This is a genomic window from Armatimonadota bacterium (assembly GCA_017993055.1).
Taxonomy (GTDB): Bacteria; Armatimonadota; UBA5829; order DTJY01; family DTJY01; genus JAGONM01.
In genome coordinates this window covers 1-57,671 of record JAGONM010000013.1, presented here as the reverse complement: position 1 = coordinate 57,671, position 57,671 = coordinate 1, and the positions used below count along the sequence as shown (strand labels likewise).

Here is a 57,671-nt window from a genome sequence, read left to right as displayed (position 1 = left end):
TCTGGTAGCCATCTCCTGCATGACCGCCTCGGCGCCGAGAGCTTACGAGATCGCGGACGCATTCCGACGGCGGGGTATTCCCGTCGTCCTGGGCGGTATTCATCCCACGGTCATGCCCGACGAGGCGAGCCTGCATGCCGACGCGGTCGTTGTCGGCGAGGCCGAGCCGGTATGGCAGACGATCCTGAACGATTTCGCCGCCGGCGGCCTGAAGCCCCGCTACGAGAACCAGGGGCTCTCGAACATGGAGGGCCTGCCGCTCCCTCGTCGCGATCTCCTGAAGGGCGACCGGTATCTCACGGTCAACGTTGTCCAGACTGCGCGAGGATGTCCGAACGGCTGTAGTTTCTGCTCCGTGAGCACGGTCTCCGGCCGAAGATACCGATTCCGCCCGATCCCGGAGGTCGTCGAGGAGTTGAAGACCCTTCGAGGATGGGTCGGTTTCGTTGATGACAACATCGTCGGCTCGTCCCGTCGCGCTAAGGAACTGTTCGAGGCGCTCATCCCGCTCAAGATCAAGTGGGTGGGGCAGGGCGACCTGAGCATGGCGAAAGCCCCGGAGCTGATGAGGCTCGCGGTACGAAGCGGCTGCCAGGCGTTGTTCGTTGGATTGGAGTCCGTCTCGCAGGAGAACCTTCTCGCCACATCGAAACGGCCGAACATCGGGCTCGACATGGGCGAAGCGATTGACACTATCCACCGGGCGGGGATCGAGATCATCGGCTCGTTTGTGCTCGGGCTTGACGGGGACGACAAGGATGTCTTCAAGCGCACCGCCGATTTCGCGAAGAATCACAAGCTGGTCGCCGCGCAGTTCTCGGTGCTGACCCCGTTCCCCGGCACTGTATCCCGTCGCGAACTCGAGGACGAGGGGCGCGTCACCGACTCGGACTGGTCGCACTACACGATGAGTAACGTGTCATTCCGACCGAAGCACATGACGGCGCAGGAACTCTACGATGGGCAGAAGGCGACGTACCGGAGCTTCTATTCGATCCAGTCTATTTTCGTGCGGAGCCTGAACCTGCGCGGGAAGATCATCCCGCGCCTTCTTGTGAACCTCAGCTACCGATTCATCAGCCGCGGCAAGGCGCTCTGCAAGGGCCTCCCCCGCCACCGCACGGTCGCGGTCCCCCGCAAGGCGACCGATCAGGTCTAGACGTTGACAACTCAGCCGGAGTGTGGTATATTTCCAGTGACAATCGCATAGGCCCATCAAAGGCGTTGACGAGGAAGAGTAGACCTGCCGGACGGTCCCAGAGAGCCGGGTTGCTGAGAGCCGGTATCCGAAAGCAGATCGAACGTCGCCTTCGAGCCGGAGTGACGAAAGTAAGACGATCGAGTAGCCCCTCCCGGGCGGTTCCCGTTACAGAGCCAGAGCATGGCGGATTATACTCCAAGTGCTCAATGAGGTCGGTGCTGAGAGGCATCGGCGAATCGGGGGTGGTACCACGAAAGGTTCATGAGCCTCTCGTCCCTATGGAGGGATGAGAGGCTTTTTGCATTCGGCGATGAGTCCTATGGGTCATATTGGTCACATATGTCCCATATCCTTGAGAGGAGACACACATGGCGACAGGCGAGAAGATGAACGGCGCTCGGGTGCTCATCGAGGCGCTCGCGGACGAGGGGGTCGAGATCATATTCGGCTACCCCGGCGCGGCCACGATCCCGATCCACGACGTGCTGATGGAGGGCAGGATCCGCCACGTCCTCGTCCGCCACGAGCAGGGAGCGGCCCACGCGGCGGATGGATACGCCCGCGCGACCGGCAAGGTGGGGGTCTGCCTCGCTACGTCCGGGCCCGGCGCGCTCAACCTCGTCTGCGGGATCGCCACCGCCTACATGGACTCCGTGCCGATGGTCGCGATCACCGGCCAGGTCGCCACGTTCAAGCTCGGCACCGATGCTTTCCAGGAAGCCGACACGACCGGCGTAACCGATCCGATCGTGAAGCACAACTACCTCGCGAAGGACGTGAGCGAGATCCCGGCGGTCGTGCAGGAGGCGTTCCACGTCGCCTCCACCGGTCGTCCCGGCCCGGTGCTGATTGACATCCCGCTCGACCTTTCGTTCGCCGAGATCGAGTACCGGCGTCCGCCGAAGATCAACATGCTCGCCTACAAGCCGACAGTCATCGGCCACCCGGGCCAGATCAAGAAAGCCGTCGCGCTGATCGACGCCTCTGAGAAGCCTCTCATCATCGCCGGTGGTGGAGTGATCGCCGCCGATGCGTCCGGTGAGTTGAGGCGGCTGATGGAGAAGGCGAACATCCCGGTGGTCTACACGCTCATGGGCAAGGGTGCGTTCCCCGACGGCGATCCGCTGAACCTCGGGATGCTCGGCATGCACGGCTCGCCGTACGCCAATCATGCCGCGAAGGGCTGTGACCTCCTCATCGCGGTGGGGATGCGGTTCAGCGACCGGTCCACCGGCAAGACGTCGGCCTTCGCGCCCGACGCGCAGGTCGTCCACATAGACGTGGATCCGGCGGAGATCGGCAAGATGCGCCGCCCGACGGTCCCCATCGTGGGCGACGCAAAAAACATCCTCCACTCGCTCGGGTCGAAGGTTCGCGAAGCGAGGCACCAGGAGTGGATCGCACAGCTCGAGAAGTGGCGCAAGAAACACGTGACCCGCCAGCCGAAGGACTGCGGCAGGATCATGCCGCAGGAGATCTTCGACGCGATCAACCACGTCATCCTGAACTCGATTCAGGATCAACAGGCCATCGTCTGCACCGACGTCGGCCAGCACCAGATGTGGGCCGCGCAGAGCATCCTGACCAGGCGCCCGAGGCAGTTCCTGTCCAGCGGCGGGCTCGGCACGATGGGCTACGGGCTCCCGGCGGCGGTCGGCGCGCAGATGGGGATGCCGGACGCGACGGTGTTCGTGATCGCGGGCGACGGGAGCATCCTGATGAACAACCAGGAGCTGATGACGGCGGTCGAGCAGCGCCTGCCGATCAAGATCGCGCTCTTCAACAACGGCTATCTCGGCATGGTGCGTCAGTGGCAGCAGATCTTTTACGACCGCCGGTACGCCTCGACCGACATCTCGTGCCAGCCGGACTTCGTGGCGCTGGCGAAGGCATACGGCGCGGAGGGCCTGCGGGTGGAGAAGTCGGAGGAGATCATGCCGGCGCTCGAGGCGGCGATGAAGATCACCGACCGCCCGTGCCTCATCGAGTTCCTAGTCGCCCGCGAGGCGAACGTGCTTCCGATGATCCCCGCCGGCGGCTCGACCGACGACATGATCCTGGAGATGGACTAGGGGTACGGCACGATATCCGCCTGGTTTCTCGGAAGGATGATGCGGTAGTAGGCGCCGCCGTAGTTGACGCACTGGCACACGCCGGTGACCGTCATACGCTGGCCCATCTGCGGTGGCGTGATCGAGGCCCCTGCCGCGATCCGCACGCCGGGATAGCCGGAGTAGTCGGTCACGCTCGAGCCGTCCGAGATCACGAAGTAGTAGACGCCCGGCTGGGAGTACGTCACCTCCCCCGAGGTTGTCACCAGGAGGCCGATGCTGTTCAGGCCCAATCCTCCGATCACCCCTCGGTGTCCCGCTCCGGTGAGCGGATCGTAGAACCAGTCCGAGCCGCCGACCGCCCTGTTCGCGAGCAGGAGTGGAGCGACGCTACCGGTGTTGTACGGAGGAGGAGACTGGACGGCCGTACCGAACTGAAGGTGTCTCTCGCCGGTGGTCTTTGTTCGGAGTTGGCCGCTGACATCTACTCTCATGCCGACCTGAAGGCCGTGTCCCGGCACGTCAACCCGAATGCCGCAGGACCGGTCGTCTTCCTCGATGTAGAAGAAGCTTCCAAACGCAGCGCTCACGATCGCCCGGTTGACCGAGACGATCAGATAATCCGGGAGACGCTTGATCGGCGATATCTTGTTGAAGCTGTAGACTGCGCTCTTCACGCCGCTCGGAGTCCAACCGGCTCTCCACGCCCTGGCCTTGAGCAGCGTGTACTCGGTCACCAGCACAGGCCCCGTCACCCATCCATCCTCCTGAGTAGAATCCCGTCCGTCGGTGGTGTAATGGATCTCTGCTCCGGGTGTCGCGGAGGAAATCGTGACGTACTGCTCGCCCTGATACGTCCCGCCGTCCGGACTGAACTCAGGCGTTGCGACCCTGAAGCTGTAGACCGCGCTCTGGACTCCGCTCGGCGGCCAGCCGTTCTTGAATGCCTTAGCTCTGAGGGTCAGACTGTGGTCAACTTGGATCGACGAGCCTGACTCAACTACCGGATCGGCCTCAGTCGGGTCTATGTCGGTGGTGGTGTAGTGGATCGTGGCGCCCGGGGTAGGGCAGGTGATGGTCACGCTCTGGGGCTGATCGAAGTCACCGCCGTCTGGATCGAATACCGGCATAGCAGCCGGCTCCAAAGTGACCCCAGTGAACGCCTTGAGGCAAACGTTTGCCTGGAACATGTCGAGTTCCAGTTCGATCGCGTCCATCCACGCGAGGCCGTCGCTGCTAACGAAGCTCTCGCCCGGGTTCGATGTCGCCGAGCTTGTGTAGCCCTCAAACATGTATTCGACCGGGATCGGATATGCATAGCCGGGAGTGGCATTTCGCACGACGACCGAGAACTTGTGTCCCGCCAGGAGTGCGACCGGCGCATCCAGGGCGAGGATGTGATATCCGGCGGCTGCGAATGTCCCACTCTTCGTTGCGACTGGGCCTGATGGGTTTGTCGGTCCGCCGACCGGATCGAGATAGACCTGCACCGTGTAGCTGCAGTTCGGGACCGCGCTGTACCAGCTCACCGCCCTGAGCTGTTCGTCACGACCGGCGGTGAAGACGTTGGCGAACCAGTCGTCTCCGTCGCAGTAGCCGTAGTCGCCGACCCAGCCGAGCGGATCGTACTCGTATACGCGGTCAATGTCTTCATCCGGATCCGAGGTCGTGACCAACCCGGTGTCCATGCCGATCCACGTGTCGTAGTAGGACACGTAGAAGTACCCGCTCTCGCCCCAGCTCGCACCCCAGCTGTTCCGGACTATGAACGCGCCGTTGCCCGGCGGCTCGGCGAGGAACCTGCCCTTGTCGTAGTTGTCGTCCCAGCCGACGAGGCAGACGGCGTGGACCGACGAGAACGGGCCTGAATCGAAGTAGGAGGACGATGGCTCGTTGTAGCACGCCGGGTCCCAGCACATCACGGTATAGACCGCGCCATTGGTCATAATGGCTGTCTTGAGCGCGCCATTGTCGAGCGGCCCGGACCTGTCGGGGATGAAGCTCACGTCCCCTAGGCGTCGGCGGGCTGGGATTTCCGTCGATGAGGTGCAGCCTGGGACGTACAGATCGTCGGCTTCGAACAGAGGGTCGCTCCAGCGGGCCATGCACGCCGTTGCCATGATGAGGTTTCCGCCGGTGCAGGGGAGGATGTCGAACCCGTGTTTGCAGTTCAGGTGGTGTTCGGAGAGATCGAGCGTCCGGCTTGGCAGAGCGGCCGACTCGATCATCCCGTAGAGCGCAAAGGCCCAACAGGATGAGCACATTCCCTGGTCCCTGACGGCGGTGAGCTTCCCCTGTGTTCGGAGGTCATACGTCGCAGGGAGTCCATCCCCAACCAATGGGGACGGAGCGATCGTGCCTCTGTGACGCGATGGATTGACCGGCGAGGGCATGACTCCCAGCGCGTGTCCGACCGGGGCCGATGTCGTCGTGCGTTTGTGCAGGTAGTCGAGAAATGCGGGATCGGGCGGCGCAAGCTTCCCGCCGATCTTCTGGCCCGCTGCCGGCAGACTGAGTATCAGGAGAACCGTTGCCCAGACAGCCCTTCTCATACTAACATTCCCATCCTATAAAATGTTATACCCACTCACCCCGAGTTTTCTAACGGACGGAGACTTCCAGCCCTTCGGGATCGAGGATGACGTTCACGCTCGCGGCGCAGTTTGCCGGGTCGCGGACGAAGTCGAGGTAGAACTTCAGCCGCTCGAAGCAGTTGACGCTATTGTGCGCGAGGACAACGCTTCCCGGCGGCATGCGGTCGATGCACGCCTCGAGGATGTCGAGGTAGACTCCCTTGCCCCTGCCGCCCGCGCCGTCGGCGTCGAGGTAGAGCAGGTCGATCTGCCCGTCGAAGTCGCGCACTACATCCACCGCGTCGGCGGCGACTATGCGGGCGACTCCCGTCGGGTCGATGCGCCGGACGTTCCGCTCGGCGCGCTCGGCCTCCTCGGGCTTGATCTCGATGCCTATCAGGTTCTCCGCCGTGTAGCACGCGCCCGGCCCGACCGCCGCGCCCGCGTTCGAGATGAACGTGTTCCCGCAGTAGACTCCTGCGGCGATCATGTTGTTCGGCTGCTTGATCGCATTGATCGCCCAGATCAGCCGCTGCATGCGTGGAGTGATCGCGGTCCAGGGAATCTCGAACAGGTCGCGCACGGCCCGCCGGTGGGCGAGGAACTTGTCAAGGTCATACTCCGCGTGGGGGATTATGCCGGGATCCACCAGGGCCCGAAGCGCCCCGTCCACGACCTCGATCTCGCGCTCGATCGGCTCCAGCGCCTCGTGCGGCTGCCGGACATCCATGCGGTATGTCTCCCAGTCAGGGGTCTGATATGTGCCTGCCATGAGTCTCTCTAGTTATTCAAACTCGTCAGGGGCGCCGGAATCCGGCCGCCGTGGGAGACGAAGGCGTCGGAGGTGTGGTTCGGGACCGCCAGGATCGGGCTCTCGCCGAAGAGGCCGCCGAAGACCGCGCGGTCGCCCGCCTTCTTGTCCGGGACCGGGATCAGCCGCACCGAGGTCGTCTTCCCGTTGACCACTCCGATCGCCAGCTCGTCCATCGCAATCGCCGTGAGCGTCTCGGCGGACGTGTCGCCGGGGAGCGCGATCATGTCGAGCCCGACCGAGCAGACGCTCGTCATCGCCTCGAGCTTTTCGAGCCTCAGATGCCCGTCCTCGACCGCCTTCGCCAGTGCCGAGTCCTCCGCGACCGGGATGAACGCGCCGGAGAGCCCGCCGACCGAAGACGATGCGAACGATCCGCCCTTCTTGACGGCGTCGTTAAGCATCGCAAGCGCCGCGGTCGTGCCCGGCCCGCCGATCTGCGGAATCCCCATCGCCTGGAAGATCTCCCCGACGCTGTCGCCGACCGCCGGGGTGGGTGCGAGCGAGAGGTCCACGATCCCGAACTCCGCGCCGACCGACCTCGCGACCTCACGCCCGATCAGTTCTCCGCAGCGGGTGACTCGGAACGCGGTGCTCTTGATCTGCTCGGCGATGTCGCCCAGCGTGCAGTTCGGCGTCGTCTCCCTCAGCCGCTCGATCGCGCGCTTCACGACGCCCGGCCCGCTGACTCCGATGTTGATGACGGTCTCCGGCTCACCAACGCCCTTGTACGCGCCCGCCATGAACGGGTTGTCCTCGGGGATATTGGCGAAGACGCTGAGCTTGGCGCACCCGAATCCGTCGTGCTCGGCGGTACGCGCGGCGATATCGAGCAGGATCCGACCCAGGAGCAGGAGCCCCTCCACGTTGATCCCCGCCTTCGTGCTCGCGGCGTTGATCGAAGCGCAGAGCCTGGAGGTCTGCGAGAGCACGTCAGGAAGGCTCTCGATGAGCGTCCGGTCAGCCTCGCTCATGCCCTTCTGGACGAGCGCCGAGTAGCCGCCGATAAAGTCCACCCCGGCATCCGAGGCGGCCGCATCGAGCGTGTGGGCAAGTTGGAGGAGCGCATCCCGGTCGTGGCCGGCCATCACGTCGGCGATCGGGCTCACGGCCACGCGCTTGTTGACGATGGGAATGCCGTACCGCTTGGAGATCGAGTCGCACGCGCCGACGAGTGGCGATGCACACCGCACGATCTTCTCGCGAACGAGCCGGCAGACTCGCTCGATACCCCTGTCCGCGCAGTCGAACAGGTCGATTCCCATGTTTACCGCGCGCACGTCCAGGTGCTCCTTCTGGAGCATGTCAATCAGTTCGAAAGTCTCTTCTCGACTCATCCGCCTGCTCCCCGCGTTATCTCGATGACCGGCCTGACGTCACTCGTCGCGCGGAAGATGTTGTCGTGCTGGAGGTGAATCACCAGCCCGAACTCGCCGCCGACGCCCTCGAGCCCGGCTTGGACCGACTCTGCGTCAACGCCTTCGGGAATGGATACCTCCGCCAGCATGAGGAGGATGCCCTCGTGGACGTAGCAGTAGAAGTCCTCGATGTTGATGCCGTTCTCGGCGAGGTACGAGGTCGTCCGCGCGATGATTCCCGGCTGATCGACACCGCGCATGGTGAGGGTGAAATGCTCAACGATGCCTTCATCGGGCGCGGGCTGCTCGACATACGGCTTCACCCCGACCTCGAGTTCGCCCGATGCTCCGCATTCGCTGACTGCCCGGCGTACCTCCGATTCGGCCCGCTCGTCGGGCACCTCGACGGAGATGATGAGGGTGAAGTATCCGCGCACGACGGTCTCGCTGAGGCGGGTGATGTTGCCCCCGAGTCCCGCGAGGGCGCTGCTGACGTCGCGCACGATCCCCACGCGGTCTCGCGCCATCGCGGTGACGATGAAGTCTCTCATGCGCCCATTGTAGCAGGACACGCGGTCCCGCGCCAGTCGCACCAGCACGTTGGGGGCCAACCCACACGTTGGGGCGGGAGTTGCACTCCTGCCCCGATCACTGGTTTAGGAGTTGAACTCATCCTATGAGTGACGCGGGAGGGAGTCCAACTCCCTCCTGAACGAGGGTGACTCCACTCAGTCCGTGATGTTGTCCTTCACGATGTGGCCGGCGCCTTCGTCGTAGATCAGCGGCTTCCCGGTGTTGTGGATGAAGATGTTGTCCTTCACGATCCAACCGCGGCAACCCTCACCGACGATCAGGCTCGAGCTGTGCTTCGCTGTGCCCGCGTCCCAACTGAAGATCTGGTTGGAGGTGAAGGTGGTGCTCGTGGCGTTGGTCGCCGTGACCGCCGGGTACTTGCCGAACTCCGACTCCGAGTTGGTGTGGACAGTGTTGCCGGTGAAGATCGTCAGCATGCAAGACCAGGGGTCCGGCCCGCCGATGATCACGCCTTCCTTGAGCGAGTTCTCGAAGCGGTTGTTTTCGATGCGGTTGAAATGGGAGTGCGGCCCGAGCCTCAGCGCGACCTCGTTGCCCCAGTGGTAGTTCATGGAGTAGGTCCCGGCGGACGAGTGGTCGAGTCGAACGCCGGTCTTGGGGGTGCCGCCGTGCGTCCCGAACTGGTTCTGCAGGATGTAGAAGTCGTTGTTGTTGTAGCTGTAGAGCTGGTCTTGGAGGTTGCTGATGAAGTGGCACCGGCTCACGGTGTTGGACGACTGCGCGCTCTTCTCCGGACCCTCGAAGCGAACCCCGCTCACTGGGAATACTGCGATCCGGCAGAAGTCGACGGTGTCCGATCCGCAGGCGCCCTTGAAGACGATCCCGGAGCCGGCGTCCTTGCTGCCGGTGATCATCAGGTTTCTCACGCTGCAGTGGCCGCAGTCTTCGAAGACCAACGCGTCGCCCTTGCCCGACATGAGGATCTCGACGTCCCACCCTGTGCCGACGATGTTGATGCGGTTCATGCCCTTGAAGACGATGGGCTTGGTGATAACGTACCGGCCGGTCGCCAGGCGGATGGTGCCGCCGTCCTTCCCGACCTTCGCGGCCGCCGAGAGTAGCTGCGGGGTCGTCTTTACCTCCCAGAGCTTCGGGCCGGCGGATTCGGCGAAGCAGACACTGAGTAGAAGTGCAAAGAGCGCACAGATACCGGTCAGTCTTCTCATGATGAAATCTCCGATGGCGTCGAAAAGCTCTGTCGGCGTCCTACTTTGACGCTGGTGTGCCTTCTCTCTCTTCGTCCGATGGCGAAGGCCAACCTCGGGGCTGATTCAGTTCCGCCAGGAATAACCCACAGCATTCGGGCCCCGGCACAGCGAACGCCTCCTCGCCCCTGGATGCTGCCTCTGATGCGCCGTTCCTGATCGCTTCGTAGTAGCTTGGCGGATAAAGCTCGAAGTCCCACTCGGCCTTGATGGCGTCGTCCCTGTCGCCGCGCCCTCTGTACACGATCTTCAGCGTGCACGACCTCAGCCTCCAGAGATCGGTCAACTCCTCGCTCAGTGTGACAGGCCACCTGTAATTCTCGGAATCCTTAGCCCAGTCTTGGACCAACGCCAGTTGCTCGACGCTCATCTCCGACGTCGAGAGTCCTGTCTCGGATACCGCCGCCTGCCACTGTCCGGCGGTTAGCGAGCCGGCTACTCTGATCGCTCCCTGGCAGCTGATGATCGCCCAGCCGTAGCCCGTCTTGTACATCTCGAGGTCTTCGAGCTGTAGCCTGCTGAGGTTCGCCATTTCGAACGCGTCTTGCAGCCGAACACCGCCATACCGATCCCTGGCCGCTCTCCACCTGGCCAACAGCCGCTCGGGGATCTCCCTGTCGCGGTCCGAGGGCCATTGCCTGCTGGAGAAGATCCGAATCTCCCCGGACCTGCCGACGATCGAGCGGGTATCCCTCGCTGCCTGGTCCAGCACGTCGTCCGCCGTCTTGAACGCAGGGTGGTCTCCGGTCAGAATGCCCGTGATGATCCCTGGCTGTTTCACGCGCGTATAGTAGTCGGAGATCACGCATGTCCCGGTGACGTCGAAGACCTGTTCCATGACCTCATACAGAGTGGTCCGGGACGCTATCTTCAGTTTCAGGTCGGGTCTCGTATCTGGAGCCGAATCAGCATCTGTCGGTGCGGTCGACTCGGCTTCGGGCTGATCCAGGGGCACACTGATCACGGAACCGGCGCCTCCGGCGATCTCGCCGTTGTCTGAGACATACTCGAACATGTAGGTCAGGCAGGGCTTGTTCTGCCATGACGTCATCTCGAGTTGCAGGGTCAGGCCGCCGATCTCGTCGGGGAGGGGTTGCTGGTCAGGGAAGCGCCACTCATTCGCTCGAATGCTACTCGTAAGCGCTTCGGACCTGGTCTCGAACCTCTGCCTGAGGGAGGTGGCCATATCCACAGTATGGATCGCCACCTTCTGTCCCGCCCAGAGTGCCTGAGCCTGAGTCTGACCGAGGCCGGTGTACGCGGTGACGGCAGCGAGGGTTCCCGCATAGGATCCGAAAGCCGCAAACGCCGCATACCGGTCGGGATCCTCGCGCATGAGCTTCTCCCGCTGCTGGGGCGCCATGGTGTTGAACTCCTTCGCCAGCGACGCAGGATCCTTGCCCTCGGCCTCGATATCGGCAATCTGCTGGGCGAGCATGTCAATGTGTGCGTGCAGCTTCTCGACTTCTTCCTGCTTGATGCGCTCGGCCGCCTGCCGGGTCTTCATGTCTTCCCAGAAGTTGTAGATCCACTCGTCCTTCCGCCCCTCACGGGTACACATCAGGTGCAGGCAGTCCTTGAGGGCATCCCTCAGCGAGGACAGGGGTGTATCCTTGATGAAAACAGCGACCTTGATGTCAGCCGCGTCCTTCCTGGCAACCATCTTGACGCCGGTCCCTGCCGTGACCTCTCTGAGGAAGTCGCCCAGCGGCTTCCCGACGGCCTTGATCGTTACCTTCTGATCGAGCCGCGCATCCGGCTCCGGCTTTTCGTCAGGGTCGGATGCGCAAAATGCGGTAGTACTGAGCATGCCAAGTAAACAGGCTGCAAGCACCAATCGTTTCACGTCATTCCCTCCAGCGAATAGACATATCATACATCATACTAGACGCGATGGCGAGCGGAATCTTTACTCCCGCGGGTGCTCTCTCCAGTTACCCAATGAGCAGCTTGATTGCGCCCGCCGCCGCAAGGGCGAAGACCGCGACATCGAACTGCTTCTGCGACATCCGGGGGAGTATCCACTTGCCGATGTAGACGCCCACGACGATGACCGGGAATATGAGGAGGTTGAAGATCGCCGAGGATTTGGTGACGATCGGGTTGCCGGGGTTTAGCATGCTGAGCACGATGTAGACCGGCAGCTTGCTCAGGTTGATCGTGAAGAAGTACCAGGCGATCGTGCCCATGAACTCGTTCTTCGGCAACCTGTGAGCGGCCAGGTAGATCTGCATGATCGGCCCGGCCGCGTTCGATACCATCGTCGAGAACCCTGCCGAGACGCCGGTGCCTGCCATGCCGATCTTCGACTTCGGGGTTAGCTTCTCACCAAGGGACTTCTGCAGGAAGTACACCGCGATCATGATCAGCACGAGCACCCCCATCATCTGCCCGATGAGGTCTCTCGTGCCGGTCATCTTGCCCGTCTTCCACAGAGTGACCGTCCCGATCGCGAGCCCGACGACGACCCACGGGAGCAAGCCGATGAGCTTGTCCCACTGCACGTGGCGTCTGTACCAGGTGGCGGCGAAGATGTCGCCCATGATCAGCATCGGGAGCATGATCCCGATCGACGGCCGCCCGCCGAACGTCGCCGCCAGCAGCGGCACGACCAGGATGCCCACGCCGGGGATGCCGGTCTTCGATATTCCCACGAGCAGAGCCGCGCCGGCTCCCATCGCCCACTGCCAGAGTTCGAGGTGCATTACCGCTTCACCGCCGTGACCGTGCCGTCCATAGACGGGACGATCACCAGGTCCTTCCAGACCGTCGGCGATGCGAGCAGGTATCCGTTGCCGGTGGAATAGGTCCACTCCTTGTCGCCGGTTGCCGCATCGAAGCAGACGAGGTTCCCCCGCAGGCCCGAGACGTAGAGCTTGCCGTCCGCGTACACCGGCCAGTTGTCGTAGCTGGTCTGGCCGATCGTGGTGCGCCATGTCTCTCCGCCGTCGGACATCCTCATGCAGTAGAGGTTGCCGCCGACGTCCGGCAGGTAGAACCTGTCTCCGACCACCATGGGGCTGTTGAAGATGGCGAGCGACTTCCCGCCCGGGTTCTTGCGCTTCCATACCTCGCCGCCGGTCTTCAAGTCTATGCAGAAGACGTCCGGCGCGCCCGGCGTCTCGCCCTGGTAGGCGGTCACAACGATGCTCTTGCCGTCCGTAGACGGATCGGAGTTCGAGGGCGACCAGTAGAGCGTATCGCCGGTCTTGTACAGCCATACGTCCTTGCCGGTCGCTGCACTGACGGCATGGAAGTGCCCGTCCCACGCGCCGAAGTAGACCACGCCGTTCATGTAGATCGGCACGGTCTGGTTCATCCGCTTCATCTCGTAGCGCCAGGCAAGATCGCCGGTATTCGCATCGATCGCGTAGAACGAGCAATCGCCCGAGCCGATGAAGACCTTGCCTTCGCCAACGGCAGGCGAACCGCACACCGGGCCGTCGGTCTTGTACTCCCACGCCTGTTTGCCGGTGTCTGCATTGAGCGCGAGAATCTTCCCGTTCACCGATCCCAGGAAGACCAGGCCGTCCGATACCGCAGGATAGCTGATCGTGTCGGCCCCTACGTTCTTCCGCCAGATCTCTTTCCCAGTTCGTGCATCGAGGCAGTACACGTCGCCGCCCCAGCAGCCGAAGTAGAGCCGGTCGCCATCCGCCCGGATCGGGCGCTCGATCGCGCCGGAGACGTTGATATGCCATGCTTCCTTGCCGCCCGCCCCAATGCGGACCCACGCGGCATCCGACCACTCCATGCCGTCCTTGTCGGTCGCGCGGACCGAGACCAGGTGCCGGCCGGGCGTACCGCTGAAGTCCGACTTCGCCTCGTAGATGCCGGACCTGCCGCGCTCGATCGGCTTGTAGTCGCCGTCAACGGCGTACTCCACCTTCTCCATCAGGGCACCTACCCGCGCGCGAACCTGCACTTGGCCCTCTACTATGCGTCCGGTCTTCGGGCGGAGGAGGGAGACGGGATTGGTGGTCGGCTTGAGGGAGACGGTTCCATCGGCCGTCTTCTCTCCTCCCGTGATCTTCGTGTAGCTCTTGATCTCGTCGCCGGTCACCTCCAGAATCCGGTAGCCCCCGGGAGCGTTCATGACGCCCTTGACCTCCTGAAAGAGTACGCCGTTCTTCCGCCAGGTCTTGAAGTTGTGCCCGTGCCCCACGAGTATGAGCTTCACATTGAAGGGCCTGATCGTGCGGAGAAGCTGGTCCTCGTTCGGGATGAACCCCGGCATGTGGTGGTAAAAGAGCACGGACGGCGTATCCTTGCCGGCCTTCTCCAGGTCGGCCTTCAGCCACGTCAGCATGTGCTGGTCGAGGATGCCGTAGTGCTCGAGCCAGAGCGCGCTGTCCAGGCCGACGAAGTGCACGCCGCCGTGATCGAAGCTGTAGTACGGGTCCTGGCCGAGGAACTTCGTCGGGCCGAACTTGCCCCAGTTCGACCACTTGGTCTCGTGGTTGCCGGAGACGTTGTAGACGGGGACGCCGAAGCTCTCCATCGCGGCCTTGTACTGCTGGAACTCGGATTCGAAGCCGACCTCCACCAGGTCGCCCGTGCATACGACGAGCGCCGGCTTCGGGTTCATGGCCTCGATCTCGTCGGCGATGGCCCGCAGCTTCTCGGTGTGCTTTCCCTGCGAGTTGACGTGCACATCCGATATGTGAATGAACGTGAACGGCTCAGCCGCATACGATGCGACCGCCAGAATCATAACGAGCAGCAGAACAGCGCATAAACGTCTTGACATTACCCACTCCTAATACAACCGTCAGGCTCTATCCGAAACCAGAACCGCCCAATCTCGAGTGCGCGCTCCGGCGCGTGTATCGAGAGACGGCCCTGGCGCACCACCATCTGCCGTCTGGAGACGCTTCCCACGACTGGATGTTACTTCATCAGATAGCTCACCAGGTTCGCCGTGAAGCGCTTGGCGATCGGATCTTCGGCGAGAAGCATGCTACTGATGATCAGCCGTCCCCTGCCGACCTCCAACTCGACCACCGGCCACGACGTATACCGCGCGATCTGCTCCTTACCCTGCCTGAGGTAGCTGTGCGGCTGGATGTGCTGCGCGAGCTTCGTCAGTCCCGGCGCGTCCGGCATCTGGTACGACTTGCTGCAGACCCTCACGAGTCCGCCCGGGGACGCGTTCCACCAGTGCATGTCCATCGGGTCCATCCCGGCGAGGAGGTCGCTCTCGTACACCTCGACGAAGTCGCCGCTCGCGTCTATCATCGTCCAGTCCCGGCCGGTGACGCTCTTGATCGTCTCGGCATCCGGCTGGATCATCAGGACGTTGGCACTGCCCTCGAGGTAGGTGCCTATACGTTCGGCATGGTCATTGGGACCGGCCACGATCACGGAGCCGCGTCCGATCAGCGTTCCCAGTTCGCCGCCGATGTCATGACACTCATATCCCAGGTCCTTCAGGTAGTCACGGGTCCGGGCGTCCGCGTCCAGCGTGTATATCGTGCCTCCGCCCTGCGAGTACCAGTCCTGCGTCGCGCAGATCAGCGGATACTCGTTCCGCGAGATCACCTCGTCGCCCTGGAGCAGCGTGAGTTCGAGGGTCATCGGCGCGCGCTCGGTGTAGAGCCTCGACGGCACTGTGAACTCGACCGACTGCCGGCTCTTGCCGTCGTACGCGCATTCGGGGAACGGAACCGAGCCGGACGTGCCCCAATCCGGGCCCTTGCCGAAGATGTGCCACCTCAGCGTGAGGTCCTTCACTTCCGGCCGATCCGGGTCGTCGTTCACCACCACGACCTCGCCGATGAACGTCCGGCCCGCCTCGAAATGCCGGTCGTGGAGCGCCAGGGATACGAGCACCGGCTGATGCGCCAACTGCACCCCGTAGTATGCGGGGTATGGGGCGATCGTCTCGGCATCATAGACGTCCTTGAACCAGCAGCAGTTGGCGAAGAGCATCCATCCCGAGAGGTCGGTCCGATCCCGGCGCACCTTCTCGGCGTACTCCTTGGTGATCTGCCCGTGGATGTCGAGGAACATGTCCGGCCGCTCCTCGAAGGTGCCGTACTTGCCGACCCACGCCTGCGGGACGACGTGGTCGCGGATATACGACTCGACCGGGTGCCCCGTGTCGTTGTCGGGGTATCCGGTCGAGGCCTCCTGGCTGATGAGCGGCCTGGTTTTCGAGACGCTTGCCTCGATGCTCTTCTGGTAATCGAACTGGAACGGCGAGGTCGAATACCAGCCGAAGTAGGCATGCTTGTCGTCCACGTCGCCGTCATCGAGCTTGTTCGGCGTGAGGAGGGTATCGTAGTCCCCCTGATTGCGGACGTACCCCGAGTGCAGGACGACCGGGGTCTTCGGGTCGGCCTCTCTCGCAGCCTTGATGACGTCTGAGAACCAGCGGTACTTCTCGGTCTGCCGATTCTTGTCGGGATCGCGCCCGCCCTCGAAGTAGCTCTCGTTGCTGATCGTCCAGAGCATCAGGCTCGGGTGATTGCGGTTCGCCTTCACGACCTCCCGGAACTCGTTCTTCCAGACCTCCATGAGCTTGGGATCGGGGATCGGCGTGTCGCCCATCAGCACCCACGGCCACGTCTCCCCGACGCTCGTGCCGACGCCCTGCTTGTCGGCGGCGTCCATCCAGATCTTGCTGGGAGGGCACATGTGAAACCGCGTCGCCATCTCGTTCCCGTCGTGCATCAGCTTCATGAACTTGTCTGCGAGCGCCTTGTCGTTCGGCATGAGTCCGTGCGGAGGCATGTCTGCGCCCCGGATGTAGTAGGGCTTGCCGTTCAGGTAGAGGCGGTTGCCCTTTGCCTCAAAGGTCTTGAACCCGACGGTGATCGTCTTCTCGTCGAATATCACGCCGTTGGCGAAGAGTTGGGTCCTCAGTCTGTAGAGGTTCGGATGCTCCGGCGACCACAGTTTGGGATTCAGATTCCGGAAGAGAGCGTCTTTCTGGACCTTTCCATCTTCTGACGGGCCTGAGTATTCCCTGGCGTTCCCGGTCACCAGCGTCCTACCGGTGGCTGCGTCTACGATTGTGTGGCGGACCTCGACGTCCTTCAGCAGCACGCCGCTGGTATGAGTCTCGATCAGTGCTCCATCAAGGAATGGCTGGAAGTAGACGTCGTCGATCCGTCCCTTGCCCGTGACCTCCAGGGACACCGGCTGCCAGATGCCCGCCATGCCGTTCTTGAACCAACCGTGCGGCAGTGAGTTCAGCATGTCCTTGGTGATGTTGACCGTAACCGCAACGCCGACGCTGTCCTTCGCGAAGCTCGGGTCGGTCTTGCTCGATCCGACCATCACCGCCAGCAGGTTCAACTCGCCGAACCGGACCTCGTCCGTCACCTCGCATTCGAACGGACCGAACATCCCGACGTGCGAGCCGACCTTCCGGCCGTTCCAGTAGACCTCCGCGAAGCTCGCGACGGCGTCGAACCTTAGCACGAGCCGCCTGCCCTTCATCGAGGAAGGGACCTTGATCCACTGGCGATACCAGCCGCTCTCGGTCGTCTTGTAGTCGAAGGTGAAGTCCTCGCAGCGCTGGATCTCCTTGCGGATGTAGTTGTGCGACGTGCCGTTCGCCGTCGTGTAGATCCACCACTCGGTCGGATTCCAGAACTGCGGCACCCCGAGCACGTGCCAGTTCGCATCCATGGTGATCGGGTCAGCACCCGTTCCGGCGTCCTGCGATGGCCGGAAGAGCCAGTCTCCTGTGAGATCAATCGTCTGCCGAGGCGTCTTCTCGTCCTCCACCACGACCGCCCTGTACGCCGCCCTCTGCCGCGAATGCTTCTCCTCTTGATCGATCCGTGTCTTCTCGATGTTGGTGAGATAAGTCTGAACCGTGCTGCTCACGAGCCGGAACCTGTCAGGCTGAGCGGACGCAGGTATGATCACGATCTCGTGCACCATGCAGTTCGGATATGCGCTGATCCCGCCGGTCAGCACGACCGACGCCTTCCCGTCCCTTGCGGTAACGGGGATGGTCATCATGCCCTTCTCGCCTGACCGCAGGCGCATCGAGCCGAGCGCCGCCTCACCGTCGATCAGCGGCGTGATGCCGGTCGTGAAACCCGTGTCCCATGCGGTGACCTCGAAGAGGTAGTCACCGTCCGGGAGGGTGACGTTGAACGCCGCCGTCGTCACGCCGCGGTCGAGGAGCGCCACTCCCGTGCATCCGTCCCCGCGGTCGCGCCCCTGCGAGCGGAGGTCCTGGTCCCATCCGAGGCCCTTCTCAGCCGAGTAGACCGATCCGTCGTTCACGAGCATTCCATCCGGGACCCTCGTACCAGCCGGCTGGAATCGGATGACTACCTTTTCGTCCGCGGCCAACATCTGCGCGGGGGTCTCCGCCGCACACACGCCGGTCCAGAGCACGAGCATCGAAATTAGCGCGAAGATTCGCATTGTAACATCTCCTGTTGCCAGAAGCATTCGCTTTGGACTATTCTATATCAGCGCAGGTTGCGCGGGCAAGTAGGAGGCAGGATTCATGATGACTAGACGGATTCTTTTCGCTGCGTTGTTGTGCGTCTCGACGGCATGCGCATTCGCCGACATCACCGCAATCATCCCCGAGATGCCCGGGATCGACGCCACATGGACGGCCGTCCCCCTGGAGAGCCTCGACCTGAGCAACATGTTCCAGGACTACGGGACGCCCAGGGTCGGCAAGTCGATCATCGACAAGCCGATGACACTCGGCGGGACCGTTTTCGAGCGAGGAGTCGGGACCCACGCCGTGAGCGAGTTCATCGTAGACCTCAGAGGGACCGCGAAGGCCTTCATCGCCACTGTCGGCGTGGATGATGAGACCGCCGGACAGGGCTCGGTGATCTTCAATATCCTCGTAGACGGCAAGATCGTTGCCCGGACAGCCGTCATGAAGGGCGGCGACAAGCCGATCCGGCTCGGCGTCTCGCTGGAAGGCGCCAAGACCATGACCCTGACCGTGGAGGACGCCGGTGACAACATCAACTTCGACCACGCCGATTGGGCCGACGCGTGTATATTCATCCCCATGATGGCTGACAAGGCTCAATACCCGCAGTCGCTCGCGCACCTCGGCCAGGAGCCGATGCAGATCGCGCACGCCGACAACGAGACGCTGCGGATCAACTACCCGCGCATCACCGGCGCGACACCGGGCCGCCCGTTCCTCTTCAAGATTCCCGCGACCGGTAAGGGCAAGCTCACCTACTCCGCGAAGGGCCTCCCCGCCGGTCTGCGCCTCGATCCGGCCACCGGAGTAATCACCGGTGCATTGCAGTCTGCCGGTGAGTGGAAGGTGGATGTCGCCGTCAGCGACTCCGCCCGGACCGCCCGGAGCACCCTTGCCATCGTCGGCGGCAACCGCAAACTCGCGCTCACCCCGCCGATGGGCTGGAACTCCTGGTACTGCTGGGGCCGGCATATAACCGCCGATATCATGATGGCGCACGCCGACAAGATGGTCGAGTCCGGCCTCGCGGGTCACGGATACCAGTACGTCAACATTGACGACTGCTGGGAGGGCGAGCGCGACGCGGCCGGCGAGATTCAGGCCAACGAGAAGTTCCCCGACATGAAGGTGATGTCCGACTATATCCACGCCAGGGGCCTCAAGTTCGGCATCTACTCCTCGCCCGGCCCGCTGACCTGCGGCCGGTATGAGGGCACCTATCAGCACGAGGTCCAGGATGCGAAGACCTACGCCAGGTGGGGCGTCGACTTCTTCAAGCACGACTGGTGCACCTACGGAGGGATCGCGAAGGACAAGAGCATCCCCGAGCTTCAGAAGCCCTACGCTATCATGCGCTACGCGCTCGACGCGAGCGGCCGGGACATGGTCTACAGCCTCTGCCAGTACGGCATGGGCAACGTCTGGGAGTGGGGCGATCTCGTCGGCGCGAACATGTGGCGCACGACGGGCGACCTGCTCGACAGCTGGGGGAACATGGCACGGATCGGGTTCTCTTCGGCCGAGAAGGGCAAGTACGCCGGCCCGGGCCACTGGAACGATCCCGACATGCTGTGCATCGGCAAGGTCGGATTCGGCAACCTGCGCCCGTCGAAGCTCACGCAGAACGAGCAGATCACGCAGATGACGCTCTGGTGCATGGCCGCAGCCCCGCTGCTCATCGGCGGCGACATCATGGAGATGGACCAGTTCACCCTCGACGTGCTCAGCAACGACGAGGTGATCGCGGTTGACCAGGACCCGCTCGGCAAGGCGGCGCACAGGGTATGGCATGAAGGCGACCTGGAGGTCTGGGCCCGCCCGCTCTCGGACGGCACGAAGGCCGTTGCGCTCTTCAACCGGGGCAACTACAAGACCAAGGTCACCGTCCGCTGGTCGGACATCGGCCTGAGCTCCCCTCGCCCCTCCGGGCGAGAGGGGTCGGGGTTGAGGGGCCTCCCGGTCCGCGACCTCTGGATGCGCCGCGACCTGGGCACCTTCACCGATTCCTTCGCCGCTGAGGTCCTCCCCCATGCCGCCTGGCTGATCAAGGTCGCGAAATGAGGGTGTCAGATGTTTCGTATTGGGCCCGTACGTCCCATCTGTCCCATTCGTCCCATAAGGAGGCCGATCATGAACACCGAATACGTGATCACCGAACAAATGCCCCGCGGCCTCGGACTCACTTGTCCGGTATGCCTATGACCATCACCGTCGGGCGGTGATCTGAAGCCCCGCCCGTCATCCCGGCCGGGATCTCGCGGCCTTCCCTGATGTCGCCCGCGAGCGGCCTGGAGGTCCAGATCTGGTCGATCCGCTCACCAACCGGCGGCGCAATCACAAACCCCGAAGCCAGAAGCGCGTCCGTGCTCTCCTTGTGGATGCCGTACTTGAAGTTCGCATCTCCCATCATCACCGACAGGTTCGATGAACGTAGTCTCATCTGCCGGGCGAGACACCGTACTTCGCTGAGATGGCTCTCAGGGGCCCTCAGGAGGTTGAAGTGCGCCACGAAGACGTTGAGCGCGCGTCCGTCGGGAAGCTTCAGTTGTGCCTGCAGGGCCGCGCGGGTGAAATGGTCGGGATACCCCCTCGCCCAGATTATGGGGAGTTTGCTGAACAGCGCGACGTTGAAGCGGCTCTTGCCGGATTTCGCCAGGTAGTAGTGCATGCCCAGTTCCCGGGCGACCTGCTTCGCCACCGCATTGTCGTTCTTGTCCCACGAGCAGGCCTCCTGGATGCCCACGATATCGGGGTTCACATACTTGATGACCGAGATCACCCGATCCAGGCGGTTGCCGACCAGTCTGTTGTTGGTGGCTCGTTCGACGATCTTCTGCTCCGCCGGATCGACGCCCGCCCCGTACGCCACGTTGTAGGTCATTACGGTGAGCTTCGTGCCCTCGGCGGCATGTGCCGAGACTGAGAGAATGACGAGCATGATCAGAGCAGGATATCGCGCCATGGCCTCTCGACTCCTGATCACTACTTGAACGAGGCGTTCATGTCCTGCTCGCCGATGTCCTTCACCTTCTTCACGTAGCGCGACGAGGCGATCCGCTCCTTGAGCGCCGACTCGTAGGCCGCGGAATCCAGCGGGAGGTTCACGGTCGCGTCGGTCCAGCCCGAGTAGAGCATGCAGTTCGCCATCTCGACCGACCTGATGCCTTCCTCGGCCGGGGCGATCAGGTCGTCGCCCTTCAGTATCGCGTTCACCCAGTTCTGAGTGATCTCGACATGGTGTCCGCCGCCGCTGCGGTATGGAATCTCCACATTCCAGATATCCGGCTTGGCGAAGCTCTGCTGGCTCGTTACCCGGAACTCGGATGCGAGCATCTCGTTGCGGAAGAAGCGGATGCATCCGTCCTCGACCACCAGCTTGCCCCGGTCGCCCGCGATCTCGAGGCGGTTCGTGCCGGGCGCCTCGCCGGTGGTGGTGATGAAGACGCCTGTCGCGCCGTTCGGGTACTCGAGGTACGCGGTCACCTCGTCCTCGACCTCGATGTCGTGCTTCGCGCCGAACTTGCAGAACGCGCGGACCTTCGACGGCATGCCGAAGAACCACTGCATCAGGTCGAGGTTGTGCGGACACTGGTTGAGCAGCACCCCGCCGCCCTCGCCGCTCCATGTCGCGCGCCATCCGCCGCTCGCGTAGTAGGCCTCGGAGCGAAACCAGTCCGACACGATCCACGAGATGCGGCTGATCTCGCCGATCTCGCCGGATTCGATGAGCTTCTTGATCTTCTTGTAGAGGTTGGCGGTCCGCATCTGGAACATCGCCGAGAAGATGCGGTCGGATGACTTGTGGGCGGCGATGAGGCGCTCGCAGTCGGCCTTGTGGACGGAGATCGGTTTCTCGGTCAGCACGTGCAGACCCTGCTGGAAGGCGTCTACGCCGACGGTGGTGTGATCGTAGTGCGGCGTGGCGATGAGCACTGCGTCAACCATACCGGAGCGGATCAACTCGCGGCTGTCGCTGAAGTCGCGGACGCCCTCCCATCGGCCGAGCTTCTCCTTCTCGATATCGCAAACAGCGGTCAGCTCGGCGCCGACGACCTCGCCCTTTGAAAGGTATCCGGCGTGGTGGCTGCCCATTCCGCCGACGCCGACGATCCCGATTCGTAACTTGTCCATGACACAATCCCCCCGATATCTGCTGTCATTCGGAGCGGAGCTTAGAATGACAGGTATTCTCACTTACTCATCTGTTCATCCGAGGAAGTCGGCAATCCTCCGTGAGCGGTTGACACAGGCGCTCAAACAGGACATACTCAAGCTGCGCAGCCGAGCAATCGGCGCCCCCTGGAATCAGGAGCAGTAGAGGTATGCACATGCTGAGACTTACAGGACTCGTACTGGTAGCGCTGGCGGCGGCGAACGTATGCCCGGCATCGGCCGGATACGGGAGGGCGAGTGTCATCATCGTCCCTGAGTCGGCCCCACAGGTAGTGGCTTACGCCGCGCGGGAGCTTCAGTACTACGTCCGGAAGTCAACCGGCGTCGAGATGCCGATCATGACCGAGGGGAGCGTCCCCAAGGCCACGAAAGAGCGCATCTACCTCGGCGCGACCGAGGCTGCGCGCAAGGCCGGCATCGAAACCTCGGCGCTTACGCGAGACGCCTACCGCATCCGGAAGTCGGGCGACACGGCATACCTCGTCGGAGGCGATCGGGGCGGCGACCCACTGTCCCTCGGGACACCCGCCGGGACGCTGTTCGCCGTCTACGACGTGCTCGACAACGACCTCGGCGCGCGATGGCTATGGCCGGGGACATCGGGCGAGTATGTCCCGAAGCGGCTGTCGCTCAGGATCAGGGACCGCGACGAGACCGTCCAGCCCCGGTTCAGGTTCTGCGGGCTGCGGACCGGGCGCGCCGAGGAGCGTCAGTGGATGCGCCGGATGCGGATGCACGACGCCGATGGCATCGACTAGGGCCATGCGTTCGAGGATTGGGGGAACAAGTACTTCGCCGAGCATCCGGACTGGTTCGAGATGGACGCGAACGGCGTGCGTCACCCCGGCAAGTCGATGTGCGTCTCCAATCCCGGCTTCCACAGGCAGATCGTTGAGAACTGGTGGTCCGGTCGGCAGAATCGTACCGCGTCCAGAACGCACGTCAACATCTGCGAGAACGACGGGCCCGGTGCGTGCTGCTGCCCGAACTGCCTCGCCTGGGACGGTCCCGAACCGTCCTGGCCGCGCCCGACTCCCTACGACAACGTGCGCAACGTCTCCCAGCGGTACGCCCGCTTCGAGATGGCCGTACTGAAGCTTGCCCGCGATCACGACCCCGCCGCCGAGGTGACCGCCTACGCTTACAGCAACCTCACCTTTGCGCCCGACGGCGTGAAGCTCGACAAGAGCGTGCTCATCGGATACGTGCCGGACGTGTTCTTCCCCCGGACCGCCGAGCAGCAGGACTGGGTCCTGAGGCAGGGGCAGGGATGGATAGACGCCGGCGCATCGCTGTTCATGCGCCCGAACTACCTGCTCCACGGCTACTGCATGCCGGTGAACTGGGCCCGGCAGTCCGCCGAGGAGTTTCGGTTCCTGGAGACGCGCGGGATGATCGGCACCGATTTCGACAGCCTGACGGGCATGTGGTCAACGATGGGCCTGTCGCTGTACGTCATCGGGCGGCTGCACGTGACGCCAGGAGCTCCGGTAGATCAGATTCTCGACGAGTACTATGCGTCCTTCGGCCCGGCCTCGAAGCAGGTCGAGGCGTACTGGGACTACTGGGAGCGCTACAGCCTGGAGCATCTCGATCTCTTCAAGGACGGCCTCTGGCAATATGCGCGCTACCCGGAAACCGCCTACAAGCGCTTTCCGCCGGAGTCGTTCGTTCCCGCCGCGAAGTTGCTCGACGAGGCGGAGCGCGCTGCCGCGCGGAATCGAAGCGCTGCGGAAAAGGTGGCGTTCCTCAGGACGGGGTTGGCGCACGCGAAGCTCTGTGTCGAGGCGAGCATGGCCTTCGAGAAAGCGAAGTCGGATGACGCCCGATGGAAGGCGGCGGCTGAGAAGCTCAGGGCTTTCAGGGCGATGATCACGGACCCGATGGCGGTCAACCTGAGCGACGGGGATTCCTCGTGCATGGGCCGCGAGACCAATCTCGGCTGGTGGCCGGAATGAGCATCCCCGCAGGTAGCCGTCGCTAGCAGGGGAAGCAACGATACATCGTGATGCCGAGCACCGAGCCTGCGAGCGCCCAGAGGCTCGACGTGATGTAGTCGCCGAGGACGAGTCCGAGGAAGAACGGAAGCGCTATCCTGTAGCCCTTGATGCCGCCGTAGCGAATGATCAGCGTCTTAAGGATCCACGCCACCAGGAAGGGGCACCAGAGCCAGTACATCGTGCCGGTGTTCGAGAGCACATACCCCGCAGGGTGGAACGGGAACCAGACGAATCGGCTGCGCATCAGGCTGAGGAGGAACGTGAAACCGGTTCCGAACGCGATCGCCAGGATGCCGGGGATGTCGGCCTTCATCGGGTTGGCGATGAAGGTGCTCGCGCGGTCGAACGGCACCTTGCCCATCATCGTGCGCCAGGGTTCCACCTTCGCCGTTCCCGCGCCGAACTTGTACCACACCGCCAGGCACGCCCAGAACCCGACCGCTATCCCGACGACCATCGCGAACAGGAGCACCATCGTCATGATGCGCTGCCTGCTCCGAGTCGCCTGCGCCATCTTCATCCCCTCGGCCTGCACGCCCATCGGGCAGCACCTCATCTCGACGCTGAACCAGTGGAAATACGCGAGCGCGACCAGGTTTCCCTGGCTGAACACCCCACTTCCCATCGGGCGCACCAGCGTGTCCACCGCATCCCATCCCGGCCCCATGACCCACGCCGGCCCGGCCTCCGCGCGCAGGCGGCTGATCGTCGTGGCGAAGAGCAGGTAGATGCCGAGGTACGCGAGCGCCACCAGCGGAGACATCCCGACGAGCACGCAGAAGACGACCATCACCGCGAACCCGGCGAGGAGACCTATCCCGGCCATGCGGTAGGACATCGGCTCCTCCGAGTCGTCAACGTCGGGATCGTTTCGGAATACCTTGGCGAAGACCTCCTTCAGGTGCTTCCGCGCCAGGTAGACAACTACGATGCCGATTCCGATGAACCCCCCGACGCTCTGCTGGGCGAGGTAGGGTGGGGCGCTCAGCGCCCCCGCGCCCCCTTGCCAACCGGTTGCGGCGACGAGGACGCCTTCCAGCTTGGTGATGATGTAGAAGAACCAGCACGAGAAGCTCACGTCGGTCGCCAGCACGAACCCGAGCCCGATCGCCAGCGGGTAGAACGTCGTCGGGAAGTAGCCGACCCCGTTCCACGGCGCGGTGCTGAAGAACGGCTGAAGGTCGAACGCCCGAACCTGCAGGTACGGCACAGACGGGTAGAGGTGGTGCAGGCTGTTCAGCGTCTCCACCGCGGCGGCGGCAAAGAACCCGGTCCACATCAGCTTGTTCGAGAAGAACCGGGTCTTAGGGTCGGTCATCTCCAGCGGCAACTGCACGATCGGGTAAGAGAGCCTCTCTCGCTCGATCCACTGCTTGCGCAGGATGGTGTTGATGCACATCATGCTGAAGAGCATCGCGAAGAGGAAGCCGCTCCACAGGACGATCGGGTATGTCCATGCCGCCCACGGTATCGGCTCGTTGCCCTTGTAGAAGCCCTCGATCGCCGAGAGCTTGGGCATGATGTACTGCGGCACGAAGCCGTCGAGCGCTGCGATGTGAGGCTGCGTCAGTCCGTAGTGCGGGACCGCACCGAGCGAGGTCATCAGGAACTGGAGCATCCCCATGCCGGAGAGTATCACGGAGACGGTCAGCATCGCGTATATAGTGATCAACTCCGTCCGGCCGAGCGTCCAGATCGGCCGCAGACGCCGGACCAGGCCGTTGATGATGAGCAGTGAGATGATGATCAGGATCGGCGGCATCATGAGCGAAGTCGAGGTGAGGTCGGTCTGCGAGACCACATCGCCGTATACGCCCCAGAACACCCCCGGGATGATGGCGGCAAAGCCGATCACCACCGCGCGCCAGGTGATGCCCCGGTCGGGCTGAGCGGGGTCGGGCGCCGATTCGGCTTCCTCGGGAAACTTCGGACTGTAGGGTTCTACTGCCATGCCTGCCTGCTGTCGTGGATCGGTGCAGGGTAATCTTCATCCTGCGCGGGTGAAAGTCCTACCGAGTCCAGGAATCAGAAGCGTCGCACAGAGAAAAGGCCGGGGGCGGGTGCCCCCGGCCTCTGTTGTCGGGCCAGACGGAAATGCTAGAACCCGCTGAACAACTCGATGAAGAAGAGGTCGTTGTCCACCTTGCCTCCGCCGAGTGCGTCCTCGTTATTTATCTCATACTCATACTGCAACCACACGGATTTCGCTATCGGCTGTACCATTGAGAGGGATACCTGCTGCACATCCCACGTGAGCGGGTTGTTCGCCAGCGGGGTGTCCATGTTCTGCTGGGCATATCTGGCAAACAGCTTCCAACCGTTCTTGAACTCCTGCCCTAGCACCACGTTCCAGGCATCGTAGTCGAGGCTGCTGACCTTGGCGTCGTAGTACTCGCCCTGGAGCACGAATCCGCACGGCCACTTCCTCATGAAGTCGAAGCCGAGCTGGCTCATGGTGTTGTCGGTCGCCCCTGGCAGCAGCGGAGCAGATGCCGCTCCGGTTATGGGGTTCGACGGGCGGAGGACGGCGTCCGCCGCCGGGTCGCGCAAGTTCGCCATGTCTCTGCTGTCGAGCTTCGCATAGGAATATGAGAGGCCTGCCTTGACCCCACTCCAGGTTCCGCCGATTCGGCCGGAGAACTGGAGCTTCTGGCTCAACTGACCTGAAACGGCGCTGAATGCCTGGTTGCCCGAACCCGAATGGGGATCGCGCAGCGCCAGGTGAGGCACCTGATGCTGCGGTACGCCCAGCGCGTTGCGGGGCGTGTCGCCCGGAATCTCCCCTATCGCTCTCGTGCCGAGGCGGTAGGCCGTGTGAACGGCGAGCGCGGCTTCCATGTTGTTCTTGCTTCCGATGTACTGAACGCCCTGGACCCGGTCCTGTGTGAACGCCTCGGATACGATCCCGTAGTTCGAGGTCTTGCGATTCGGGTAGGCCGGCGTGATGCCGAATGCCTGCCTTCGGCCTTTTCCGATCCTCAGTTTGCCTACTTCGATCGGTTTGTCATAGTAGGCGCTCTCGAGGTAGAGACCGTTCGTGTTGACCCACGGATGGTAATAGAGCTCCACGTAGGCGTTGCTGGTGTCGGCGAAGGTCGCGAGCGTCGAGATGGAGATCCTCTCGGATCTGAACTCTCCTGACGCTCCTTCGCCCATGTAGAACCGGTTCTGCATGTAGCCATGCACGTCGATCTTCGGCGGCGCGGGCGCGGCCTGCGCGAACAGTGCTCCGGCTGCTGCTACCAGCAGCACGGCGCTTAGCGCCGCAAGGGCGCACGTCGTAACTCTGGACACTTTCCTTACCTCCTGTGCCTTTGTTTCCGCGGCTCTATTGCCGCGGTCCTTATGTGCCGGTCGGGCCGGCGATGGCCTGGCGAGGCTGTCCCTGTTTCGCCTTCGCCCGGCCAAACTGAAACTGATCAGCCATCTACGACAGGTTCCGATTGTCCACCACGCGCTGAGCGGCGTCCGGGCTGTCCTGAAGCGTCTTCGGCTCGACGAGCCTCAGCTTCGGAGTGAGACCCACTACCGCGTGGATTCGATCCCTTATCTTCTCTTCGAGTTGCACGAGCCTGCTGATCTGGTCGGTGATGATGTCTGCCGAGACCTCGACCAGCACAGTCAGTTCGTCCATCGCCTCGACACGGTCTACGATGATCCGGTAATGCGGCTCGACTCCCTCAATCTCGTACAGGATCGCCTCGATCTGCGAGGGATAGACGTTGATGCCCCGGATGATGAGCATGTCGTCGGTGCGTCCGGCGATTTTGCTCATGCGGACGGTCGTTCGCCCGCACGAGCATCGCTCCGGGTTGAGTGTGGTCAGGTCCCTCGTCCTGTATCTGATCAGGGGCATCCCCTGCTTGGTGATCGTCGTCAGGACCAGTTCGCCCTGTTCACCGTACCCGACGGGTTCGAGCGTCGAAGGGTTGACCAACTCCGCCAGGAAGTGGTCCTCGTTCACGTGCAGGCCGCACTTGTGCTCGCATTCGCCGGCTATCCCCGGACCCATCACGTCGCTGATCCCGTAGTTGTCCGTCGCGCTTATCCCCAGGCGATCCTCGATCTCGGCGCGCAGGCATTCCGGGAACGGTTCGCCCCCGAACAGTCCCAGTCTCAAAGAGAACGCATCGCGGTCCACGTCCATCTGTTCCATCACCTCGGCGATGTGAAGGGCGTAGCTCGGGGTTCCGACGAGCGCGGTCGTCTTGAAGTCCTTCATGATGCGGATCTGGCGCTCCGTATTGCCTCCCGACGCCGGGATGACCGACGCGCCGACGCGCTCGGCTCCGTAATGGATTCCGAAGCCGCCGGTGAACAGCCCGTAGTCGAAGGTTACCTGCAGGACGTCGTTCTTGGTCACCCCGGCCCCGCTGACGACGCGGGCGACGAGGTCGCTCCAAGTCCGCAGGTCGTTTCGCGTGTAGCCGATGACTGCCCCCTGCCCGGACGATCCGGACGAGGAGTGTATGCGCACGATCTCCTTCAGGGGTACGCTGAACATCTCGTACGGGTAGGCGTCGCACAGGTCTTCCTTGGTCGTGAACGGCAGTCGGCCGAGGTCGGCCGGCGATGTCACGTCCTCAGGCTCGATTCCGAGCTTCTCGAACCGCTTGTGGTAGAAGCGGACGTTTCGGTACGCGCGGTTGACCGTGAGTTGGAGACGCTCGATCTGCAACTGCTCCATATCCTCGCGCGGCATCGTTTCACATCGTTTGTTCCAGATAGGCATAAGCTTCCTCAGCTTTCTATGATCTGCCTGTAACCCTTGCCGAGATACGCCCTCTGTACCTCGGGATTTCGCTCCAGTTCGTGGGCAGTTCCCTCCAGAATGACCCGTCCGGTCTCGATGACGTACCCGCGTTGGGCGACCGAGAGCGCCGCCTTCGCGTTCTGTTCCACGATCAGCACCGTTGTGCCCTGCTTGTGGAGTGCGGTGATTACCTTGAAGATGTCCTTGATGACAAGTGGGGCCAGGCCCATCGAGGGCTCGTCGAGCAGCAAGAGCCTGGGGCGTGACATCAGCGAGCGCCCGATGGCGAGCATCTGCTGTTCGCCGCCGGACAGCGTTCCCGCGAGTTGAGAGTGCCTCTCCTCGAGTCTCGTGAAAATCGAGTAGACCCGCTCGAGGTCCTCGCGCATCTGGGCCTGCTTGTCGGCCCTCGGGCGGCGGTACGCGCCCAGCACGAGGTTCTCGTACACTGTCATGTCCGGGAAGAGCTGGCGTCCCTGCGGTACGTGCGAGATTCCAAGCTTCACGAGGCTCTCCGGCGCGGCTCCGGCCACTTCGTGCCCGTCGTACTTTATGGAGCCGGACTGTGCCGGAAGAATGCCGCATATCGTATCGAGCAGCGTCGTCTTGCCCGCACCGTTCGCGCCTATGACCGCGACGATCTCGCCCGCTCCGACGTGCAGGGAAACTCTCCGCAGGGCGGTGATGCGCCCGTATGCCGCCGCAACGCTCGTGAGCCTGAGCATCGCTCCCTACACCTCCTCGCCCAGATAGGCGGCGATGACTTTCTCGTCCGCCTGTACTTCTTCCGGGGTTCCGTCGGCGATCTTCTGCCCGTGGTCCAGCACCACCACGCTGTCCGAGATGTCCATGACGAACTGCATATCGTGGTCTACGAGCGCCACCGTTATGCCCTGGTCCTTGATCTTCCTCAGCAGATTCGCAAGGCCCTCGGTCTCGTGGGTGCTCAGGCCGGAAGCCGGCTCGTCGAGCAGCATCATCGTCGGTTCCGTGGCGAGCGCCCGCGCGATTTCGAGCAGTCGCTGTTGTCCGAACGGGAGGCTCGCCGCTGGGTCGTGCGCCCTCTCAGTCAGGCCGACGATCTCGAGCTTAGAGAGGGCGTCGTCAACGATCTGCCGCTCCTCGCGCGCCTGTGCGGGAAACCTGAACGCTGCGGCGACGAATCCCTGTCGGGACCGCATATGTCTTCCGACCATGACGTTCTCTAGCACGGTCATATTGCCGAAGAGCTGCACGTTCTGGAAGGTGCGCGCGATTCCCAACCCCGCGATCCGATGCGGCGGCAGCCCCAGTGTTGACCCGTTGGCGAAACTCAGCTCTCCCGACGTAGGGGATAGAACCCCTGACAGTATGTTGAGCAGCGTGCTCTTGCCGGCTCCGTTCGGCCCGATGATGGCCCGCAGTTCGCCGCGCCTTATCTCGAACGTGACATCGTCCACGGCGGTGAGACCGCCAAATATCTTCGTAATGCATCGTGCCTCGACGAGTGCGGGATCGGCGTTCATCGGCCCACCGCCTTCTTCCCGCGGGCCATCCGCAGGAACGATGCGGTCGCGTCAACGGCGCTGCGCACCAGGCCGTCCGGCATGTAGATCATGATCAGCATGAGGATCAGCCCGAAGACGACTACGTCGAAGTCGGCCAGCGAGCCGCCCATCCCCGGAATATGAACGTGGCCGAGCCCGCGCAGAAGCTCGCCCAACACGGTGATCGCCGCCGCCCCGAAGATCGCTCCCCACACGCTGGCCATGCCGCCCACGGCGACCATGACGACCAGTTCGACCGAGAACTTGAACCCGAAAGGCTCCGGGCTTATGAACGTGACGTAGTGCGCGTAGAGGCTTCCGGCTATCGAGGCGAGCGCGGCGCTCAGCACGAAGACCTGCAGCTTGTACCTCGCCGTGTCCACTCCGAGCGTCGAAGCGGCCATTTCGCTGCTGTGAACGGCCCGGAACGCGCGCCCTATCCGCGAGTGAACGATGTTGGCCGAGAGAGCTATCACCGCCGCCGCCAGTCCCCACACAACGTAGAACATCGAGACATCGTCGTCAAGAATCAGTCTGCCGATGCCGAGACTGGGTATGCCGTATATGCCGGACGTCCCGCCGGTCATCGGCTCCCACTGCACAAACACTATCGAGACGATGACGCCGAAGCCCAGCGTCGCCATTGCCAGGTAATAGCCGTGGAGCTTCAGGGCCTGCGCTCCGATCAACCACGCGATGAGCGATGTGAGCAGTACGCCCGCAAGCATACCGATCCACGGCGAGAGTCCCACGCGCGAGGTCAGTATCGCGGACGTGTACGCTCCCAGTCCGTAGAATGCCGCGTGGCCGAGCGAGACCTGCCCCGCGTAGCCCATAAGCAGGTTCAGCCCGACGGCCAGAATGGTGTTTATGCCGACGTATATCAGCACGGTGAGCTGGTAATTGCCGCCCCCGGCCGAGGGCCTGAAGATCAGGTTTGGAACTATGACTATCGCCGCGATGAGCGCGACGAAGGGCGCATAGCCCATCAGCTTCGATCCAGCTGTTCCGCGCGCCGACGGCGCGTTCGTCTCTTGTTTCCCTGTTTCCGAAGTCAATTCTTGTCGTCACCAATCCCCGGTTCTGAGTCGGGGCGTCAGGGCTACTCTTTCTTTCGCCCGCCGAATACGCCTTGGGGTCGGGCGAAGAGAATGATCAGTAGAATGATGAATGCTATCGCGTCCTTGTAGCCGCTCGAGACGAACCCGGCTCCCATCGCCTCCAGTATTCCCAGCATTAGTCCGGCGGCTATTCCGCCCGAGAAGTTGCCGAGTCCGCCCAGGATCGCGGCGCAGAAGCCCTTGAGACCGAGCATGGCTCCCATATCGTACTGGGCCATCGTGATCGGAGCAACCACCGCCCCACCCACGGCGCCGATCGCTCCTCCCAGCATGAACGAGAGTATCGTCATGCGGTTGATGTTGATGCCGACGAGCCTTGCGCCCGCCTTGCACGACGCGCATGCCCTCATGCCGCGTCCGATCAGCGTGTATCGGTAGAAGAGCCACAGCAGGAGCACGAGAAGCGCGGTGATGCCGAATACCCACAGGCTCTGCGCCTGAATTGCTGCGCCGCCGAACCTGAGCGTGTGGTCGCCCGAATAGGCGGGCAGAGGCAAGGCGTCTTTGCCCCAGAGAAGCATAGCAATCCCGCGGAGCAGTATCGAGGCGCCGACGGTGATGATGACAAGAGTTACCGTCGAGCCGGTCCGGAGCGGCCTGAGCAGAGACATGGCGACCAGGCATCCTACTATGCCGGACACAGCCACTGCTGCGAGCACTGCCAGGGGAAGCGAGACGTGCATGGACACGAGCACCGCGGCAACCACGGCGCCGAGCATCACGAACTCGCCCTGCGCGAAGTTGACCACCTGGGTGCAGTTGTATACTATCGTGAATCCGATCGCGGTCAGCGCGTAGATACTGCCGACCGTCATGCCGGACAGGAGAAACTGCAGGAATTGCGCTGAAATACTCACGTACTCAGTTCCTGAGAGGACATGCCCGGCTGATGCCGGATGCAAGAATCGGCGTGCGGGTAGAGGGGAAGTTCCCACTCGCACCGACACGGCATCCAGCTTTCGCCGGGCATGTCCCCCGGCACGTTCTTGCCTACTTCATCAGCGTCCACTTCCCGTCCTTGATCTCGACCATGACGAACGAATCCTTCGTCAGGCCGTTGTGATCTTTGGCCGAGAAGTTGAAGACGCCGCTGATGCCTACGAAGTTGGTGGTGTTCTCGATCTCGTCGCGGATCTTCGCCGGATCGTCCCCCACGCTCTCGAGAGCCTTCACGACGAGGTGGACCGCGTCCCACGCGTGCCCGCCGAACGTGTCGGCGCTCTTTCCGTAAGCTTTCTCGAACTGAGAGGCGTACGTCAGCAGTGTAGCCTTCTGAGGGTCGGAGTCGGGTATGCTGTCGGCGACTATCAGTCGGCCGGCGGGGAATACCACGCCGTTCGCCGCATCACCGGCAAGCTCGATGAACTTCTTGTTCGCGATGCCGTGGCTGTTGACCAGCGGCATCTTCATCCCGAGCTGTTTCATGTTCTTGGCGACAATCGCCGGTCCGGGGTTCGTGCCCCAGCAGATGACGGCGTCGGGCTTCTTCGCGTTGATGCGGGTCAGCTGGGCCGTCATGTCGGTGTCCTTGCCGCCGAACTGCTCCTTGGCGATGATGGTGACGCCGGCTCCTGCGGCCTGCTTCTCCGTCTGCTCGAGGCCGCTGGCCCCGAATGCGTTGGAATCGTTGATGAACGCTACGGTCTTGATTCCCTTAGCCTTCAGGTAGTCAAGCACCTTGGCCGCGGCGTGGACGTCAGCCTGGGCCGTCTTGAATACGAACGGTTTCACCGGGTCCGTGATCTTGATGCCCGCCGCGCAGGAGATCAACGGTATCTGCGCCTTCTCGCACATCCCGGCGACGGCGAGTGTCGTGCCGGTCGTGCTCGGGCCGATGATCGCGCACACCTTGTCGGACTCGATCAGCTTCTTGACCGCCATCACGCACTTGGTCTCTTCGCTGGCGTTGTCCTCGATGATGAACTCGACGGGATGACCCTTTATCCCGCCTTCCGCGGTGATCTGGTCGGCGATCATCTTGACCGTGTCCCGCTCGGGAGTCCCCAGGGGAGACGCCGGCCCGGTGATGTCCAGCACCACGCCTACCTTGTAGGGCGCGTTGCCTGTCTGCTTCGCGCATCCGGCCGCGATGAGAATGGCCAGACACACGATGAGCGTTGCCGCAAGGCGAATCCTTCCTTGCATTTCGACCTCCATAGTTGGAATTAGCCGCTGACGCAGGCCCGGTGTCACTCGTGGACACTTCCGACTAGGCCGGCGGTCATGCGACCGATGTCCTTACACGGGCGCGGAAGTTTCGCCCGTTGCGCGCCGCTTTCGGCGCGTATGCCAAGAGGGAGCCGTCTCCCCCTAGAGCGCGTGGAGTTCGTCGCCTGTAAGTATCCTGGCTCCGCCTTCCTTCAGAGCCTCTATTGCTTTGTCAACCGGTTCGGTTCGAAATACAACGATCGCGTTCTCGCCGGACGATCCGACGAACGCATACATGTAGTCTATGTTCAGGCCCTTCGACGCGAGGATCTCTATTATGCCGGCGAGTCCGCCCGGGCGGTCCGGCACCTCGATCGCCAGCACCTCCGTCGCCGTGACTGTGAAGCCCTCGCCGGTCAGCACCTCGGTGGCGCGTTCCGGGTGATCTACTATCAGGCGCAGGAGACCGTAGTCCGCAGTGTCCGCGATGGACAGAGCGCGAATGTTGACCTCGTTCCCGGCGAGTGTGCGGGTGACGTCACCCAGGCGGCCGGACTTGTTCTCAAGGAAGACGGATATCTGTTCTACCTTCATCCGCTTGCTCCATTGGCCATCATTCGCTGAATCGCACGGGCTGTGTTTACCCGATTATGCGCGGCGGGCAAACATTCCTCCTAGAGGCCGTAGACCTGCTTCGCCGAAAGCATCTTGACGCCCTTCGCCTCCAGAGTCCTGATCCCCTCGTCCACGTTGTCGATCCGGAAGATCACGACCGCGTTCTCGGCGGACTTCTGCACGTAGGCGTACATATACTCGATGTTGATCTTCGCATCGGCGAAGATCTTGAGCACGCTTCCGAGACCACCAGGCCTGTCGGGGATCTCGATCGCGATGACATCGGTCTCGCGAACCGTAAACCCACCGGACTTCAGCACGGCATGGGCTTTGGCGATGTCGTCTACGATCAGGCGGAGTATCCCGAAACCCGATGTGTCCGCGAGCGAGAGGGCCCGGATGTTGACACCTTCCGCGCCTATCGCTTCCGACACCTCGGCTAGCCGGCCGGACTGGTTCTCGAGGAAGATAGAGAGCTGCTTGACCTTCATATCATTCTCCTGCGGATTCGGCCCCCGGCCGAGCCGTTCCATCGCCGAAGCACTTGGCAAGGTGAGCCTCGTCCATCGGTCTCGTGACCGCGCTCACGATCGGCACTACAATGAACGGCGCGAGGATGGCGATCGCTCCGCCAAGGGGTATCCCCGGCTGTCCGAGCTTGACATAGAGGGTGACGGCAATCGCGACTCCGGCGAAGAATCCCGCGACCGCGCCGGCGGTGGTCGCCCTGCGCCAGAATAGACCGTACAGATAGGGAGCGGCGAACGATCCCGCCAGCACGCCCCACGATATCACCATCAGGTTTATGATGATATCCGGCTTCATGAGCGCGATGTAGAGTGAGAGCGCTACGAACAACCCGCACAGTACCCTCATCATCAGCAGTACGGTTCTGCGTTCAGCCTTCGGGTTCACGGTGCCGGCGTAGAGGTCCATCGCCACCGCCGAACTCGATACAAGTACCAGCGACGAGAGTGTGCTCATGGACGCTGAGAACACCAGCAGCGCGATGATGATGAGCATCCACGCCGGCAGTTTGTTCATCAGGAAGATCGGCATCCAGCGGTCCCAGTCAATGTCCGGCTTCCCGTTCGGCAGGATGACCGGTTTGTCGCCCGCCATCTTCACCGGCAGTTCCTTCGGCGAGGTGTATAGCCCCTCAGAGATCGGCGCCGCCGTAATGCGCGAGTCGTTAGGCAGGTTCAGGTGAGTCATCGCCCCGGTAAAATAGGCGCCGAACGTGATCACGACCGCAAAGAGGGTCGCGACGATCATCGCCCGCTTGACCTGGTCCGAGTTCTTTATGGAGTAGAACTTCTGCACCATCTGCGGGAGGCCCCAAGGGCCGAGGCTCGTCAGGACAACGAGTGATGCCAGTGTCACCCAGCCGGGGATAGTCCCCGGAGGCGCATTCGGCGGAAGAGGCTTCAACGCGGGCGAGCAGACCTCCCAGTTCGCGAGCAGGCTGACCGCGTTTCCGATGCCGCCCGCCTTGCCGAGCAGGATGTACATCATCACCCCGACGCCCGAAATCATCACCAGGCCCATCAGGAAGTCGGTCAGCGTGACCGCGAAGTATCCGCCCATTATCAGATACACGCCCGTCAGTACGGCAAGGAGAACGATTGCCTGCACGTAGTCCATGCCCAGAGCGCTCTCGAAAAGGTAGCTGAGACCCATGTAGACCGAAGCGGAGTAAGGGACCAGGAAGATGAAGATCAGCAGTGCGGCCAGTATCTTCAGCATCGGGCTTCTGTATCGCTCGGCAAGGAACGCGGGCATAGTCATTGCGTCGAGCCGGGAGGTCATCTCTCTTGTGCGCCTGCCGAGGACCATCCATGCGAGAAGGCTTCCGACGAGTATGTTCCCCGCGACGATCCACATCGTGTGCAGGCCGAATCCCCATCCGAGCTTCCCGGCGTATCCGATGAAGACGACTGCCGAGAAGTACGTCGTCCCGTAGGCGAACGCCGACATCCACGGTCCGATGCTTCTGCCTCCGAGGAAGAAGTCGCCCAGGCTCTTCGTCTTCCTCATGGCCCAGACTCCGAGGCACAGTATGGCCAGAACGTACAGAACGATTACTGCTACTCCCACCCTGCTCTCCTCCTTTGGCTAGTCTCTTGGACGGTTGTCAACCACGCGCTTGGCCTTGCCCTCGCTACGTTCGATGGTCTTGGGCTCGACCAGCTTCACGTCGGCCGTTACCCCGACGACGCTGTGTATCTCATGCTCGATCTTCTTCTCGAGCGCTTCGAGCACCTTGATCTCATCGGAGAAGAATCTCTCGTTCACCTCGACCCAGACCTCCAGGCAGTCGAGGTTGTCCTTGCGGTGCACGACGATCAGATAGTGCGGCTCAGTGCCTTCTATCTCGAGCAGCACACTCTCTATCTGGCTCGGGAACACGTTCACTCCGCGGATGATCAGCATATCGTCGGTCCTGCCGGTGATCCGTCCCATGCGGAAGTGTGTTCTCCCGCACGCGCACGGTTTCTCGTTGATGACGGATAGGTCCCTTGTCCGGTAGCGGATGATCGGGAATGCTTCCTTGGTGAGTGAAGTGAACACAAGTTCGCCGGGCGTTCCCGGCGGGAGGACTTCATCGGTCAGCGGGTCTATGATCTCCGGGACAAAATGGTCGTCGAAGACATGCAGGCCGTCTTGGACTTCGCACTCGCTCGCGACGCCCGGGCCGATGACTTCGCTCAGGCCGTAGATGTCGGTCGCGCGGACTCCCATCTTGGCCTCGATCTCCCTGCGCATCTGGACGGTCCACGGCTCTGCGCCGAAGATGCCGTACTTGAGCGAAAAGTCGCGGATGTCGAGGTCCATGTCCTTCGCGGTGTCGGCGATGTGAAGGGCGTACGACGGCGTGCAGGCCAGCATCGTGCTGCCGAAGTCCTGCATTATCATGATCTGGCGCTTTGTGTTGCCCCCTGAGATAGGGATGACGGCTGCGCCGACCAGTTCCGCGCCGTAGTGGACTCCCAGGCCTCCGGTGAAGAGGCCGTATCCGTAGGCGACCTGGATAATGTCGTTCTTGCCCGCACCGCCGCATCCGATCGTGCGCGCCATCAACTCCGCCCACGTCCCGATGTCGCGGCGCGTGTACCCGACCACCTTGGGCTTGCCGGTCGTGCCGGATGAGGAGTGGACGCGGACGACGTCTTCCATGGGAACGGCGAACATGCCGAACGGGTAGTTGTCGCGCAGGTCATCTCTCGTAGTGAACGGCAGGTGTCGCAGGTCGTCTATCGAGTTGACGTCATCCGGTTTGATGCCGGCGATGTCGAACTTGCGGCGGTAGACCGCGACGTTCTCGTAGCACCGGCGCACGGTCTCCCGCAGGCACTCGCCCTGGAGCGTTCGCCGTTCCTCGATCGGCATGCATTCGGCTTCTCTATTCCAAATCATGAATACCGCTCCCATTCATTCTGGTCTGATCGGTCGGACACGTCAGACAAGTCCCACGCCACGCCCCAACGCAAACGCCCTCAGGTTCGCATCCAGCCCCTTTTGCCTGAACCGTTCAGTCAGTACGTTCTTCCAGACCGTCTGCTCAACGTCAAGGAACCTTGAGAGCGCTCCCAGCAGACAGATGTTCGCGCTTCGTGCTGAGCCGGCATCCTTCGCGAGTTCCAGCGCGTCGAGCGGCACTACTTCGCCCGCGCGGTCCGAGAGCTTGCGCTCGATGCCATCCGGGTATTCCAGCCTGCCGGATGCGACCGCCGCCGGAAGTATCCTCTGGGTATTGAATATGACGACGCCGCCTGACTTGAGCGAAGGCAGATACCTGAGCGCTTCCATCTGCTCGAACGCCAGCAGGATGTCCACCTCTCCGTTCGGGATGATCGGCGAGTAGACCTTCTTTCCGAATCGCACGTCCGAGTTCACCGTGCCGCCGCGCTGCGCCATGCCGTGAACCTCGCTCTTCTTCACATGGAGCCCGCTCGCCAGCAGCGAATCGCATAGAGCCTCGCTGGCCACGAGTATGCCCTGTCCGCCGACTCCGACCAGTCTGATATTCGTCGTTCGCTCGCTCATTCCTGCTCTCTCCGTATGGCACCGAAGCGGCAGACCTGCATGCACACGACACAGCTCATGCACAGATCGTGGTTGATCCGGGCCCTCAGCTTCCCGTCATCGCCCTTCACCGACTCGATCGCGGGACATCCGATTCGGAAACACATCCCGCACGCGGTGCACTCGTCGAGAGCGACCGACGGCTTCGGCGGCTTCGGAGTCCGATCCTGCAGGACGCACGGCCGGTTGGTGATGACCACCGACGGCTTATCCGTGCCGATCGCGTACGCGAGCGCCTTCTCGAGTTCCGGCAGGTCGCAGGGGTCAACCGCGAGCACGTCCTCGACGCCGATCGCCTTCGCCAGCGCATAGAGTTCGAGCTTCGGAGCCGGCTGCCCCATGAGCGTGCGTCCCGTCGCCGGGTGGTCCTGCCCGCCGGTCATCGCGGTGATCGAGTTGTCTAGGATGCATATTGTCGCGGCGGTGCCGTTGTAGACGGCGTCAATCAGGCCCGTGATCCCCGAGTGGACGAACGTCGAGTCGCCGATGACCGCCACCACCGGGCGCTTGTCGTTCGGCGGTTGAGCGCGCTTCATGCCGAGCGCGGTCCCGATGGACGCGCCCATGCAGACGCACGTGTCCATGACTTCGAGCGGCGGGAGGACGCTGAGCGTGTAGCATCCGATGTCGCCGGTGACGATCGCCTTCAGCTTCTTCAGCACCTGGAAGAAGCCTCGGTGAGGGCATCCGGGACAGAGCACCGGCGGGCGTCCGGGTACTTCGCCTGCCTGTTGAGGGGGGAGATGGACTTCCTCCCCGGCGACCGGGCCAAATCCGGCAGCGACGATCTTCGGGTTCAGCTCTCCGACGATAGGAAACCGCTCTTTGCCGACGACCTCGATACCCATCGCTCGAACCTGTTCTTCGACGAACGGGTCGAGTTCCTCGACGACGTAGAGCTTCTCGATCTTAGAAGCAAACGCGCTGATGAGACGGTCGGGCAGGGGATAGCTCATCCCGAGCTTCAGGACCGACGCGTTCGGAACGGCCTCCTTCACGTACTGGTAGGCGATCCCGGAGGTGATCACCCCGACCGAGGTGTCTCCCCATTCGACGCGGTTCAGATTCGTGTTGTTGGACGACTCGCGAAGGCGGATCAGCCGCTCCTCCACGACAGCATGCCGCTTCATCCCGTAGGCGGGGATCATCACATACTTCTGAGGGTCTCGCTCGAAAGTGCCGAAGACCAGCTCGGTTGGCTCCCCGAGTGCGACCGGCGACTTTCCGTGGTTCACACGGGTGGTCGTGCGTAGCAGGACCGGGGTGTCGAACTCCTCGCTGATCTCGAAAGCGCGGATCGTGAACTCCCGGCACTCTTCGCTGTCGGACGGTTCGAGCATCGGAATCTTGGCGAACCGGGCGTAGTGGCGGTTGTCCTGCTCGTTCTGGGAACTGTGCATGCCGGGGTCGTCCGCACTCACGAGCACGAGCCCCTTGTTGATGCCGGTGTACGCGGCGGTCAGGAGCGGGTCGGCCGCGACGTTCACGCCGACGTGCTTCATCGTGCAGAGCGCTCTTGCCCCGCCGAACGCAGCTCCGAGAGCCACCTCGAGGGCGACCTTCTCATTCGGTGCCCACTCAGCGTATATCGTCTCGTAACGGGTGATGTTTTCGAGTATCTCAGTGCTCGGGGTGCCGGGGTACGCCGCGGCGATCCTCACGCCCGCTTCGTATGCTCCCCGTGCGATCGCCTCGTTGCCTGAGAGCAGGACCGTCTTGCTCAAAATATGCTCAACCTCACGTTGCATCCACCATGGGTCCCATATCTCCTGCCAAACCGTCAGAATCGTATCACTTTGCCACCACATCCGTCAAACCTCGCCGCTCCGACGGATGGAACGGCGCACTGTCACCTGGTAGGAATACCAGTTTCTCGACGCCGCCTCGTTCAGTGCAGGAAATAGTGTGTTGACAAAGTGCCCTGGGGGGTATACTGTGCTAGACGGTAGTTCAAGGCGTCACTAGAACGCTCGATCCCAATCGTGGGCCGTGCAAGGGAGGGGAAAGAATGGGAAGAGTGCCTGCTCTTCTGGCAGTGATTGCGCTGTGCTTATGTGCCGTCGCGCAAGCAGCTATAACGATTGACACTGTTGCCGTAGGCGATGTTGGTAATGCGCCGGACACGCGCTATGCTACCCCGGGGTTTGGCTCTGTCGGGTATACCTACAAAATCGGCACGTATGAGACTACCGCCGGGCAGTATACTGCCTTTCTCAATGCCGTGGCCGCGACCGATACGTACGGGCTGTACAACTCCCAAATGTGGGACAGCTCTGAGGGTTGTAAGATCCAGCGAGGTGGCTCTTCCGGCGGCTACGGCTACAGTGTGGCCTCCGACTGGGCGAACAGGCCTGTCAACTTCGTAAGCTACTGGGACTCCTGTCGATTCGCTAATTGGCTACACAACGGCCAACCGATCGGGTTTCAGGATGCCTCTACCACAGAACGCGGCGCATACAATCTGGACGGCTACACGGGGCTGGACGGGCGCAACATCGGAAGAAACACGGGGTGGAAATGGGCTATCCCCAGCGAGGACGAGTACTACAAGTCTGCTTACTACAAGAGCAACGGGGCTGACGCGGGATACTGGGACTATCCCATGCAGAGCGACGTCGCCACAGTGCCCAGTAACGATCTCACAAACCCCGATGGCGGAAACAACGCTAACTGCTATATGAACCATTACACTCTCGGCGGGCCCTACTGGCGAACGAACGTGGGTGAGTTCGAGAACTCCGAGAGTGCCTATGGCACATTTGACCAGAGCGGAAACGTCTCCGAGTGGAACGAAGCCATCCCATTCTTCACCAAGACAACCGCTTCCCGCGGTGTGCGTGGCGGTTCGTACAGATCCTTCCTCCCCTATATCCGAGCAGAGAGTCGAGGCTGGCTCTATCCCTCCCTGGAACAAATGGACCTCGGGTTTCGCGTCGCCGCTGTCCCCGAGCCGTCATCACTCGTCGTGCTGGCCGGCGGACTCATGCCGCTCTTTGCGCTCAGGCGTCGCAGGCAGTAGCCTGGTTTCGTATTCACAGCGTTTCGGATTGCCGATTGACAGATTGGACGCATCGGAGCACAATAGAAGCAGGTCCGCGCTGGGACCGGGAAAGGTTGTCATGAGATTTCGATACATGTTCTTGGCGGCGCTGCTGATCGCCGCAGGCATCGCCGTCGCGGGGTGCGGGGGTGGAACCGGGGAGGCCCCGAGCCCGACGCAGCGGCTTCAAGGGGAGTGGGTAGGGACTATCAATGATCCCACCCGGCCGGATGCGGCGAAGTGCATGCTGATCATCTCCGGCTCGGATGTCGAGGGCGAGGTGCAGTCGGAGGACGGCACGGTCATCTGCACGATCCATGGCACAACTGATGAAGAAGGAAACATCGAGGTTGAGTTCGAGTATGAGGGCGAGTCGGAAGGCGAGAATGGGACCATCCGAATAGACGACGAGACCGGCGAGGTTGACATCGACATCGGGGACCACGATGGCGGAACGGGCGACGACAATGAGGAGGGGACCGTAGGCGACGCCGGCGATTCCGGACAGAGACACGAGGCCGACGCCCCGCCGGCAATCCCGGAGATCACTCTGCGCAGAAAGTAGCCACTCTGCGTATTCCTGCTACGAACAGAAGGGCCTCCGGTCAGAGATGACCGGAGGCCCTTTCGTCGCCTCTCCCTCCGCCCGCACCCATGCCCGAAAAACATGGGGCAAACATTCTAGCAATCGGCTACTTTGGCACGATTCTTGCAGTATATCATCTGTGTGACGGCTCGCCGACGGTGCATGCGCACCCGCCTGTGCTCCATCCCTGCCCCCGTGGACGCGGCACGTTACGTGTTGTCACCTGGTAGATTTGCCGGTTTGCCGAGGACTTCTCGGGTTTCCGGTCGGTTTGCCTCCGATTCGGTTGACATCGGGCATGCTTCCTTGTCTACTCACGTGGATGGGCGGCGTGGTCTGCCATGTGCTGCCCGCCACCGGGATGTACGCTTGGATCAGCGGCAATCCGAAGCTGACAAGCCCGCTATCCCGCAGGAGATACGATGATGAATAGTCTGCGCACTTCGCTACTGGTGATGGTAGGCATTGCGATCGCTTGTTCCGCTTTCGCGGTCCCTGCTCCGTCCGTCAGGGATCCCGGCGAGAACTTCTGGATGGAGAGGCTCAACGACGACGAGACCGGATGGTCCTGGTTCGACATCAGGTGGAACGACACCCTTACCAAGAGCATGGTCGCGATGCCGTTCTACATGCGCATGTACGACTTCACCGGCGTCTACACCGGCAATGTTCCGGCTGTGTTTCAGCAAAACGCGGCCCCGAAACGAGAAGCCTGGATGTACTGCGTTGACGAGCGACCCATCGTCGACCCCGACTGGTACCGTGACGCCAAGGGTGAACTGCCCAACCCGAACATCGCGCCCGTCACTCAACTCGCCTGGAGTCGAAAGGTCTATCTGATAGACAAGTACGGGCCGTCCTCGGTCTTGGACAGTGTGAAGGGCTCCGCGATGCAGTTGGCGATCTGGGAACTGATCAACGAGACTACCGGGACGCTCAACGTGAGCGCGGGCAAGGGGAGCTTCTTCATATTCGGGGGAAGCCTGAGCTACTGGAGTTCGTCCGTCGCGCTCGCGAATACCTGGCTGAACGAGGTGAGTGCGCTCACATTCCCTGAGGGCTACGGCTCCTGGGACCAGGCTTGGGTGGCGCGAAACGTATCCGCGGGCATGAGTGAGAGCGGCCAGAACCTCAACGAGGTTCCTATCCCCGAGCCGGCGCCGATAGTCGCTCTTGCCGCGGGGCTGCTGCCGCTCCTTGCGTCTTTCCGCCGCAGAACGTGACCTCGCGCATCCGGACTTATCGCAATGGAAGAGAGGCCGCTGAGACGTCTGGTTCTCAGCGGCCTTCTTGCATACATCGAGCCCGGATAACGTTTCACGGCTGCTATCCCCGCGACCCTTCCTACTCCACGTCGATCATCTGGTCGTAGAACCCCACGTAGTCGTGAGGGTTCTCGCCTGAACGCATCTTGATCGCCGCGCGGGGATGCATATTCATCTGGCCGGTGATCATGTAGGGGATCTTGTAGCCCCACTCCATTTCGCCCTTCTGCTCGAGCGGCAGGAATACGTCCTGGATGCATTTCAGCACCGGCCGAAGCTGGAACTTCGGGTTCTTGAGGAACCCGATCAGCAGTTCGAGCGGGCAGTTACCAGCGCCTCGGCCCATCCCGTTGATCGTCGCGTCGAGCCGGTTCGCCCCGACGATCAGCGCCTCCAGGGTGTTCGCATAGGCGAGCATCTGGTTGTTGTGCGCGTGGATGCCGATCTCGATGCCCTTGCCCTCGACCGCCGCCAGGAACTGAAGCGTTAGGTCCCTGATCTGCTCCGAGTAGTACGATCCGAAACTGTCCACGATGTAGATCGCGCACAGCGGCTGGTTTGCCAGGATTTCGAGCGCCTCCCCGAGTTCGCGCTCCTGGATCGCCGATATCGCCATCAGGTTGCAGGTCACATGGTAGCCCTTGTCATGCGCGTCCTTTATCATCTCCAGCGCCGTTGGAATCTGGTGGATGTACGTCGCGACGCGGATGATGTCTATCACGCTCTCCGACTTGGGCAGGATATCGTTGCGGTAGTCGGTTCGCTCGGCGTCGGCCATCACCGCGATCTGCAGGTCGGTCGGGTTGTCGCCAACGATCCGACGGATGCAGTCCTCGTCGCAGAACTTCCAGTCGCCGTGATCGCCGGCCGCGAAGATCTTTCTGTCGGCCTTATAGCCGATCTCCATCGCGTCAATCCCGGCCTCGACGCAGGTATCGTAGACAGCCTTCACGAACCCGTCCTCGAAGCCGTGGTCGTTGATCAGCCCACCGTCCCGGACCGTGCAGTCCAGTATCTTGATCTCCGGCCTGTATGTCAACCACGTGCCCTTTGCCAGCTGATCCTTGATGTGCTCCATTCTCGCCATAGCCATCCCCCGTCCGATGTTACAGATTTGTCACATATTCGCACAACAAGGCTCTTCTGTCAATACCGGTCGGCTGATGAGATGAACTCCGGCATAGTCAGCCGGCCTCTGATCATGCCGCCGGCCTGGCGGAATGTGCGAAACCGCCGGGTGCTGCGCGACAACCGAACCCGGCTGACGTCACACAAGGGAGCGTATCGAGCCCGGACCCGGCTTGACACGAACGGCCCTCGACAGCATACTCACTCCATCCAATGGAAGGCCGAGTCTCCGAGCAAGGTCTGTATGTAGTTGAGCTGCCCATCGTGGTAGGTCATGTGGCTCACCGGCAGGAGAATCGCCTGCCAGAGCGGGAAGACACCTCCCCAGGGCATCGTTGCGTCCTTGTCGAGGTCGTCCTCGCGGATCTTGTCAACGGCCGCGACGACGATACGCGCGCTCTCGAGCACCAGCACGCTGAGTTCGTTCCGGGTGTCGGCCCGTTTGACCTGTTCCGCGAAGGCGGGATCGGGCGTCTCGCCGATAAGCGCGGCCGCGAGTGACGCATTGGTGGCGGCCACTTCCGCCAGGATGTCCTTGGCGGTCTTTGCACACCCCATAGGGCAGAAGCAGAGCTTCTCCTCGGGTATGTACGAGGCATCCTTCACGAGCAGCTCCGCTTGGTTCAGCGTGCTCCCTTGCGCGATTTCCTTGATGGTCGGCATATCGTCTCCTCCTCTATCGCTTCTCTCGCACTAGTGTCATCCTCACCATTCGCCGCGCACCGGCGCCCGTCCTGCGGATGAACGAGCGAAACTCGAGGTTTACAATCCCCGCGGATTTCCCTATGATATATACCGCCCATGGAAACTCCGGAAACCTCCACAACCAGCGAGCATTCGCCGCCTGAGCCCGCCGAATCCGCCGGCCGGGTCACGCCTCGTGCGGTCATCCTGTCGCTGATTCTCGCGTTCGTCAACGACTACTGGCTCGTGCAGATCGAGGTCGTCAGGTACTCTTTCGCCACCTATGCCGCGCCGTTCTACAACTGTATCTTCACGCTGCTGATAGTCACCGCGTCGAACTTCCTCGTGCGCAGGGCGCGTCCGCGGCTGGCGTTGAGCCGCGTCGAACTGCTTACCGTCTACGTGATGCTCTCCATCACCAGCGCGGCCTGCTCTCACAACATGATGCAGATTCTGGTCTCGTTGATGGGCTACGCGTTCTTCTTCCAGTCGCCGGAGAACAGGTGGGGCGAGTTGTTTCTCGACAGGGTGCCAAGATGGCTCACCGTGAGCGATGCGGAGAGCCTGAAGAACTTCTACTACGGGCACTCGACGCTCTACACTCCTGTCAACTACGTTCCGTGGATAGTGCCGGTGCTGTCGTGGTCCGCCTTCGCGGCAGTGCTGCTGTTCACCATGCTGTGCATCAACAGCATCCTTCGCAAGCACTGGGTCGAGTCCGAGCGGCTCACGTTTCCGATCATCATGCTCCCTCTCGAGATGACCGAGGAGTCGGGCGCGCTGTTTCGTAACCGTACCATGTGGATGGGGTTCGCCATCGCGGGCTTCCTGACGTTTCTCGCCGGTATGCACTATCTCTATCCTGCCGTACCGTACATACGCATCGTGAGGCAGGACATCGGCCAGTACGTCGTCAATCCGCCGTGGAATGCCATGGGCGCGATCATAGTCGGCTTCTACTTCTGGGCGATCGCCATCGCCTTCATGATGCCCCTCGAACTCTCGTTCTCGTGCTGGGTATTCTACTGGGTGGTCAAGATGGAGTACGTCGCCACCAGGCAGTTCGGCCTGTACGAGCTGAACGTCGTGGGCGGGAGCTTCGATCGCACATATCCGTTCCTGATCTCGCAGTCCTACGGCGCGTATCTCGGTTTCTTTGTGATGAGTATGTGGTCGAGTCGGCGGTACCTCAAGCGCGTCTTCCGGACGGCCTTTCTCGGCACAGATGAGGAGGACGAGTCGAGAGAGGCGATCAGTTACCGGTCTGCGGTATTAGGGCTGATCGGCGGGTTGCTCTTCCTCGGGGTGTTCGCCCATCGCATGGGCATGACGCTGCCTGTTATCTGCGTGTTCTTCCTGCTGTACCTCATGTTCGCGATCATCATAAGCCGTATCCGCGCGGAACTCGGCTTCCCGACGCATGATATGCACCAGATGAGTCCCGCCTATCCGATCACCACTGCGGTCGGCTCGGATGGCGTCGGCGTGCAGAACCTGGTCGGTTTCTCGCTCTTCCACTGGTTCAACCGCACCTATGCCAGCCATCCGTCGCCGCACCAGTTGGAGGCGTTCAAGCTCTCGGAGCGCGCGGGCAATCCTGCGAGGCAGATGTTCGCCGCGGTCCTCATCGCCGGGGTCTTTGCGTTGCCCCTCGGGTTCTGGAATCTCCTGCACACCTACTATCGCAACGGCGGAGCGACGGCGAATATGGAGATGTGGGCCCTGCAGTTCGGAAACGAGGCTTGGAGCCGGCTCGCGGGGTGGATCAAGCAGCCGACGCCCACGAGCCCGACGTCGCTGATCTTCGTCGGAGTCGGGTTCGCCATTTCGTCCATGCTGGCGTGGCTCCGGCTGAGGTTCTTCTGGTTCCCGCTCCATCCCTTGGCATACGCGATCGCTCCGAGTTGGGGGATATCACAACTCTGGATGCCCATCTTCATCGGGAGCACCGCGAAGTTCCTGACGCTCAAGTTTGGAGGGCTTCGGCAGTACCGTAAGGCGTTGCCCTTCTTCTTCGGCCTGATTCTGGGCGAGGTCACCGTGGGCAGCCTCTGGACGATCGTCGGCGTCGTGTTCGGCTTTCCGACCTACGACTTCTGGCCGGGGAAAATGTGACGTCCACCGGAACCCGCAGCCGGCTTTCGGCGTATTGACAGCTACGCGTGGCACGGGTATAATATCGTGTGCCTGATGCAGGGGTGTTGTGCGGCGAAATGCGGGAGTAGCTCAGTTGGTAGAGCGCTAGCCTTCCAAGCTGGATGTCGCGAGTTCGAACCTCGTCTCCCGCTCCATTCTGCCCTCGTAGCTCAGGGGATAGAGCAACTGCCTTCTAAGCAGTGGGTCGCAGGTTCGATTCCTGCCGGGGGTGCCATTCTCTGTACCCCGTGTTCCCGGGTACTCGCTACTTCTTCATGGCGGGTGTAGCTCAGTTGGTTAGAGCGCCAGGTTGTGGCCCTGGAGGCCGTGGGTTCAAGTCCCATTACTCGCCCCATAGTCGCGAAAAAGCCCGTCCGAATCCGGATGGGCTTTTTCGCGTCACCAAGCTGCTCTGAGATGGTGATTCCGCTGTCCCGGCAGGCAGCATCGCGGACGCCTTGGTCTCTCCCGTGCTTCGGCGCCCGCCGGTCTCCACTCTCTGATCAGTATCCTCTCTTGCCGACAGCCCTGTCGAGCCGGGCCTGCGCGACGTAGCAGTCGTAGAGCGCCCGCGCATGCTGTGCCCGCGCGTCCGCGTACGCCGTCTGAGCGGAGGTTATTTCCAGCGGGATTGCCATCTCCTGCATGTACTTCTCCTTGGCGACCTCGAGGTTCGTCCGCGCCAGTTCGACGCTTGCCGCGCCGGCCTTCAGCCGCTCGAACGCGGTCGTGACGTTGAGATGCGCCTCCTCGACTTCGGCGGATATGTCCCTGAGCAACTGCTCGGACTTCATGGAGACCGAGTCCAGCCTGGCCCTGCTGCCGTCAACTTCGGCCTGGGCCGCGCCGCCGTCCCAGATGTTCAGGTTCAAGGCGACGCCGACGGACCAGCGGTTGTCAAGCTCGCCGATCAGCCCGTAATCGTATGACGCGCTCGCGGTGGGAACCGGGTAAGTCTGGGATCTGGCGTATGAGAGTCCGGCCTTTGCTGATTCAACCTGGGCCAGCGCGCCGGCCGCCTCAGGGCGATCGGTCATAGCGCGCGCCAGGCTGGCGTCGAGAGTCGGGATATCGGGTCGAGGGTCGCTCACGTCCGCGATTGTGAGGGCGGGGCCTCTTCCAAGGCCGACGGCGTTTCTCAAGCTATTGGCGGCGACTCGGACGTCGTTGTCCGCCCGTATCCTGTCGAGCTTCGCGTTGGCAAGCTGAACCTCCACCGGGTAGATGTCTACGCGGGCGGCATCTCCTGCATCTATCTTCGCTCGGATCATTTCCAGCTGCTTCTCCGCTTCGTCCACGGTCTGGGCTGCGATGTCCGCCAGCCGGCTCGTGAGCAGGGCGTCGAAGTACGCTTCGGTCACTATCAGGACCCGTTGCTGTCTGGCCAGCTCGAGGTTTGCGATCGAGCTTCTCTCGGATGCCGCTGCCTGCCGAATCGCCATCCGGGTCAACCCTCCGTCGTAGAGCGTCTCCGTAACGCTCAGGATCGTTCGGTCGTTGGTGAAAGTGCCGGTGCGGATCTGGGTGGAGCCGGTCTGCCCGCCCTCGTATCCGGATTGGGCGTACCCTGAGGACACTCCGAGTCTCGGTAGGTAGCCGGATCTCGCCTGCCTTGTGGCTGCTCTGCTTGACTCGGCGTCTCTTTCTGCCGCCAGCACGTTGTTGTGGTTCGACAGCGCGTGGCGGATGCAGTCGGTCAGGGTCAGCGGGCGGTCAGACGGCAGGTCGGCCGCGAATGACATCGCGCAGGGTAGCATCACCAGCGCCAGTCCGAATACGATCTCAGTGGTTCTCATCGTTGATTGTGCCTTTCCGATTCATATAGTTCCAGTATATTGGTACTAGCGATTGGCAAGGTGTCCGGCAGTTCGGGCACTACTCCGCCGCGTGCTCGCGGGAAACAGTTGGCTTATCTAATGGCTGCATATACTAAGTCTATACTGACTTGGTGACTGCGTCAACTTCCTTCCTCGAACCGGTTGACAGTCGCCTCGCAATGCGGGTGCATGTTGGCGCTGAGCACCCTTCGGAAGGTTTCGACCATAGTCGGCGTCTAATGACATACCAGAGGCGATAGTCCCCAGTGTTGAGGAACATGAGACCTATGACTGCGGTGCTGATTCTGATGATCTCGCAGGCGGCGGGCGCTTCCGGAGACCCGTGCGGACGCTTGCTCCCGCGAATGCTCCACCCGGCCTATCAGGACCTTGTCCCAAGACCGGCGGAGATGTACGGATTCTGGCTATGGACGGGTCCGGACTCGATTCGCGAGCAGATGGAGCGCACCGGCGCCAATGCTTCGTCCATGCACCTCATGATGCAGGTCGAGCAGGCTGAAGACACCCCTCATGGAGTTCGTGTGTCTCCCTCCCCCGTTGTTGATGCCGGACTCGATGCGTTGGCAGGCGCGGGAGTCGGGTTGGGCGAGCACAACAACCCCTTCTTTGTACGCTATCCCGACTGGTTCTGGAGGCTTCGCCAGGAAGCGCGGATGAAAGATCGGGCGGGCAGGAACATCCTTGTGGGCGCAAACCGGGTCCCGGCGATGCTGGACCCGTTGCTCGCCCGGCTCGCGAAGGAGCAGATGACATACATGATCGGGCTGCTGGGCCGGAAGCGCTGGGTCCGCTACTGGGTCATCGGCGGTGAGCAGTCCTGGCCCGACTACTTCGGCCTCCCGGAAGGCGATCACAGTCCTGCGGTGACGAGGCACTTCACCGCTTGGAGAATGCGTACCGGACGGACTGACTGGAGGGAGTTCCGGGATTCGGTCGTCGTTGACCGCTATGCGGGCTACACTCCTCAAATCCACTCGCTCGATCCGACTCGCCCGGCGATGGTCCCGACGCACGGCAACCCATTCGCCTTCGACTTCCGATCGAAACTCGGGTACCCGCTCGGCGACCTCGCTGGCGTCTCGGACGGCTTCGAGGCCGGGCCGATCTCGATTGACGACGACGCCGAGCGCATCATCCGCATGACCCTCGATCAGCAGACGAGTTTCGGCCTGCCGGTAGTCGCGCCCCGCCTGGCCAACAAGCAGCTCGACCCGGCAGCTAAGGGTGGGGGACGAACATTCACCCCGCCGGCTCTTCGTCGGGCAGTCTACGAGGCCCTCGGTCTCGGGGTGTGGCACATCGGGCTCGTGCACTGGCGCGGCGACCTTCCCGACGGCGAATGGGGCATCGCCGGCACGCCTGCCGAGTCGGAGGCGAGGCGCGTCTTCGACGAACTTCGACGCGCCGCGCCGCATCTCGACGGGTGCTCGCGACTCCAGCCTCGCGTGGGGATCTTCATTTCCGACGCGGCCTGGCGCTCCAGGTGGCAGGACCGATGGACGCTGCTCTACGACGAGGCGATCAAGCGCGGCTGGTCGGTTGTGCTTCTGACCGACGCTGAAATAGACGCGCAGCTTGCCAAGGTGACCCCTTTCCTCCTCAGCACGGACAATTCGCTTCTCTCCGAGGAAGCGTGTCGGCGCCTGGGTGAATACACCCGCGCTGGCGGGAAGATCATCCTGCCCCGGGATTCCGGAGGTCCGCCGGTGTCCGTGATCCATCAGACGCAGACGACCTCCGGCGCGAACACATGGCCCGTCAAGGTAGAGCCGCTGGATCTGGATGCCGTCGAGGCCGTCGTCGGCGAGGGTCTGCGCCCCGTGACTGTGATCGAAGAAGGTGTGCACGCCGAGGGCATTGAGCCGCTCCTGCTCACCGACGGGACCAACGTTCAGGTGGTGCTGATCAACCGCACGGACGAGCGCAGAAGCGTCCAGCTCTCGTCAGACAATCTCGGACCCGTCGGACGGGACGGACGAGCCAGAGACCTCCTCACCGGCGAGCCGCTCCTCGGTGGCATCACCATCGAGCCGCTTGGGACCGCCCTGTTCTCCATCGAACCGCCGCTCGGCGCCGAACGCGCGAAATACGAGGTGGAACGGGCCGAGTCCGCCATCGCTCTGTGGACGCGACTCGGTGCGGACACGAAGCGCTTTGGCGCGGTCCTCGACCGAGCGCGCGAGCACCTGGGAGGCGGCCGCTGGTCCAAGGCCTGTGCTCTCTCACGAAGCATCACCCATTCCCTGGCGCTCAGGTCGTCGGTCGAAGGACTCCGCGTCGAGGTGCGGGCATGGGATGCCGACGGTCGTCCCGTCGAGAAGGCTCAGGTTCGCCTTCGTCTCGTGCCGGGCCTCTTCGCGTGGCTAGGCCTCAAGGAGATATCCCCCGGCATCTATCGGCTCGATCTGGCGAGGAATGCCCTCCCGGTGTTCTACAACCCTTCGACCGAGAAGTACGAACTTGCGGACGGCGCGACCGAGATCATCGTCGACGCGTCCATCGAAGACCTTCGTGGAGGCGCGCGGGTTTTCATATCATTGAACGGCAGGTAGATGATGAAGATGCTGATACTCCCGATGCTTGCTATACTGGCATGCGCGATCTCCGCGTCGCATGCGGATGAGCCGCTGATCGGCTTCGTGAACCACTTTCCCTGGATAGACAAGGGGATGGACGACGTGTCCAGGTCCGGCTCCAACGCGGTCATCTTCCGCGCGGTCTCCGGCATCGAGTCGAAGGAAGGTGAGTATGACTTCAGCAGCATAGACCGGCAGATCGAGTTTGCGGAGAACAACAAGCTGAAGATCATCCTGCTCATGGAGGCGAATCCGGTCTACTCGCCGGCCTGGCTGACGGAGCAGTGCCGCTCAGCCGGCGAGATGCAGTTGGATTTCATCGGGCGGCCTCACGCAACGCCTTCAATGACTTCCGGCATCTTCAGGATCTGGCACGAGAAGTTCGTCCGCGCCGTGATCGAACATGTGAAACAACGCGACACGACCGGCGTCGTGATAGGATATCAGCCGGGCGCCGAATGGTGGTACGAATCGGGGTTCCGCTTCAACCCCGCGGAGATTGCCGCGTTCAGAGAGTGGCTCGCGGCGAAGTACGGATCCATCGCGAGACTGAACTCGACTTGGAAGAGCACCTACAGCAGCTTCGACGCGGTCAATCCTCCAAAGCTGACCGGCTCCGACTTGGGAGCGGCGGACCACCTCTCACCGTTCGAGCCCGCCGAGGACGTCGCCAACGATCTTTCGTGGAGCATCCACACCGATGTCCCGATCGAGCCCGGTAAGGAGTACGTCTTCCGAGCGAAGATCCGGGCAATGAACGTGCGCGGTGAGGGTGCCTTCCTCCAGATAGCATGGCGTCAGGGCGACAACGGAACGCCGATCTGGACCTCAAACAGCGACCGGCTGAAGGGCACGGCATCCCAGAGGCAGTTGGAGCTGATCGTGAAAGCGCCGGAACGGGCGAAGTCGGCGTGGCTCCTCCTCAAGCTCCACGGCAACGGCACGGTCAGCTTCGACGACGTCTTCTTCGGGGAAGAGGGCTCCGATAGAAACCTCGCCCCGAATCCGCAGTTCAGTCAGGGCAAGGATGCGCCGGAGCACTGGTTTTTCGATAACTGGATGCAGAGCAGCCGAGCGAAGGGCATATTCGAGGGCGGGCGTCTCACCATCGAAATGCCTCGCGTGGACGACCGGCGCGAGTTGGGGAATATGCGGGCCGCGGCGTATGACTGGTTCACATTCGGCAGCGAGTTCGTCGGCGGCTACATCGAGGGTTTCTGCAGGCTCGTCAAGCACGCCGATCCCTCCCGACTTACGGTCGGCTACCTCACCTACGCTTTCGCCTTCCCTGTGGAGTGGGACTACACCCAGCACGTCGGGATGGCGCTGGATGTGATCCTACCGAAGCTCAGGCACATGGACGTGATCGGGATGCAGATCTGCTCGGCGGACGGCGATCCGGTGAGGATCACGGCGGCGATCGACCTGGCGCGGAAGTATGGGAAGCCGGTCTATGCGATCGATGTGATCGACTTCACGTCCGGCGTCGCGGTCGGATACCCTGCGATGGACGCCGTCACTCGCGAGGCGATCCGTCACGGCGCGACCGGCGTGTTCTACTATTGCTGGTGGGGAACTCCCGACTACGATTACTACACCGGCATGCCGCTCGCAGAACTCGAGAAGATGCTTACGCGCGGCAGGATGTCGGTGGCCGACGGGCCATCGCGGGTGGCGATCATACAGCCGATCCTGCCGACGGCCCTGGCGAGCGGGCCGAAGGACAACGACTTCAGGGACTTCGTCGGTCTGTATAAAGCGGTCACGGAGTCCGGCGCAATCCCTGACATCTGGACGCTCCATGAACTCGCTTCGCAGAGGCCTGACCTCCGGGCGCGATACGACGTGATCTTCCTGCCCGACTGCGCCTACTGCCCGCCTGGAGTGGCGGGAATGCTCTCTGCCTTCATGGAGCGCGGTGGAAAGCTGGTCGTCTCGGGCCGCACTCCGCAGGTCGATCAGATCGGCAACAAGATGAGCGCACGGCTCGACGGAGCGGTCTCCCTCGGACGCTTCGGGACCGACTACCTCGGAAGGGTCGTCCGTTCTACGAGCGCAGCGAATACCCCGCCGCTCTTCAGGCAGATGGACGAACCCGATCTCCGGAAGCGTCGTGAGGGGCTGCGGAAAAGGATCGCCGGCTTCCTCCCCCCGACGATCAAATGGAGCAGCGAATCCCATCCCGGCGAGGGCTTCAAGTGCCCGCTCGAACTCAGAAACGGGGATATCCTGGTCAGCAGGACGGTCCCCGTCGGGGAGGGAGGTGTCTCGATCGCATGCTTCCGAAGTCAGGACGGCGGCCTGACGTGGAGCAAGTTCAGCGATATCGTCCACAGCGACGAGCCTGGCATCGACATCGGCGATGGGCACATGGTCCAGCTTCGGAACGGCGATCTCCTCTACTCATACCGCCGAAACTTGGGCAGGCAGCACAGGTATCGCCTGGAGGTCGCCGCCAGCAGCGACAACGGCGCGACGTGGAAGCCGCACTCCGAGGTCGCACGCAGTGACGGCGATTTCCGAGGCCTCTGGTCCACTTTTCTTCTGGAGCAGAGCGACGGCACGATCCAGTGCTACTATGACGACGAGGACACGCCTGGCAGGGAGGGGTTTCCCAGGCATCAGTGGCTGACGATGAAGACGTGGGACCCGAAGTCGAAGCAGTGGATCGCCCCCGTGACCGTCAGCCGGGCGCACAATCCGGAGCATCTCTCGCGCGACGGCATGTGTACCGTCGTAGAACTATCGAAGAACAGGCTTCTGTGCGCATTCGAGACGGTGCAGACCTATCCTCCGCATCGAGGCGTGCTGATGAGCGTAACCTCGGACGACGGCGGGAAGACCTGGAGTTGGCAGAAGGAGGAGCGCCGTCTGCTCTATCAGCCGCCGAATCCTGACTTCAATGCGCTCGCCCCGTGGATGATCAAGCTCTCGACCGGCGATCTCCTCTGCGTCTTCACGACCGACGAGGATCGCGAGAAGCCAGGAGTCGCCGCCACTGCCGTGATGGACCAGTCGCTGAAGTACATTATCAGCCGTGATGAGGGCAAGACCTGGTCCAAGTCATTGATCGTAGACGCCGGCCACCCGATCTACTTCCCCGGTGTATGCGAGTTGAAGCACGGCACGCAAGACGGATCAGTCCTCGTGCAGTATAGTGGAAGGGTGAAGTTGGGGACGATCAGCCCCAGGTAGGGACGTCTGCGGTCGGCAGCCCACTTCTGGGACCGTCGGGAGTCCAGATGAGCCGGTCGATGCACATGAGGCGGGCGTTCATCTCCGGATTCCATGCGTGGTAGACGATGATCTCTAAGCCGTCGGGTCCCTCGACGAACGAGTTGTGTCCCGGACCGATCACCCCGAGCGCTGAGCGGAGCACTCTCGCGCCGCTTCCATCATTCTGATCCACGTACGGACCCGTGACCGAATCGGCGACGGCGCAGTCCACGCCGTAGGTATCGTTCTTCCAGCACCCGCCGCTGTAGAAGCAGTAGTAGCGCCCATCGTGCTTGAGGACCGCCGGGCCTTCGAGAGTATGCCAGTCGTAAACGCCGCCGTACATCGGTCGGTCGGCCATGAACCGCTGCCAGTCGTGCCTCGCGCGCATGACGACTCGCTCTTCACCGGCGAGCTTCGTCATGCCGATCAACCGATCGACCGCCAGCCCGGTGCCCACACGGAATCCGTCGTCGGTATCGAGGAAGTCGCGGGCGTAGAAGAGGTACCACTCGCCGTCATCGTTCCGGAACGGGCTCGCGTCTATCGAGAACGGGCAGACTGACGGATCGATCACTGGTGTGCCGGTATCCTCATATGGGCCTTCGGGTTTCTCACTCACGGCGACTCGGACGTGATGCCCTTTGTCGCCGTGACCGACCGAATAGTAGAGATAGAACCGCCCGCCGGAGTATGCGACCTCCGGCGCCCAGTAGTCGTTCCCGAGGTCGGGGCTCACCGAGACGAGCGCGTGCCCGAGCGACTCCCAGTTCAAGAGGTCGGCCGACCGCAGCAGCGGGAACCTGCTCGGCTCCGATTCACCGCGCGGCCCGGTCCCGACGGCATAGTACGTCCCCTCATGCCGCCACACGAACGGGTCGGCGAAGTATCGGTCGTGGACGGGGTTGGTGTAGGTCATTCCAGCACCACCGCTACGGACGATCGCTCTCCGCCGATCAGTATCGGCAGATCCCCGTCGGCCGGCCTTGCGGTTCCGTTGCATATCCACTCGCCGGACTTCGTGTCGTAACAGCGATACTTCACCGTCTTGGGGCCGTTCCATGTGATGGACAGCTTCATCTCCGATGGCTTCGAGGACGCAACCCATACCAGTGCGCCCTGCGAGGTGCCCGTCGAGCAGGCGACCCATCCCTCCGGGACCGGCACCCTGATTTCCGAGGGGGTCCCGATCAGCTTCGCCCACGGGACGTCTTTCACGAACTTGCTCATCCGGCCGAGATGCTGATACATGCCCTCGCTCAGATGGTGAGGGCCGCGGTACGGCCACCGAAGGCTGCTTCCCGCCCCGCCTGACGCCAGATGCGCCCACGACATGTGATGGAATACCTCATCGTCGAGCTTCCCATCCGCGATCCATCTGTTGATCGGGCCGTTCTCGCCGTCAATGTACGGCCGGCTGTCCTCGATCTGGCCCAGCGCGTAGGTCACTCCCTTCCGGACCGCAATCGCCGGGCCGATCGGCTCGTCGGGCCACATCGCTGCGTCGAGGTAGAGGTGTGTAGTGGCAAGGTCCATGCCCGGCTGCCTGTATGCCAACTCGCCCCACGCGCCGTCCGGAATCGGATGCCCGGTGGAGATGCAGATCAGGTGATTGCGCCCCCACTTCTGCTTCTCATACTCGCGCACGTAGTCGCCCATCTCCTTCGCCCATGCCTGCGTCTGCTCTCCTGAAGCGTCCCACCACTTGTCCGCCTCGTTCAGAATCTCCCACGCGAAGATCGTGCCCGTGTTGCCCCACCGGTCTATAATGAACTTCAGCCGCCTTTTCTGCGCCTCGATGACTTCCGGCCTGGTGATGAACTCGACGCGCGTTCCGACGGGGCCGCCATTCTTCGAATTGTACGGATTGCGGTCCCAGGTATGGCCCATCCAGAAGGTGTCCCACGGGGTGATCATCAGCTTGATGTCATGTTTCCTGGCAAGGTTGACGATGTTGTCGAGAAACGCCACCTGTTCCACGTTGAACGTGCCGACCGGATCCTCGAGGAGAAACCCTCCCGCGGGCGATTCGAGCATCAGGCGGATGAGGTTCACGCCGCACTCGCTCAGGTGCTTGAAGAACGCATCGGTGACCGCCGGATCGTACTCGGGCCGCCCTATAGCGGACTCGTAGGTCTGAGGCCAGTCGGGATTGTGATTGTAGCCCAGGGGAGTGAAGAACGATCCATCCGAATGGACGAAGTACTTCCCGCCCGGCGCGACCCGGACGTAGTCCTCCTTCGCGGGATTCGTCTTCATCAGCGGCTTGGGGTTCTGTATTCCCTTTCGGAACGCCTCGAAGGCCCTGGCGTAATACTTCTCCAGATCGGCGACGGCATCGCGAAGAACTGCCGAAAGAGCGTCGGCGTCCTCGTCTTGCGCCGCGGCCAGCCTGACGGACCAGCGTTCCTGGGCATTCGTGAGCGCCGTATAAGTCTCGGGATACTCCTGAAGCCATGATCTCCAGAGGAGGGCGTTGTGCCTCAACGAACCGTACTCAGTCGCAGCCTGGACGTCGAGGCTGCGACTGAGTACGGTTCGTTGAGGCACAACGCCCTCCTC

41 protein-coding genes, 3 tRNA genes, 1 pseudogene and 1 other annotated feature (1 of these 46 running past the window's edge) are annotated in these 57,671 nt (G+C 62.4%); of the genes and pseudogenes, 15 read left to right on the top strand and 30 right to left on the bottom strand.

Annotated features, from left to right (window positions below):
- Positions 1-1,159 carry the 3' portion of a B12-binding domain-containing radical SAM protein gene (locus KBC96_07035; GenBank protein ID MBP6964141.1) on the top strand. 185 nt of this gene lie to the left of the window's left edge, so only the last 1,159 of its 1,344 coding nucleotides appear in the window; its start codon lies beyond the left edge, outside the window; the stop codon is at positions 1,157-1,159.
- Positions 1,160-1,215: 56 nt separating this feature from the next.
- Positions 1,216-1,482: a binding site (T-box leader), on the top strand.
- An 87-nt stretch (positions 1,483-1,569) separates the two neighbouring features.
- A complete protein-coding gene (gene ilvB / locus KBC96_07030; GenBank protein ID MBP6964140.1) occupies positions 1,570-3,273 on the top strand; it encodes a biosynthetic-type acetolactate synthase large subunit in 1,704 nt (567 codons plus the stop codon).
- Here ilvB and KBC96_07025 read toward each other — a convergent pair.
- The 9 genes from KBC96_07025 to KBC96_06985 all read right to left on the bottom strand — a co-directional run bounded on the left by KBC96_07025 (position 3,270) and on the right by KBC96_06985 (position 18,184).
- Entirely contained in the window at positions 3,270-5,804 is a 2,535-nt protein-coding gene (locus KBC96_07025) for a chitobiase/beta-hexosaminidase C-terminal domain-containing protein (protein MBP6964139.1), read from the bottom strand. The two genes, ilvB and KBC96_07025, sit on opposite strands and share 4 nt — an antisense overlap.
- A 49-nt stretch (positions 5,805-5,853) precedes the next feature.
- Positions 5,854-6,597, bottom strand: coding sequence for a class I SAM-dependent methyltransferase (locus KBC96_07020; GenBank protein ID MBP6964138.1), 744 nt, complete (start codon positions 6,595-6,597; stop codon positions 5,854-5,856).
- 8 nt (positions 6,598-6,605) lie between these two features.
- Positions 6,606-7,973: a PFL family protein gene (locus tag KBC96_07015; protein ID MBP6964137.1), complete on the bottom strand. Its 1,368-nt coding sequence runs from the start codon at positions 7,971-7,973 to the stop codon at positions 6,606-6,608.
- Positions 7,970-8,593 (bottom strand): ACT domain-containing protein, encoded by a 624-nt coding sequence (locus tag KBC96_07010; protein MBP6964136.1) that lies wholly within the window; start codon positions 8,591-8,593, stop codon positions 7,970-7,972. The genes KBC96_07015 and KBC96_07010 overlap by 4 nt, the downstream gene beginning before the upstream one ends.
- 129 nt (positions 8,594-8,722) lie before the next feature.
- A complete protein-coding gene (locus KBC96_07005) occupies positions 8,723-9,754 on the bottom strand; it encodes a hypothetical protein (GenBank protein MBP6964135.1) in 1,032 nt (343 codons plus the stop codon).
- A gap of 40 nt (positions 9,755-9,794) precedes the next feature.
- Complete coding sequence (locus tag KBC96_07000) at positions 9,795-11,639, bottom strand: hypothetical protein (GenBank protein MBP6964134.1); 1,845 nt, start codon at positions 11,637-11,639, stop codon at positions 9,795-9,797.
- An 88-nt stretch (positions 11,640-11,727) separates the two neighbouring features.
- The gene (locus KBC96_06995) at positions 11,728-12,498 is read right to left on the bottom strand and encodes a sulfite exporter TauE/SafE family protein (protein MBP6964133.1); all 771 of its coding nucleotides are present in this window, start codon (positions 12,496-12,498) and stop codon (positions 11,728-11,730) included.
- The gene (locus KBC96_06990) at positions 12,498-14,543 is read right to left on the bottom strand and encodes a PQQ-binding-like beta-propeller repeat protein (GenBank protein MBP6964132.1); all 2,046 of its coding nucleotides are present in this window, start codon (positions 14,541-14,543) and stop codon (positions 12,498-12,500) included. The genes KBC96_06995 and KBC96_06990 overlap by 1 nt, the downstream gene beginning before the upstream one ends.
- Positions 14,544-14,683: 140 nt before the next feature.
- Positions 14,684-18,184, bottom strand: coding sequence for a hypothetical protein (locus tag KBC96_06985; GenBank protein ID MBP6964131.1), 3,501 nt, complete (start codon positions 18,182-18,184; stop codon positions 14,684-14,686).
- Positions 18,185-18,269: 85 nt separating this feature from the next.
- On the opposite strand from KBC96_06985, the gene KBC96_06980 reads away from it, so the two are divergent.
- The gene (locus tag KBC96_06980; protein MBP6964130.1) at positions 18,270-20,279 is read left to right on the top strand and encodes an NPCBM/NEW2 domain-containing protein; all 2,010 of its coding nucleotides are present in this window, start codon (positions 18,270-18,272) and stop codon (positions 20,277-20,279) included.
- A gap of 118 nt (positions 20,280-20,397) precedes the next feature.
- On the opposite strand, the gene KBC96_06975 is transcribed toward KBC96_06980, so the two are convergent.
- The gene (locus KBC96_06975) at positions 20,398-21,180 is read right to left on the bottom strand and encodes an endonuclease/exonuclease/phosphatase family protein (GenBank protein MBP6964129.1); all 783 of its coding nucleotides are present in this window, start codon (positions 21,178-21,180) and stop codon (positions 20,398-20,400) included.
- A gap of 20 nt (positions 21,181-21,200) precedes the next feature.
- Positions 21,201-22,349: a Gfo/Idh/MocA family oxidoreductase gene (locus KBC96_06970; GenBank protein MBP6964128.1), complete on the bottom strand. Its 1,149-nt coding sequence runs from the start codon at positions 22,347-22,349 to the stop codon at positions 21,201-21,203.
- Positions 22,350-22,395: 46 nt separating this feature from the next.
- On the opposite strand from KBC96_06970, the gene KBC96_06965 reads away from it, so the two are divergent.
- The 3 genes and pseudogenes from KBC96_06965 to KBC96_06955 all read left to right on the top strand — a co-directional run bounded on the left by KBC96_06965 (position 22,396) and on the right by KBC96_06955 (position 24,349).
- The gene (locus tag KBC96_06965; GenBank protein MBP6964127.1) at positions 22,396-22,536 is read left to right on the top strand and encodes a hypothetical protein; all 141 of its coding nucleotides are present in this window, start codon (positions 22,396-22,398) and stop codon (positions 22,534-22,536) included.
- A gap of 10 nt (positions 22,537-22,546) precedes the next feature.
- Entirely contained in the window at positions 22,547-23,149 is a 603-nt protein-coding gene (locus KBC96_06960) for a hypothetical protein (GenBank protein MBP6964126.1), read from the top strand.
- Between the two features lie 3 nt (positions 23,150-23,152).
- Positions 23,153-24,349, top strand: a pseudogene (locus KBC96_06955) (DUF4838 domain-containing protein).
- 22 nt (positions 24,350-24,371) lie between these two features.
- Here KBC96_06955 and KBC96_06950 read toward each other — a convergent pair.
- From KBC96_06950 to iorA, 14 genes are all read right to left on the bottom strand, one after another.
- Complete coding sequence (locus KBC96_06950) at positions 24,372-26,342, bottom strand: hypothetical protein (GenBank protein MBP6964125.1); 1,971 nt, start codon at positions 26,340-26,342, stop codon at positions 24,372-24,374.
- 146 nt (positions 26,343-26,488) lie between these two features.
- The gene (locus tag KBC96_06945) at positions 26,489-27,685 is read right to left on the bottom strand and encodes a hypothetical protein (protein ID MBP6964124.1); all 1,197 of its coding nucleotides are present in this window, start codon (positions 27,683-27,685) and stop codon (positions 26,489-26,491) included.
- Between the two features lie 133 nt (positions 27,686-27,818).
- The gene (locus KBC96_06940) at positions 27,819-29,123 is read right to left on the bottom strand and encodes a phenylacetate--CoA ligase (protein MBP6964123.1); all 1,305 of its coding nucleotides are present in this window, start codon (positions 29,121-29,123) and stop codon (positions 27,819-27,821) included.
- An 8-nt stretch (positions 29,124-29,131) separates the two neighbouring features.
- Positions 29,132-29,869 (bottom strand): ABC transporter ATP-binding protein, encoded by a 738-nt coding sequence (locus KBC96_06935; GenBank protein MBP6964122.1) that lies wholly within the window; start codon positions 29,867-29,869, stop codon positions 29,132-29,134.
- A 6-nt stretch (positions 29,870-29,875) separates the two neighbouring features.
- A complete protein-coding gene (locus KBC96_06930) occupies positions 29,876-30,649 on the bottom strand; it encodes an ABC transporter ATP-binding protein (GenBank protein ID MBP6964121.1) in 774 nt (257 codons plus the stop codon).
- Positions 30,646-31,728 carry a branched-chain amino acid ABC transporter permease gene (locus tag KBC96_06925; GenBank protein ID MBP6964120.1) on the bottom strand — a complete coding sequence of 361 codons (1,083 nt, stop codon included), beginning with the start codon at positions 31,726-31,728 and terminating at the stop codon, positions 30,646-30,648. The genes KBC96_06930 and KBC96_06925 overlap by 4 nt, the downstream gene beginning before the upstream one ends.
- A gap of 44 nt (positions 31,729-31,772) precedes the next feature.
- Entirely contained in the window at positions 31,773-32,606 is an 834-nt protein-coding gene (locus KBC96_06920; GenBank protein MBP6964119.1) for a branched-chain amino acid ABC transporter permease, read from the bottom strand.
- Between the two features lie 175 nt (positions 32,607-32,781).
- Positions 32,782-33,936: an ABC transporter substrate-binding protein gene (locus tag KBC96_06915; protein MBP6964118.1), complete on the bottom strand. Its 1,155-nt coding sequence runs from the start codon at positions 33,934-33,936 to the stop codon at positions 32,782-32,784.
- 165 nt (positions 33,937-34,101) lie between these two features.
- Positions 34,102-34,533 (bottom strand): ACT domain-containing protein, encoded by a 432-nt coding sequence (locus KBC96_06910; protein ID MBP6964117.1) that lies wholly within the window; start codon positions 34,531-34,533, stop codon positions 34,102-34,104.
- Between the two features lie 80 nt (positions 34,534-34,613).
- Positions 34,614-35,045, bottom strand: a complete 432-nt coding sequence (locus tag KBC96_06905; protein MBP6964116.1) for an ACT domain-containing protein — start codon at positions 35,043-35,045, stop codon at positions 34,614-34,616.
- 1 nt (position 35,046) lies between these two features.
- Complete coding sequence (locus KBC96_06900; GenBank protein ID MBP6964115.1) at positions 35,047-36,651, bottom strand: sodium:solute symporter family protein; 1,605 nt, start codon at positions 36,649-36,651, stop codon at positions 35,047-35,049.
- Positions 36,652-36,669: 18 nt separating this feature from the next.
- Positions 36,670-37,971 carry a phenylacetate--CoA ligase gene (locus KBC96_06895; GenBank protein MBP6964114.1) on the bottom strand — a complete coding sequence of 434 codons (1,302 nt, stop codon included), beginning with the start codon at positions 37,969-37,971 and terminating at the stop codon, positions 36,670-36,672.
- A 42-nt stretch (positions 37,972-38,013) separates the two neighbouring features.
- A complete protein-coding gene (locus tag KBC96_06890) occupies positions 38,014-38,601 on the bottom strand; it encodes an indolepyruvate oxidoreductase subunit beta (protein ID MBP6964113.1) in 588 nt (195 codons plus the stop codon).
- The gene (gene iorA / locus KBC96_06885) at positions 38,598-40,388 is read right to left on the bottom strand and encodes an indolepyruvate ferredoxin oxidoreductase subunit alpha (GenBank protein ID MBP6964112.1); all 1,791 of its coding nucleotides are present in this window, start codon (positions 40,386-40,388) and stop codon (positions 38,598-38,600) included. The genes KBC96_06890 and iorA overlap by 4 nt, the downstream gene beginning before the upstream one ends.
- A gap of 260 nt (positions 40,389-40,648) precedes the next feature.
- Between iorA and KBC96_06880 the strand changes: the two genes are divergently transcribed.
- The 3 genes from KBC96_06880 (at position 40,649) to KBC96_06870 (ending at position 43,489) form a co-directional block, all read left to right on the top strand.
- Positions 40,649-41,659, top strand: coding sequence for an SUMF1/EgtB/PvdO family nonheme iron enzyme (locus tag KBC96_06880; GenBank protein MBP6964111.1), 1,011 nt, complete (start codon positions 40,649-40,651; stop codon positions 41,657-41,659).
- Positions 41,660-41,759: 100 nt separating this feature from the next.
- A complete protein-coding gene (locus KBC96_06875) occupies positions 41,760-42,245 on the top strand; it encodes a hypothetical protein (protein MBP6964110.1) in 486 nt (161 codons plus the stop codon).
- 443 nt (positions 42,246-42,688) lie between these two features.
- Positions 42,689-43,489 carry a hypothetical protein gene (locus KBC96_06870; GenBank protein MBP6964109.1) on the top strand — a complete coding sequence of 267 codons (801 nt, stop codon included), beginning with the start codon at positions 42,689-42,691 and terminating at the stop codon, positions 43,487-43,489.
- A 121-nt stretch (positions 43,490-43,610) separates the two neighbouring features.
- On the opposite strand, the gene KBC96_06865 is transcribed toward KBC96_06870, so the two are convergent.
- Together KBC96_06865 and KBC96_06860 are read right to left on the bottom strand one after the other, a co-directional pair.
- Positions 43,611-44,609 carry an aldolase catalytic domain-containing protein gene (locus KBC96_06865; protein MBP6964108.1) on the bottom strand — a complete coding sequence of 333 codons (999 nt, stop codon included), beginning with the start codon at positions 44,607-44,609 and terminating at the stop codon, positions 43,611-43,613.
- A 251-nt stretch (positions 44,610-44,860) separates the two neighbouring features.
- Positions 44,861-45,322, bottom strand: a complete 462-nt coding sequence (locus KBC96_06860) for a DUF1572 family protein (protein ID MBP6964107.1) — start codon at positions 45,320-45,322, stop codon at positions 44,861-44,863.
- Between the two features lie 138 nt (positions 45,323-45,460).
- On the opposite strand from KBC96_06860, the gene KBC96_06855 reads away from it, so the two are divergent.
- The 4 genes from KBC96_06855 (at position 45,461) to KBC96_06840 (ending at position 47,834) form a co-directional block, all read left to right on the top strand.
- Positions 45,461-47,458, top strand: a complete 1,998-nt coding sequence (locus KBC96_06855) for a hypothetical protein (GenBank protein ID MBP6964106.1) — start codon at positions 45,461-45,463, stop codon at positions 47,456-47,458.
- Positions 47,459-47,558: 100 nt separating this feature from the next.
- A tRNA-Gly gene (locus tag KBC96_06850) sits at positions 47,559-47,634 on the top strand.
- A 4-nt stretch (positions 47,635-47,638) separates the two neighbouring features.
- A tRNA-Arg gene (locus KBC96_06845) sits at positions 47,639-47,714 on the top strand.
- Positions 47,715-47,757: 43 nt separating this feature from the next.
- A tRNA-His gene (locus KBC96_06840) sits at positions 47,758-47,834 on the top strand.
- A gap of 148 nt (positions 47,835-47,982) precedes the next feature.
- Here the strand turns inward: KBC96_06840 and KBC96_06835 are convergent.
- The gene (locus KBC96_06835) at positions 47,983-49,275 is read right to left on the bottom strand and encodes a TolC family protein (GenBank protein ID MBP6964105.1); all 1,293 of its coding nucleotides are present in this window, start codon (positions 49,273-49,275) and stop codon (positions 47,983-47,985) included.
- A 299-nt stretch (positions 49,276-49,574) separates the two neighbouring features.
- On the opposite strand from KBC96_06835, the gene KBC96_06830 reads away from it, so the two are divergent.
- Both KBC96_06830 and KBC96_06825 read left to right on the top strand, forming a co-directional pair.
- A complete protein-coding gene (locus tag KBC96_06830) occupies positions 49,575-51,869 on the top strand; it encodes a hypothetical protein (GenBank protein ID MBP6964104.1) in 2,295 nt (764 codons plus the stop codon).
- Positions 51,870-55,088: a beta-galactosidase gene (locus tag KBC96_06825; protein MBP6964103.1), complete on the top strand. Its 3,219-nt coding sequence runs from the start codon at positions 51,870-51,872 to the stop codon at positions 55,086-55,088.
- Here KBC96_06825 and KBC96_06820 read toward each other — a convergent pair.
- Together KBC96_06820 and KBC96_06815 are read right to left on the bottom strand one after the other, a co-directional pair.
- Complete coding sequence (locus KBC96_06820) at positions 55,075-56,028, bottom strand: glycoside hydrolase family 43 protein (GenBank protein ID MBP6964102.1); 954 nt, start codon at positions 56,026-56,028, stop codon at positions 55,075-55,077. The two genes, KBC96_06825 and KBC96_06820, sit on opposite strands and share 14 nt — an antisense overlap.
- The coding region (locus tag KBC96_06815) for a cellulase family glycosylhydrolase (GenBank protein MBP6964101.1) at positions 56,025-57,671 on the bottom strand (1,647 nt) is incomplete at its 5' end. The genes KBC96_06820 and KBC96_06815, both read right to left, overlap by 4 nt.

What these genes read in the sequence shown, in the direction of transcription:
- ilvB (MBP6964140.1), top strand. Translation starts at nt 1,570, where the DNA reads ATGGCGACAGGCGAGAAGATGAACGGCGCTCGGGTGCTCATCGAGGCG.
- KBC96_07025 (MBP6964139.1), bottom strand. Translation starts at nt 5,804, where the DNA reads ATGAGAAGGGCTGTCTGGGCAACGGTTCTCCTGATACTCAGTCTGCCG.
- KBC96_07020 (MBP6964138.1), bottom strand. Translation starts at nt 6,597, where the DNA reads ATGGCAGGCACATATCAGACCCCTGACTGGGAGACATACCGCATGGAT.
- KBC96_07015 (MBP6964137.1), bottom strand. Translation starts at nt 7,973, where the DNA reads ATGAGTCGAGAAGAGACTTTCGAACTGATTGACATGCTCCAGAAGGAG.
- KBC96_07005 (MBP6964135.1), bottom strand. Translation starts at nt 9,754, where the DNA reads ATGAGAAGACTGACCGGTATCTGTGCGCTCTTTGCACTTCTACTCAGT.
- KBC96_06995 (MBP6964133.1), bottom strand. Translation starts at nt 12,498, where the DNA reads ATGCACCTCGAACTCTGGCAGTGGGCGATGGGAGCCGGCGCGGCTCTG.
- KBC96_06990 (MBP6964132.1), bottom strand. Translation starts at nt 14,543, where the DNA reads ATGTCAAGACGTTTATGCGCTGTTCTGCTGCTCGTTATGATTCTGGCG.
- KBC96_06985 (MBP6964131.1), bottom strand. Translation starts at nt 18,184, where the DNA reads ATGCGAATCTTCGCGCTAATTTCGATGCTCGTGCTCTGGACCGGCGTG.
- KBC96_06980 (MBP6964130.1), top strand. Translation starts at nt 18,270, where the DNA reads ATGATGACTAGACGGATTCTTTTCGCTGCGTTGTTGTGCGTCTCGACG.
- KBC96_06975 (MBP6964129.1), bottom strand. Translation starts at nt 21,180, where the DNA reads ATGGCGCGATATCCTGCTCTGATCATGCTCGTCATTCTCTCAGTCTCG.
- KBC96_06970 (MBP6964128.1), bottom strand. Translation starts at nt 22,349, where the DNA reads ATGGACAAGTTACGAATCGGGATCGTCGGCGTCGGCGGAATGGGCAGC.
- KBC96_06965 (MBP6964127.1), top strand. Translation starts at nt 22,396, where the DNA reads ATGACAGGTATTCTCACTTACTCATCTGTTCATCCGAGGAAGTCGGCA.
- KBC96_06960 (MBP6964126.1), top strand. Translation starts at nt 22,547, where the DNA reads ATGCTGAGACTTACAGGACTCGTACTGGTAGCGCTGGCGGCGGCGAAC.
- KBC96_06950 (MBP6964125.1), bottom strand. Translation starts at nt 26,342, where the DNA reads ATGGCAGTAGAACCCTACAGTCCGAAGTTTCCCGAGGAAGCCGAATCG.
- KBC96_06940 (MBP6964123.1), bottom strand. Translation starts at nt 29,123, where the DNA reads ATGCCTATCTGGAACAAACGATGTGAAACGATGCCGCGCGAGGATATG.
- KBC96_06935 (MBP6964122.1), bottom strand. Translation starts at nt 29,869, where the DNA reads ATGCTCAGGCTCACGAGCGTTGCGGCGGCATACGGGCGCATCACCGCC.
- KBC96_06930 (MBP6964121.1), bottom strand. Translation starts at nt 30,649, where the DNA reads ATGAACGCCGATCCCGCACTCGTCGAGGCACGATGCATTACGAAGATA.
- KBC96_06920 (MBP6964119.1), bottom strand. Translation starts at nt 32,606, where the DNA reads ATGACGGTCGGCAGTATCTACGCGCTGACCGCGATCGGATTCACGATA.
- KBC96_06915 (MBP6964118.1), bottom strand. Translation starts at nt 33,936, where the DNA reads ATGCAAGGAAGGATTCGCCTTGCGGCAACGCTCATCGTGTGTCTGGCC.
- KBC96_06910 (MBP6964117.1), bottom strand. Translation starts at nt 34,533, where the DNA reads ATGAAGGTAGAACAGATATCCGTCTTCCTTGAGAACAAGTCCGGCCGC.
- KBC96_06905 (MBP6964116.1), bottom strand. Translation starts at nt 35,045, where the DNA reads ATGAAGGTCAAGCAGCTCTCTATCTTCCTCGAGAACCAGTCCGGCCGG.
- KBC96_06895 (MBP6964114.1), bottom strand. Translation starts at nt 37,971, where the DNA reads ATGATTTGGAATAGAGAAGCCGAATGCATGCCGATCGAGGAACGGCGA.
- KBC96_06890 (MBP6964113.1), bottom strand. Translation starts at nt 38,601, where the DNA reads ATGAGCGAGCGAACGACGAATATCAGACTGGTCGGAGTCGGCGGACAG.
- iorA (MBP6964112.1), bottom strand. Translation starts at nt 40,388, where the DNA reads ATGCAACGTGAGGTTGAGCATATTTTGAGCAAGACGGTCCTGCTCTCA.
- KBC96_06880 (MBP6964111.1), top strand. Translation starts at nt 40,649, where the DNA reads ATGGGAAGAGTGCCTGCTCTTCTGGCAGTGATTGCGCTGTGCTTATGT.
- KBC96_06875 (MBP6964110.1), top strand. Translation starts at nt 41,760, where the DNA reads ATGAGATTTCGATACATGTTCTTGGCGGCGCTGCTGATCGCCGCAGGC.
- KBC96_06870 (MBP6964109.1), top strand. Translation starts at nt 42,689, where the DNA reads ATGATGAATAGTCTGCGCACTTCGCTACTGGTGATGGTAGGCATTGCG.
- KBC96_06865 (MBP6964108.1), bottom strand. Translation starts at nt 44,609, where the DNA reads ATGGAGCACATCAAGGATCAGCTGGCAAAGGGCACGTGGTTGACATAC.
- KBC96_06860 (MBP6964107.1), bottom strand. Translation starts at nt 45,322, where the DNA reads ATGCCGACCATCAAGGAAATCGCGCAAGGGAGCACGCTGAACCAAGCG.
- KBC96_06855 (MBP6964106.1), top strand. Translation starts at nt 45,461, where the DNA reads ATGGAAACTCCGGAAACCTCCACAACCAGCGAGCATTCGCCGCCTGAG.
- KBC96_06835 (MBP6964105.1), bottom strand. Translation starts at nt 49,275, where the DNA reads ATGAGAACCACTGAGATCGTATTCGGACTGGCGCTGGTGATGCTACCC.
- KBC96_06830 (MBP6964104.1), top strand. Translation starts at nt 49,575, where the DNA reads ATGAGACCTATGACTGCGGTGCTGATTCTGATGATCTCGCAGGCGGCG.
- KBC96_06825 (MBP6964103.1), top strand. Translation starts at nt 51,870, where the DNA reads ATGATGAAGATGCTGATACTCCCGATGCTTGCTATACTGGCATGCGCG.
- KBC96_06820 (MBP6964102.1), bottom strand. Translation starts at nt 56,028, where the DNA reads ATGACCTACACCAACCCCGTCCACGACCGATACTTCGCCGACCCGTTC.